The 57077-nt window shown below is 68.8% G+C and carries 53 protein-coding genes and 2 tRNA genes (2 of these 55 running past the window's edge); 16 read left to right on the top strand and 39 right to left on the bottom strand.

The annotated features are described in order from the left end of the window. Positions 1–555, bottom strand: partial view of a potassium-transporting ATPase subunit KdpA gene (kdpA, locus tag AB0J95_RS39725; RefSeq protein WP_364770020.1) — the beginning only. The gene continues 1104 nt to the left of window position 1, outside the view; 555 of the gene's 1659 nt are visible here — the first part of the coding sequence; the start codon lies at positions 553–555; its stop codon lies off the left edge, out of view. Then, on the bottom strand, positions 555–656 hold the full coding sequence (kdpF, locus tag AB0J95_RS39720; protein WP_364770018.1) for a K(+)-transporting ATPase subunit F: 102 nt from the start codon (positions 654–656) through the stop codon (positions 555–557). The genes kdpA and kdpF overlap by 1 nt, the downstream gene beginning before the upstream one ends. 357 nt (positions 657–1013) lie before the next feature. Between kdpF and asnB the strand changes: the two genes are divergently transcribed. Next, positions 1014–2816, top strand: a complete 1803-nt coding sequence (gene asnB / locus AB0J95_RS39715) for an asparagine synthase (glutamine-hydrolyzing) (protein WP_364770016.1) — start codon at positions 1014–1016, stop codon at positions 2814–2816. 25 nt (positions 2817–2841) lie between these two features. Further along, complete coding sequence (locus AB0J95_RS39710; protein ID WP_364770014.1) at positions 2842–3285, top strand: MarR family winged helix-turn-helix transcriptional regulator; 444 nt, start codon at positions 2842–2844, stop codon at positions 3283–3285. Between the two features lie 104 nt (positions 3286–3389). Here AB0J95_RS39710 and mutM read toward each other — a convergent pair whose 3' ends face one another. From mutM to AB0J95_RS39690, 4 genes are read right to left on the bottom strand one after another with little or no spacing between them, the layout of a single operon-like run. Continuing rightward, entirely contained in the window at positions 3390–4244 is an 855-nt protein-coding gene (mutM, locus tag AB0J95_RS39705) for a bifunctional DNA-formamidopyrimidine glycosylase/DNA-(apurinic or apyrimidinic site) lyase (RefSeq protein WP_364770012.1), read from the bottom strand. Then, a complete protein-coding gene (gene rnc, locus AB0J95_RS39700) occupies positions 4228–4971 on the bottom strand; it encodes a ribonuclease III (RefSeq protein WP_364770010.1) in 744 nt (247 codons plus the stop codon). Before rnc ends, mutM begins: the two co-directional genes overlap by 17 nt. Positions 4972–4990: 19 nt before the next feature. After that, positions 4991–5173 (bottom strand): 50S ribosomal protein L32, encoded by a 183-nt coding sequence (gene rpmF / locus AB0J95_RS39695; RefSeq protein ID WP_364770008.1) that lies wholly within the window; start codon positions 5171–5173, stop codon positions 4991–4993. 2 nt (positions 5174–5175) lie between these two features. After that, entirely contained in the window at positions 5176–5766 is a 591-nt protein-coding gene (locus AB0J95_RS39690; RefSeq protein ID WP_364770006.1) for a DUF177 domain-containing protein, read from the bottom strand. Between the two features lie 120 nt (positions 5767–5886). Between AB0J95_RS39690 and AB0J95_RS39685 the strand changes: the two genes are divergently transcribed. Continuing rightward, positions 5887–6147, top strand: coding sequence for a hypothetical protein (locus tag AB0J95_RS39685; protein ID WP_364770005.1), 261 nt, complete (start codon positions 5887–5889; stop codon positions 6145–6147). 190 nt (positions 6148–6337) lie between these two features. On the opposite strand, the gene AB0J95_RS39680 is transcribed toward AB0J95_RS39685, so the two are convergent. Continuing rightward, entirely contained in the window at positions 6338–7108 is a 771-nt protein-coding gene (locus AB0J95_RS39680) for a DivIVA domain-containing protein (protein ID WP_364770004.1), read from the bottom strand. Positions 7109–7191: 83 nt separating this feature from the next. Continuing rightward, a complete protein-coding gene (locus tag AB0J95_RS39675) occupies positions 7192–7602 on the bottom strand; it encodes a ribonuclease domain-containing protein (protein ID WP_364770003.1) in 411 nt (136 codons plus the stop codon). 52 nt (positions 7603–7654) lie between these two features. On the opposite strand from AB0J95_RS39675, the gene AB0J95_RS39670 reads away from it, so the two are divergent. Beyond that, entirely contained in the window at positions 7655–8098 is a 444-nt protein-coding gene (locus tag AB0J95_RS39670) for a GNAT family N-acetyltransferase (protein ID WP_364770206.1), read from the top strand. A 180-nt stretch (positions 8099–8278) separates the two neighbouring features. On the opposite strand, the gene coaD is transcribed toward AB0J95_RS39670, so the two are convergent. From coaD to AB0J95_RS39655, 3 genes are read right to left on the bottom strand one after another with little or no spacing between them, the layout of a single operon-like run. Beyond that, positions 8279–8761: a pantetheine-phosphate adenylyltransferase gene (coaD, locus tag AB0J95_RS39665; protein WP_364770001.1), complete on the bottom strand. Its 483-nt coding sequence runs from the start codon at positions 8759–8761 to the stop codon at positions 8279–8281. 51 nt (positions 8762–8812) lie between these two features. Continuing rightward, positions 8813–9361 (bottom strand): 16S rRNA (guanine(966)-N(2))-methyltransferase RsmD, encoded by a 549-nt coding sequence (gene rsmD / locus AB0J95_RS39660; protein ID WP_364769999.1) that lies wholly within the window; start codon positions 9359–9361, stop codon positions 8813–8815. Positions 9362–9373: 12 nt separating this feature from the next. Next, on the bottom strand, positions 9374–10090 hold the full coding sequence (locus tag AB0J95_RS39655; protein WP_364769997.1) for an SDR family oxidoreductase: 717 nt from the start codon (positions 10088–10090) through the stop codon (positions 9374–9376). Between the two features lie 152 nt (positions 10091–10242). Between AB0J95_RS39655 and AB0J95_RS39650 the strand changes: the two genes are divergently transcribed. Then, positions 10243–12327, top strand: coding sequence for an ATP-binding domain-containing protein (locus tag AB0J95_RS39650; protein WP_364769995.1), 2085 nt, complete (start codon positions 10243–10245; stop codon positions 12325–12327). Positions 12328–12348: 21 nt separating this feature from the next. Here the strand turns inward: AB0J95_RS39650 and AB0J95_RS39645 are convergent, their stop codons facing one another. Further along, a complete protein-coding gene (locus AB0J95_RS39645) occupies positions 12349–12774 on the bottom strand; it encodes a DUF2087 domain-containing protein (protein ID WP_364769993.1) in 426 nt (141 codons plus the stop codon). Between the two features lie 88 nt (positions 12775–12862). On the opposite strand from AB0J95_RS39645, the gene AB0J95_RS39640 reads away from it, so the two are divergent. Further along, entirely contained in the window at positions 12863–14116 is a 1254-nt protein-coding gene (locus AB0J95_RS39640) for a BtrH N-terminal domain-containing protein (RefSeq protein WP_364769991.1), read from the top strand. On the opposite strand, the gene AB0J95_RS39635 is transcribed toward AB0J95_RS39640, so the two are convergent. The 3 genes from AB0J95_RS39635 to AB0J95_RS39625 all read right to left on the bottom strand — a co-directional run bounded on the left by AB0J95_RS39635 (position 14102) and on the right by AB0J95_RS39625 (position 19321). Beyond that, on the bottom strand, positions 14102–14878 hold the full coding sequence (locus tag AB0J95_RS39635) for an arginase family protein (RefSeq protein ID WP_364769989.1): 777 nt from the start codon (positions 14876–14878) through the stop codon (positions 14102–14104). The two genes, AB0J95_RS39640 and AB0J95_RS39635, sit on opposite strands and share 15 nt — an antisense overlap. 129 nt (positions 14879–15007) lie before the next feature. Then, positions 15008–18385, bottom strand: coding sequence for a pyruvate carboxylase (locus tag AB0J95_RS39630; protein ID WP_364769987.1), 3378 nt, complete (start codon positions 18383–18385; stop codon positions 15008–15010). Positions 18386–18541: 156 nt separating this feature from the next. Next, the gene (locus AB0J95_RS39625) at positions 18542–19321 is read right to left on the bottom strand and encodes a LuxR family transcriptional regulator (RefSeq protein WP_364769985.1); all 780 of its coding nucleotides are present in this window, start codon (positions 19319–19321) and stop codon (positions 18542–18544) included. A 324-nt stretch (positions 19322–19645) separates the two neighbouring features. Between AB0J95_RS39625 and AB0J95_RS39620 the strand changes: the two genes are divergently transcribed. Beyond that, positions 19646–20641, top strand: coding sequence for a hypothetical protein (locus AB0J95_RS39620; protein WP_364769983.1), 996 nt, complete (start codon positions 19646–19648; stop codon positions 20639–20641). Positions 20642–20716: 75 nt separating this feature from the next. Here the strand turns inward: AB0J95_RS39620 and thrS are convergent, their stop codons facing one another. The 3 genes from thrS to AB0J95_RS39605 form a co-directional block, all read right to left on the bottom strand. Further along, positions 20717–21916 (bottom strand): threonine--tRNA ligase, encoded by a 1200-nt coding sequence (thrS, locus tag AB0J95_RS39615; protein WP_364769982.1) that lies wholly within the window; start codon positions 21914–21916, stop codon positions 20717–20719. Between the two features lie 161 nt (positions 21917–22077). Continuing rightward, complete coding sequence (gene recG, locus AB0J95_RS39610) at positions 22078–24255, bottom strand: ATP-dependent DNA helicase RecG (RefSeq protein WP_364769980.1); 2178 nt, start codon at positions 24253–24255, stop codon at positions 22078–22080. 211 nt (positions 24256–24466) lie between these two features. Continuing rightward, complete coding sequence (locus AB0J95_RS39605; RefSeq protein WP_364769978.1) at positions 24467–26083, bottom strand: DAK2 domain-containing protein; 1617 nt, start codon at positions 26081–26083, stop codon at positions 24467–24469. 163 nt (positions 26084–26246) lie between these two features. Here AB0J95_RS39605 and rpmB point away from each other — a divergent pair, with 163 nt between their 5' ends. After that, positions 26247–26438 carry a 50S ribosomal protein L28 gene (gene rpmB / locus AB0J95_RS39600; RefSeq protein WP_145938227.1) on the top strand — a complete coding sequence of 64 codons (192 nt, stop codon included), beginning with the start codon at positions 26247–26249 and terminating at the stop codon, positions 26436–26438. 178 nt (positions 26439–26616) lie between these two features. Here rpmB and AB0J95_RS39595 read toward each other — a convergent pair whose 3' ends face one another. The 4 genes from AB0J95_RS39595 to AB0J95_RS39580 are packed head-to-tail and all read right to left on the bottom strand — an operon-like array spanning position 26617 to position 28759. Then, positions 26617–27264, bottom strand: a complete 648-nt coding sequence (locus tag AB0J95_RS39595) for an HAD-IA family hydrolase (protein WP_364769976.1) — start codon at positions 27262–27264, stop codon at positions 26617–26619. Positions 27265–27282: 18 nt separating this feature from the next. Then, the gene (locus AB0J95_RS39590) at positions 27283–27957 is read right to left on the bottom strand and encodes a uracil-DNA glycosylase (protein WP_364769974.1); all 675 of its coding nucleotides are present in this window, start codon (positions 27955–27957) and stop codon (positions 27283–27285) included. Positions 27958–28002: 45 nt separating this feature from the next. After that, complete coding sequence (locus AB0J95_RS39585; RefSeq protein ID WP_364769972.1) at positions 28003–28506, bottom strand: DUF3515 domain-containing protein; 504 nt, start codon at positions 28504–28506, stop codon at positions 28003–28005. A gap of 19 nt (positions 28507–28525) precedes the next feature. Next, entirely contained in the window at positions 28526–28759 is a 234-nt protein-coding gene (locus AB0J95_RS39580; RefSeq protein ID WP_364770204.1) for an Lrp/AsnC ligand binding domain-containing protein, read from the bottom strand. Positions 28760–28868: 109 nt separating this feature from the next. On the opposite strand from AB0J95_RS39580, the gene AB0J95_RS39575 reads away from it, so the two are divergent. Further along, entirely contained in the window at positions 28869–29834 is a 966-nt protein-coding gene (locus AB0J95_RS39575; RefSeq protein ID WP_364769970.1) for a thiamine-phosphate kinase, read from the top strand. Between the two features lie 17 nt (positions 29835–29851). Next, positions 29852–30373, top strand: a complete 522-nt coding sequence (locus AB0J95_RS39570; protein ID WP_364769968.1) for a gamma carbonic anhydrase family protein — start codon at positions 29852–29854, stop codon at positions 30371–30373. Between the two features lie 177 nt (positions 30374–30550). On the opposite strand, the gene AB0J95_RS39565 is transcribed toward AB0J95_RS39570, so the two are convergent. Together AB0J95_RS39565 and AB0J95_RS39560 are read right to left on the bottom strand one after the other, a co-directional pair. Next, positions 30551–31624, bottom strand: a complete 1074-nt coding sequence (locus tag AB0J95_RS39565) for a D-alanine--D-alanine ligase family protein (protein WP_364769966.1) — start codon at positions 31622–31624, stop codon at positions 30551–30553. 11 nt (positions 31625–31635) lie between these two features. Further along, positions 31636–33030: a PLP-dependent aminotransferase family protein gene (locus tag AB0J95_RS39560; protein ID WP_364769964.1), complete on the bottom strand. Its 1395-nt coding sequence runs from the start codon at positions 33028–33030 to the stop codon at positions 31636–31638. A 69-nt stretch (positions 33031–33099) separates the two neighbouring features. On the opposite strand from AB0J95_RS39560, the gene AB0J95_RS39555 reads away from it, so the two are divergent. Beyond that, positions 33100–33765: a pyridoxamine 5'-phosphate oxidase family protein gene (locus tag AB0J95_RS39555; protein WP_364769962.1), complete on the top strand. Its 666-nt coding sequence runs from the start codon at positions 33100–33102 to the stop codon at positions 33763–33765. Here AB0J95_RS39555 and AB0J95_RS39550 read toward each other — a convergent pair. The 4 genes from AB0J95_RS39550 to AB0J95_RS39535 form a co-directional block, all read right to left on the bottom strand. Continuing rightward, positions 33729–34154, bottom strand: a complete 426-nt coding sequence (locus AB0J95_RS39550) for a cysteine dioxygenase family protein (RefSeq protein ID WP_364769960.1) — start codon at positions 34152–34154, stop codon at positions 33729–33731. The two genes, AB0J95_RS39555 and AB0J95_RS39550, sit on opposite strands and share 37 nt — an antisense overlap. Positions 34155–34396: 242 nt before the next feature. Beyond that, a complete protein-coding gene (locus AB0J95_RS39545) occupies positions 34397–35479 on the bottom strand; it encodes a cystathionine gamma-lyase (RefSeq protein ID WP_364769958.1) in 1083 nt (360 codons plus the stop codon). Next, on the bottom strand, positions 35476–36483 hold the full coding sequence (locus tag AB0J95_RS39540; RefSeq protein ID WP_364769956.1) for an NAD(P)H-dependent glycerol-3-phosphate dehydrogenase: 1008 nt from the start codon (positions 36481–36483) through the stop codon (positions 35476–35478). The genes AB0J95_RS39545 and AB0J95_RS39540 overlap by 4 nt, the downstream gene beginning before the upstream one ends. A gap of 1 nt (position 36484) precedes the next feature. Next, on the bottom strand, positions 36485–37198 hold the full coding sequence (locus tag AB0J95_RS39535; RefSeq protein WP_364769954.1) for a lysophospholipid acyltransferase family protein: 714 nt from the start codon (positions 37196–37198) through the stop codon (positions 36485–36487). 87 nt (positions 37199–37285) lie between these two features. Here AB0J95_RS39535 and cofC point away from each other — a divergent pair, with 87 nt between their 5' ends. Genes cofC through AB0J95_RS39520 form a run of 3 tightly spaced genes read left to right on the top strand, consistent with a single transcriptional unit; the run spans position 37286 to position 41054 of the window. Then, positions 37286–37924, top strand: coding sequence for a 2-phospho-L-lactate guanylyltransferase (cofC, locus tag AB0J95_RS39530; RefSeq protein WP_364769952.1), 639 nt, complete (start codon positions 37286–37288; stop codon positions 37922–37924). Between the two features lie 58 nt (positions 37925–37982). After that, complete coding sequence (locus AB0J95_RS39525; RefSeq protein ID WP_364769950.1) at positions 37983–40163, top strand: RNA degradosome polyphosphate kinase; 2181 nt, start codon at positions 37983–37985, stop codon at positions 40161–40163. Between the two features lie 3 nt (positions 40164–40166). After that, positions 40167–41054, top strand: a complete 888-nt coding sequence (locus tag AB0J95_RS39520; protein WP_364769948.1) for an NUDIX hydrolase — start codon at positions 40167–40169, stop codon at positions 41052–41054. A 359-nt stretch (positions 41055–41413) separates the two neighbouring features. On the opposite strand, the gene AB0J95_RS39515 is transcribed toward AB0J95_RS39520, so the two are convergent. The 3 genes from AB0J95_RS39515 to leuC form a co-directional block, all read right to left on the bottom strand. Further along, the gene (locus tag AB0J95_RS39515) at positions 41414–41983 is read right to left on the bottom strand and encodes an HU family DNA-binding protein (protein WP_364769946.1); all 570 of its coding nucleotides are present in this window, start codon (positions 41981–41983) and stop codon (positions 41414–41416) included. Positions 41984–42146: 163 nt separating this feature from the next. Continuing rightward, on the bottom strand, positions 42147–42740 hold the full coding sequence (gene leuD, locus AB0J95_RS39510; RefSeq protein ID WP_364769944.1) for a 3-isopropylmalate dehydratase small subunit: 594 nt from the start codon (positions 42738–42740) through the stop codon (positions 42147–42149). 16 nt (positions 42741–42756) lie between these two features. After that, positions 42757–44226: a 3-isopropylmalate dehydratase large subunit gene (gene leuC / locus AB0J95_RS39505; protein ID WP_364769942.1), complete on the bottom strand. Its 1470-nt coding sequence runs from the start codon at positions 44224–44226 to the stop codon at positions 42757–42759. A gap of 91 nt (positions 44227–44317) precedes the next feature. Between leuC and AB0J95_RS39500 the strand changes: the two genes are divergently transcribed. Beyond that, positions 44318–45019, top strand: coding sequence for an IclR family transcriptional regulator (locus tag AB0J95_RS39500; RefSeq protein WP_364769940.1), 702 nt, complete (start codon positions 44318–44320; stop codon positions 45017–45019). A gap of 1504 nt (positions 45020–46523) precedes the next feature. Here AB0J95_RS39500 and AB0J95_RS39495 read toward each other — a convergent pair. The 3 genes from AB0J95_RS39495 to AB0J95_RS39485 form a co-directional block, all read right to left on the bottom strand. Beyond that, positions 46524–46596: transfer RNA gene (locus AB0J95_RS39495), tRNA-Glu, on the bottom strand. A 62-nt stretch (positions 46597–46658) separates the two neighbouring features. Then, positions 46659–46730, bottom strand: a tRNA-Gln gene (locus AB0J95_RS39490). A gap of 77 nt (positions 46731–46807) precedes the next feature. Beyond that, on the bottom strand, positions 46808–47572 hold the full coding sequence (locus tag AB0J95_RS39485) for an HAD family hydrolase (RefSeq protein WP_364769938.1): 765 nt from the start codon (positions 47570–47572) through the stop codon (positions 46808–46810). A 387-nt stretch (positions 47573–47959) separates the two neighbouring features. On the opposite strand from AB0J95_RS39485, the gene AB0J95_RS39480 reads away from it, so the two are divergent. Then, positions 47960–49186: an FAD-dependent oxidoreductase gene (locus AB0J95_RS39480; RefSeq protein ID WP_364769936.1), complete on the top strand. Its 1227-nt coding sequence runs from the start codon at positions 47960–47962 to the stop codon at positions 49184–49186. A 72-nt stretch (positions 49187–49258) separates the two neighbouring features. Here AB0J95_RS39480 and AB0J95_RS39475 read toward each other — a convergent pair whose 3' ends face one another. The 5 genes from AB0J95_RS39475 to serA all read right to left on the bottom strand — a co-directional run. Then, on the bottom strand, positions 49259–50029 hold the full coding sequence (locus tag AB0J95_RS39475) for a fumarylacetoacetate hydrolase family protein (protein ID WP_364769934.1): 771 nt from the start codon (positions 50027–50029) through the stop codon (positions 49259–49261). A gap of 79 nt (positions 50030–50108) precedes the next feature. Beyond that, positions 50109–51740: a citramalate synthase gene (cimA, locus tag AB0J95_RS39470; RefSeq protein WP_364769932.1), complete on the bottom strand. Its 1632-nt coding sequence runs from the start codon at positions 51738–51740 to the stop codon at positions 50109–50111. 258 nt (positions 51741–51998) lie between these two features. Beyond that, complete coding sequence (locus tag AB0J95_RS39465) at positions 51999–53042, bottom strand: 3-isopropylmalate dehydrogenase (RefSeq protein WP_364769930.1); 1044 nt, start codon at positions 53040–53042, stop codon at positions 51999–52001. Between the two features lie 126 nt (positions 53043–53168). After that, positions 53169–56405 carry a S8 family serine peptidase gene (locus AB0J95_RS39460; RefSeq protein WP_364770202.1) on the bottom strand — a complete coding sequence of 1079 codons (3237 nt, stop codon included), beginning with the start codon at positions 56403–56405 and terminating at the stop codon, positions 53169–53171. A gap of 301 nt (positions 56406–56706) precedes the next feature. Further along, positions 56707–57077, bottom strand: partial view of a phosphoglycerate dehydrogenase gene (serA, locus tag AB0J95_RS39455; RefSeq protein ID WP_364769928.1) — the 3' portion only. It continues 1225 nt past the right edge of the window; the window shows 371 of its 1596 coding nt (coding positions 1226–1596); its start codon lies beyond the right edge, outside the window — the gene reads right to left on this strand; it ends in the stop codon at positions 56707–56709.

Here is a 57077-nt window from a genome sequence, read left to right as displayed (position 1 = left end):
GATCGCGAACAGCAACGAGATCGGCAGCAGGATCCGGACCGTGCCGCGGGTCAGGTCGACCCAGAAGTTGCCCATCCGGTCGGTGCGCGACCGGACGAACCCGCGCACCAGGGCCATCGCCACGGCCATGCCGACCGCGGCGGAGGCGAAGTTCTGCACGGTCAGCCCGGCCATCTGGACGACGTGCCCCATCACCGACTCGGGGATGTAGGACTGCCAGTTCGTGTTGGTCACGAAGCTGACCGCCGTGTTGAACGCCACACCCGGCGTCACCGTGCGGCCGAAGTCCAAGGGCAGCAACGGTTGCAGGCGTTGCAGCAGGTAGAGCAGCACCACCGAGGCGAACGAGAACGCCAGCACGCCGGTGGCGTAGGTCTTCCAGTGCTGCTCGGAGTCCGGGTCCACCCGGCCGATGCGGTAGATCGCCTTCTCCACCCGCAGGTGCCTGGCGCTGGTGTACACGCGAGCCATGTAGTCGCCCAGCGGCTTGTAGACAAGCGCGAGGGCGAGGATCAGCAGGCCGGCCTGCGCCAGGCCGGCCCAGGAGTCGCTCATCAGAACTTCTCCGGTCGGACCAGGGCGATGAACAAGTAGATCAGCAAGCCGAGGGCCAGCACACCGGCGACGATGTTGGCCACGGCACCGGTCCCGCTCACAACTTCTCCAGACCACGCAGAGTCAGCGCGAGGATCGCGAAGATGGCGATCAGCAGCACGGCATAGGCCAGGTCGGCCATGGTCGCGCTCTCCTCTCCAAGTCGGGGCACCCCGTTGGTTTCCCGGCTGCCCAGAGCCTGCATTCCCGGAAGGCCCTGGTGAGGATCGCCTGATGGGGTCTTTATGCGGCACCGATGGCCATTTACGCGATCCTGACGAAACCGGTCACCGAGCGTCTCCAGGCTGGCCCGCCCGGATGACACGTTCCCACCTAGTCGATTACTGATCGTCACCTTGTGCGAGTTAGATGTATTAGCTAATAATCGAGTTACACGGAGGGTACTTGGGAGGTAACACATGTGTGGGATCACCGGGTGGGTCTCGTATGACCGGGACCTGACCCAGCAGCAGGCGGCGATCGACGCGATGACCGAGACCATGTCCTGCCGCGGCCCGGACGCCGAGGGCACGTGGGTGGCCCGCGAGGCGGCCCTGGGCCACCGGCGGCTGGCGGTCATCGACATCCCGGGCGGTGCGCAGCCGATGTCGGTCTCGACGCCCAACGGGGACGTGGCCATGGTCTACAGCGGCGAGACGTACAACTTCACCGAGCTCCGCGCGGAGCTGGAGGGACGCGGCGAGAAGTTCACCACGTCCAGCGACACCGAGGTGGTCCTGCGGGGCTACCTGCAGTGGGGCGAGGCCGTCGCGGACCGGTTGAACGGCATGTACGCGTTCGCCATCTGGGACGCGCGGACGCACAAGCTGGTGATGATCCGCGACCGGATGGGCATCAAGCCGTTCTACTTCTACCCCACCGCCGATGGCGTGCTGTTCGGTTCGGAGCCCAAGGCGATCCTGGCGAACCCGCTGGCCAAGCCGGTCGTGAACACCGACGGGATGCGTGAGCTGTTCGGGTTCATCAAGACGCCGGGGCACGCGATCTGGAAGGGCATGCGGGAGGTCGTGCCGGGCACGATCGTCACGGTCACCTCATCGGGTATCAACTCTCGGACCTACTGGAAGCTGGAGTCCCGGGAGCACACCGACGATCTCGAGACGACCGTTGCGCACGTGCGTGAGCTGCTCGACGACATCGTGCGGCGCCAACTCGTGTCGGACGTGCCGGAGTGCGTGCTGTTGTCCGGTGGGCTCGACTCCAGCGCGATCACGGCGTTGTCCGCGGCGCAGCTGGACATCCCGGTGCGCAGTTTCGCCGTCGACTTCGTCGGGCAGACCGAGAACTTCCAGCCCGACGGCGTCCGCGCGACACCCGACGCGCCTTACGTGCACGACGTGGCCGACCACGTGAAGACCGACCACACCGACATCGTGCTGGACCACATGACGCTGGCGGATCCCGCGGTCCGGCAGGCGGTCGTCCGGGCCCGGGACCTGCCGCTCGGCCTCGGAGACATGGACGCCTCGCTGTACCTGCTGTTCAAGGCGATCCGGGCGCAGTCGACGGTCGCGTTGTCCGGTGAGTCCGCGGACGAGATCTTCGGCGGGTACCAGCAGTTCCACGACCCGGTGGCGCAGCGGACCGACGACTGGCCCTGGCTGGTGAAGTACCGCGACATGATGGGCGCCCGCGCCGACGAGGGCGTCGAGCGCCTCGGGATGGCTGCCTACTGGCGGGACAAGTACGCCTCGGCGGTCGCCGAGGTCGAGCGGGTGCCTTCGGAGGACGCGTTCACCCACCGGATGCGGGTCATGTCGTACCTGCACCTGACCCGGTTCGTGCGGATCCTGCTGGACCGCAAGGACCGGATGAGCATGGCGGTGGGGCTCGAGGTGCGGGTGCCGTTCTGCGACCACCGGCTGGTCGAGTACGTGTACAACACCCCGTGGTCGATGAAGACGTATGACAACCGGGAGAAGAGCCTGCTGCGCGGCGCGGCCCGGGATGTTCTGCCGCAGTCGGTGGTGCAGCGGGTGAAGAGCCCCTATCCGTCCACACAGGACCCTCAGTACGGCGCCGAACTGCAGCGACAGGTCCGCGACCTGCCCTCGTCGCACCGGGTGTTCGACATCATCCCGCGTGCCCGGGTCGCACCGGCGCTGAACGGCGACTTGACGCCGCAGGGCCGCGGTGGCCTCGAACGACTCCTTACCATGGCGGCCTGGCTGGACATCTACCGTCCCGAAATGGTGTCCTAACACCAAAACGGACGTTGGAGGGCAAATGACAACCGAACAGCAGGCCTTCGACATCGTGGTCGCGCTGCACCGGTTGCTCAGAACCCTCCGCCACGCAGTGAAGAACACCAGCCTCCAACCCACCCAAGTGCTGGTGTTGTCCCAGCTGCTGACCTCGGGTCCGATGCGGGTCGGCGAACTGGCGGCCCGCGTCCCCTGCTCCCAGCCCACCGCCACCGTGGCGGTGAGCAGCCTCGAATCGGCCGGCTACGTCCGCAGGGAACCGGACCCCGCGGACGGCCGGGCGATCCGGGTGGTGGCGACCGACACCGGCCGCGAACTGATCCTGTCCCTGGCGCACAACGAGGCGGAGGAGTTGGCGGGCCGCCTGCGCCGGCTGGAGCCCGCCGAACTGGCGATCCTCGAACAACTCCCCGGCCTGCTCAACAAACTGGCGCAGCCACCCGTTGCGGCGCCTCAGGTTTCCTGATCCCGGCTGGGTATGGGGGCGCGGTTCAGGTTCGGCGTCGGGCGGTGGGGTGCGGATCGCTACGCATGCCTGGAAGCCCAGCGGGGCCAGGTCCCGGGTGGGTGCTAGCGGGGGTGGGGTTGGCAGCGGGGGCAGGAGAAGGAGCTGCGGTTCATGAAGGGCTCGCGGCGGATGGCGGTGCCGCAGCGGGTGCAGGGCTTGCCTTCCTGGCCGTAGGCGTTCAGCGAGCGGTCGAAGTACCCCGACTGGCCGTTGATGTTCACGTACAGCGCGTCGAAGCTGGTGCCGCCGACCTTGAGGGCCTCGTTCATCACCTCGGTGGCCGCTTGCAGCAACCCCGTCGCTTTGGGGGCCGTCAGTTTGTCGGTGGGGCGGGCCCAGTGCAGTTTGGTGCGCCAGAGGGCCTCGTCCGCGTAGATGTTGCCGATGCCGGACACGAGGGTCTGGTCGAGTAATGCCCGTTTGACCTCAGTGTGCTTGCGGCGCATGGCTTTGACGACCTCGCGGGCGTCGAACGCCGGGTCCATCGGGTCCCTGGCGATGTGCGCGACGGGGGCGGGCAGCAGCTCCTCATCGACCTTCACCATCTCCGACAGCGCCAGGCCGCCGAAGGTGCGCTGGTCGACGAACCGCAGCTCCGGGCCCTTGTCGGCGAACCGGAACCGGATCCGCAGGTGCTTCTCGTCCTCGTACCCCTCGTCGCGGACCAGCATCTGGCCGCTCATGCCGAGGTGCGCCAGCATCGCCTCGCCGCTGTCCAGCTCGACCCACAGGTACTTGCCGCGCCGGCGCACGGCGTCGATGCGCACGCCGGTCAACCGGTCGGCGAAGTCGACGGCGCCGGGCAGGTGACGGCGGATCGCACGCGGGTGCATGACGTCGACGTGGGTGATGGTGCGGCCCGACGCGTGACTTTCCAGCCCGCGCCGGACGACCTCGACCTCAGGCAGTTCCGGCAAGCCCGTTGCCGTTCTGCTCCGACAGCTCGCGGTAGGCGGCCTCGGCCGCCTTCTGCTCGGCTTCCTTCTTGGTCCGCCCGTCGCCCGAGCCGTAGCTCTGGCCGGCCACGACCACGGTGGCGCTGAACTCCTTGCGGTGATCCGGGCCCTCCTCCTCGACCCGGTACTCCGGTACGCCAAGACCGGCGGACGCGCACAGCTCCTGCAGGCTGGTCTTCCAGTCCAGGCCCGCACCGCGCCGCGGCGCCTCGTCGAGCAGCGCGTCGAACAGCTTGTGCACGACCACACGGGCGACGTCGATGCCCTCCTGGAGGTACACCGCGCCGATCACGGCCTCCAGGGTGTCGGCGAGGATGCTCGCCTTGTCCCGGCCGCCGGTGAGCTCCTCACCGCGGCCGAGCAGCAGGTGCGCGCCGAGGCCGCCCTGGCCGAGGCCACGGGCGACCCGCGCGAGCGCGTGCATGTTCACCACGCTGGCCCGCAGCCGGGCGAGCTGGCCCTCCGGCAGGTCCGGGTGCGCCTGGTACAGGTGATCGGTGATCACCATGCCGAGCACCGAGTCGCCGAGGAACTCCAGCCGCTCGTTGGGCGGCAGGCCACCGTTCTCGTAGGCATACGAGCGATGGGTCAGAGCGAGCTGAAGCAGCTCGCTCTCCAGTTGGACGCCGAGCGCGACGAGCAGCGAACCGGGATCGACCGCGCCGTTACGGCTGCCCCTTCCTCCCATGCCTCCGCCTTTTATCGAATCAAGCAGGCTGGGTGACCTGGCGGCCGTTGTACTGGCCGCAGGCCGGACAGGCGACGTGCTGCGGCTTGGGCTGACGGCACGCACGGTTGGAGCACGGCTCCAGGACCACGGCGGTGGTCTTCCACTGGCTGCGGCGCGAGCGCGTGTTCGAGCGCGACATCTTCCGCTTGGGGACGGCCACGGCTAGTTCTCCTCAGGTCGGTCACTGGACTCGCCGAACCGCTCAGTGAGCGCGGCCCAGCGAGGATCGATTTTCTCATGCCCGTGGTCGGGGCCTACCTCGGCCCACTTCGCACCGCAATCCGGGCACAACCCAGCGCAGTCGGGCGTACACAACGGCACCTGCGGCAGCGCGAGCAGCACAGCGTCGCGAACCACGGGCTCCAGGTCGATCCGGTCGTCGACGAGGCGCGGGACCTCGTCCTCGTCGGTGGTCTCCTCGGTGGCGCTGTCGGGGTACGCGAACAGCTCCGTCAGCTCCACCTCGACCTGCCCGGACAACGGGTCGAGACACCGCGAGCAGCTCCCAGTGGTGGGCGCCGAAGCGGTGCCGGAGACCAGCACCCCCTCGACCACGGACTCGAGCAGCACGTCCAGCTCCACCTCGGCGCCCGCGGGCACCTCGATGACGTCGGCATACCCCAGCGGCACCTCGACGGGCACGACCCGCTGGACGGTACGGCTGCTGCCCGGGCGGCGGCCGAGCTCACGGGTGTCGATAACCCACGGGCTGGCGGCGGCGTTCCGGGTGGTGGCCTGCCTTTTTTCGGACATGTCAGTACTCGGGTAGGTGTAGTGGTCGGGAAAGGTCAACCCGAGAAGAATACGTGACTACCCGACCGGGGGGAAAATCGGGGCCACGAGAGTGGCGGTGCCCGCCGTTACGCTGCGCGCATGGTCACGGTTCACCAGCTCAGCCGCCAGGACGCGCGGCGCATCGCCGTGCGCGCCCAGTGCCGACCTGATGGCGTGGCCCGGCTCGGGAACGCGTCTTCGCCCGGTGATTTACGTGCCGCGCTGGACAATCGTGATCTGATCGAGCTGCGCGGGATGATCCACCCGGCCGAGGACCTGGCGCTGCACCGCGCGGACATGGCGGCCGCCATCGACAAGGAGATCTCGAAGCTCGCCGCCTGGCTCGGCTTACGCCGCTAGTGCTGTGGCCGGATAGGTTTGCCGTGTTATCGGCGGATCCAGGTTTTCAGCCGGGGTTGATCAGCACGGGCGTGCGGCCGGAAGGTCCTCGTACCGGGTTGTACTTGGGCCTTTCGGCCGTGCGGTCAGCGCTGTTGGATGTCACCGCAAAGCTGGGCCGTCGAGTCGGTGAACCTACCTGGTCACAGCACTAGCTCTGGCCCTCGTAGTCGAACGGCACTTGGCCGTTGCCGCGCGGGAACACCGGCTGGACGTGCGGGTTGGGTGTGTGCATGCCTGTGGCTTGGGTAGCTCGGAGGTGCGAGCGACCCTTGCCCACGGTGCGCAGGGTGTGTGCCAGCAGGTCTTCGAACTCGGCGAGCTTGCTGTCGACGTACGCGTCGCACTCGGAGCGCAGCCGGTCGGTCTCGGCCTTGGCCGCGTCCACGATCCGGTTGGACTCCACGTGGGCCGCGTGCACGACCTCGGTCTGGGAGACCATCCGGGCCTGTTCGAGCCGGCCGTCCTCGACAGCGTGCTCGTAGGACTCGCGCCCTGCCTGCAGCATCCGGTCGGCCTCGCTCTGCGCCCGGCCGACCAGCTGGTCGTACTCGGCCTGGCCCTTGGCGACCTCGCGGTCCGCGGCCTGCTCGGCCTCGCTGACCAGCCGGTGCGCGCGGGCCTGCGCGTCGGCCAGGATCCGCTCGGCCTCGGCACGCGCGTTGGCCAGCGTGTTCTCCGCCTCGGAGTTGGCTTTGCTGATGGTGGTGCTGGCCTCGTGCTCGGCCTTGCCGACCAGCTCGTCCTTGTGGTCCAGGACGTCCTGGGCGTCGTCGAGCTCGCCGGGCAGCGCGTCGCGGACCTCGTCGAGCAGTTCGAGCGCGTCGCCGCGCGGCACGATGCAGTTGGAGGTCATCGGGACACCCCGAGCCTCCTCCAGGATCGTGACCAGCTCGTCGAGGGCCTCGAACACCCGGTACACGCCGCACTCCCTTGGTCTGTCCACCGCCTCCGGTCACAACTTTGCCAGCTCCAGCGCGCGCAGGTGCGGACGTCGGCGGTGTGTCAGGCGCGGATGTTCACCAGACGGAAGCTGGCGTAGTGGTCGGCGGTGTAGAAGTACTCGCCGGCGCTGCCGGTGATGATCCGCCGCGCGCCGCGGTCCGGGCTGCCTGGGGTCTTGACCGTGTACTCGTGGTAGTAGCTCGCCGGGCAGGTGGGCAGGATCCGCTCCCGGTTCTGGAACACCTGGCCGTCCTGCCGGTACGGGAACGGCCCGCCCCGCTGGATCAGCCGCACGGTGTCGGTCGCCTGGGAGGGCAGCGCGGACAGGTTGACCTTGGTGAACCCGGACGTGGTCCCGCAGGCGGCCTGGATCGCGAGCCCGTCCGCGGCCGCCGCCGGGGCACCGATCCCGGCCAGCCCGATCACCAGGGCGAACAGGACCTTCACGGCACGTAGTGTGATGTTGGTCATTGCCGGACCGTAACCCGATTGTGTGACCACAAGGTGACACAGTTACCGCGTGATGGTGGAGATCCGGAAAGCCCGAGCTGAAGACGTTCCCTCGATCGTGTCGCTGATCGCGAACGACCAGCTGGGCGCGAAACGTGAGCACCCCGGCGACCCCCGGTACCTGACGGCGTTCGAGGAGATCGACCGCGACCCGAACCAGTTCCTGGCGGTGCTGGATCTTGGCGGTGAGGTGGTGGGGACGCTGCAGCTGACCTTCACGCCGGGGTTGTCACGGGTGGGCATGACGCGGGCGACTATCGAGGCCGTGCGGGTCCGGGCAGACCAGCGGGGGTCAGGGTTGGGGCAGCGGTTCATCGAGTGGGCTGTCGACATGGCCCGCGAACGCGGCTGCGGCCTGGTTCAGCTGACCACCGACGCCACCCGCGAAGACGCCCACCGGTTCTACGAGCGCCTGGGCTTCAAGGCCAGCCACATAGGCATGAAACTCCCCCTCTGACCCGCGTGTCCCACACTCACCGCCCGCGTGTCCCACATTCGCGGACCCTGTGTCCCACGTTCGCCGACCCCGTGTCCCACGTTCGAAAGGTTCGCCCGCGGTCCGGGTCCGTCTCGAAGGGGGAACTCGGGGTGCCTGAATGTGGGACACGGGGGCGGCGAACGTGGGACACGCGCGGGGCTAGGCGCGTTCGGCGAGGCGGGTGATCAGGCGCTCGTGGATCTTGGGCGGGAGGAGGTGGGTGACGTCGCCGCCGTACTTCGCCACCTCCTTGACCAGGGAGCTGGACAGGAAGCTGTAGGCGGGGCTGGTGGGCATGAACAGGGTGTCGATGCCGGAGAGCTGCTGGTTCATCTGCGCCATCTGCAGCTCGTAGTCGAAGTCGCTGACCGCCCGCAGGCCCTTCACGATCGCCTTGATCCCGTGCTGCTCGCAGTACTGGACCAGTAACCCGTGCCACGAGTCGACCCGCACGCCCGGCAGGTGGGCCGTCACCTCGCGGAGCATGTCGGTTCTCTCCTCGACGGTGAAGAGCGTCTGCTTGCTCTTGTTGATCATCACCGCGATCACGACCTCGTCGAAGACCTGGGCCGCGCGTTCGATGATGTCGAGGTGCCCGTTGGTGACCGGGTCGTAGGAGCCTGGGTAGACCGCCCGCCGCATGGCGGAAACCTAGCAGCCGAAGGGGCTCACCCTGGGCATGCGTGGCCTCGATCACTCCTCGGGATGACGGGCCCAGTGCAGGGCGGTGTCGCCGTACTTCCGGATCTTCAAAGCCTCGAAGGCCGCGGGCCACTCGGGGGCCGCGGACCGTGCGGCCCGTTCCAGAACGATCAACGCGCCCGGGCGTGTCCACCCCACCAGCGCCTGCAGAACAAGGGGGACATCGTCGTCCGCGTAAGGCGGATCGGCCAGAACCAGGTCATAGAGCGCCGAAGTACCTGCCGACAGGACCGTCCGCACCCGTCCCGGAACCACCGAAGCCCCAGGCAGACCCACCGCGGCGACGTTCGACCGCAGGACAGCCAACGCGTTCCGGTCGGACTCCACGAACGTCACCGACGACGCGCCCCGGGAGAGAGCCTCCAGACCGAGGGCGCCGGACCCCGCGTACAGGTCCAGCACGGCCGCGCCGTCCAGGTCCAGCCTGGACTCGATCGCGCTGAACAACGCCTCGCGGACCCGTTCGGATGTCGGGCGGGTGCCGCGGGGTGGCACGACCAGCCGGCGGCCGCCGGCCGTGCCCGCCACAATCCTCGTCACACGGTCATCGTCTCACCGGCCGTTGAATCCGCCGCCGTTGACGTGCAGGACCTGGCCCGTCACGTGGGCGGCGCCGGGTGAGGCGAGGAACGACACGGCCGCGGCGACGTCCTCAGGCCTGCCCGGCCGGCCCGAGGGGATCTCGCCGATCAGGAACTGCCGGCGCTCCTCGGTGAGGGTGTTGTTGAAGAAGTCCGTGTCCACGGTCATGCCCGGGGCCACGATGTTCGCGGTGGCCTTGCCCGCGAGTTTCTTGGCCAGCTCGACGTTCCACGTCACCAGCGCGGCCTTGGCCGGGCCGTACGAGCCGTTGCCGCGGACCCCGGCGATCGAGCCGATGCTGATCACCCGCCCGCCCTCGGCCAGCCGGGGCAGCAGTGCCTCGGTGACCAGCACGGCCGAGATCACGTTCGACTCGTAGTCGGCGATCCACAGCGCTCGCAGCGATGTCAGGTCGGTCGCCTTGAGGCCCTGGCGGGCCATGTTGGCGCCGGCGTTGTTCACCAGGATGTCGACGGTCTCCGGCAGGTCGGCCAATGCGGCTTCGACCGCATCCGGCTCTGTGGCATCGAACACGACGTCCCGCGCGCCGATCTCCTTGGCGGTCGTGGCGAGCACGTCCGCCCGGCGCCCGGTGATCACCACCTCCGCACCGTCGCTGACCAGCTGCGCAGCGATCGCGCGGCCGATTCCAGTTCCCCCACCAGTGACCACAGCAGTCAGTGTCATAGCCGAATAATCTCGGGCACCTGAAACACATGGTCAAGTTTTCACATATGTGGAAGGTGACGGCAGCAACATCCATGGCCCAACCGGTTTGTCAACCGCTGAGAGAGCGTAACGTGGACCTTCCGTCCCAATCACGATCCCGGGAGCCATGGGTGTCGCAAGCCTCAGTCCGACAGGACGAGATCGCGGTCGAGCAGAAGCATGTAGACGTTGTCTACGAGCGGCTGGCCGAGATGCGGGTCGAAGCCGAGCAGATGCGCGACCGCGGGGACCAGCTGGCCCACGGGGCACGCACCGAGGCGGTGTTCGAGCAGGCCTCGATGCTGTACGAGCGGGACGTGATGGTCCGGCACGCCAACCGGATCCTGCAGATGCTCGACTCCGAGCACGAGGGCCTGGTGTTCGGCCGGCTGGACGACGTCACCGGCGAGACGCTGTACGTGGGCCGGCTGGGCATCCGCGACGCCGAGTTCGAGAACCTGGTGACCGACTGGCGCGCGCCCGCGGCGGCCGCGTTCTACCAGGCGACCGCCGAGCAGCCGATGGACGTGGTGCGCCGCCGGGTGATCCGCTCCTCCGGCCAGCAGGTGATCGAGATCGACGACGACCTGCTGATGCCCGACGCCCAGCCGGCGTCGATGCACGTGGTCGGCGAGGGCGCGTTGATGGCGACGCTCAACCGCGCCCGCGGCGATGCCATGCGCGACATCGTCGCGACCATCCAGAAGGAACAGGACGAGGCCATCCGGGCGCCGTGGCGGGGCGTCACCGAGATCACCGGCGGCCCGGGCACCGGCAAGACCGCCGTCGCCCTGCACCGCGTGGCGTACCTGCTTTACCGCGACCGCAAGCGGATGGGCAGCGCGGGCGTGCTCGTGCTCGGCCCGTCGACCGCGTTCACCTCGTACATCTCGCGGGTGCTGCCGTCGATGGGTGAGGACAGCGTGGAGCTGCGCTCGCTCGGCACGTTAATGGACGGCGTCGAGGCCAGGCGCGTCGATCCGGCGCAGGTGGCGGCGGTCAAGGGGTCGCTGCGGATGCGCCGGGTGCTCAAGAAGGCGCTGCGGGACGTGCCGCCGGACGCGCCCACCGAGATGCGCATCACCTACCGCGGCGAGGTGCTCAAACTCGACGAGCAGGACCTCGCGAAGGTCCGCCGCCAGGTGCACGCGCTCGGCCGGCTGCCCAACCGCTCCCGGGTGGACGCCGCCGAGGCGTTGCTGGAAGCGTTGTGGCGCAAGGCCGACTCCTATGAGGACTTCCCGGTCAAGCGCCAGGACCTGTTGATCGACCTGGGCGAGCGGATCGACTTCCACCGGTTCGTCGTGGTGTGGTGGCCGGTGCTGTCGCCGGAGGGCGTGCTGCGGTCGCTGGGCGAACGGTCGAGGCTGGCCAAGGCCGCCGGGCAGACGCTGAACGCGCGCGAGATCGACGTTCTCTCGGCGTCCTGGCGCCGGGACGACTGGTCGGTCGCGGATGTGGCGCTGCTGGACGAGCTGCGGACGCTGATCGGCCCGCCGCCCAAGCGCCGCACCCGCCGGGCGCTGGAGGACTCCCCGGAGCCGGGCCGCCGCCGCCCGGAGAACTACGAGGACTACTCGCACATCGTGGTCGACGAGTCGCAGGACCTCTCGCCGATGCAGTGGCGGATGGTCGCGCGCCGCGGGCAGTACGCGAGCTGGACCCTCGTCGGCGACCCGGTGCAGAGCACCTGGCCGGACCCGGCCGAGGCCGCCAACGCCCGGGATACCGCGCTGGGCAAGCGAACCACGCGCCGCCGCTTCTCGCTGAAGACCAACTACCGCAACTCCGCGGAGATCTTCGAGCTGGCCGCCCGCGTGGTGAAGAACGTGGCCTCCGACGACGAACTGCCGCGTGCCGTCCGCGACACCGGCATCAAACCGTCCATTGAGGTCGTTGCCGAGGCCTCGATGCCCGGCGCGGTAAGGGATGCCGCACGCGAACTGCTCGACCAGGTCGACGGGACGGTCGGCGTGATCGGCGCGATGTGCGACATCGAGAAGATCGCCGGCTGGGTCACCGACGTGGCGGACGACCGGTTGCGGGTCGTGGATGCCATTGAGGCCAAGGGGTTGGAGTACGACGCCGTGGTACTGGTGGAACCCACCGAGATCGTCGACGAGTCGCTCACCGGCCCCCGCACCCTCTACGTGGCCCTCACCCGGGCCACCCAGCGCCTCACCGTCCTCACGACCGACCCCGGGTGGCCGCGCTGATCGGGCCCGGACGCGCGTCCGCTACTCCGTGACCGTGACCCAGCCGCCGGTGCGCCAGTATTCGCCGTGCTCACGGCTGAGCAGGCCTTCGTCCACGAGGTAGCGCCGCAGGGTGACGTAGTCTGCCTCGCCGCCGTCGCACCACGCGCGCAGCACGACGTCGACCTCACGCTCGGGGAAGCGGCGGCCGGGTTCGAACGAGGAGGCGACGTGTTCGAGCAGGATGCGTCTGCGCCCGCGCTTGGCCGGGAACCGCACCAGGTGGCCGTCCTCGATGAACGTCCGGACCACCTTGTCGTACTCAGGCTGCATGGTCCCTTGATAACCCAAGTACGGCCCCGGCGCGACGCGATATAGTCGCCGCTGGGCCCGCCTGCGGGCCTGACCTCCTGACCGGGCGCCCACGCCGCCCGGCGCCGCGGGGGCGAAGGTGATCTTCGATGTCATCGCGGGTGACTGGTATCGGCACGTCGGCTTGGGACGCGAACCGGTGCGGGGCGTGGGGTACGGCAGCGGGCGGCGTCCTGGGAGAGCGATGACCGACCAGAGGAAGCTCAAGAAGCTCGTCCGCGACCGGATGGCCCGGACCGGCGAGACGTACACGACCGCGCGGATGCACGTCCTGGCCCGCCGCGAAATCACCCTGCCGAGCGGTCTGTTCGCTGGGTACCGCACGTTCGGCGCCCAGCGGCACCGGCAGTCCTCGCTGATCGCGCACGTGCTGGAGGCGCAGGGCGTGACCTACAGCGAGGCGATGATCGCCGGGCTGGCCGGCGGCATCGGGTTCATGTACGCGGTGTTCGAGTACAAGGACATCCCGCCGCTGATGACCATCGTGGCCCAGCACCACCCGGCGCCGTGGGCGCCCGAGGCGCTCGGCCGGCTCAATGTGTCCTATGTGGAGCAGCACAGTGGCAAGGCGGCTGCCGGGATCGACAAGCTGCGCAAGGCGAACCGGCCCGCGCTGGTCTCGGTGGACCGCAGCCGGTTGCCTTGGCACGGCCTGGAACCTGGGTTCGGGATGGATCCGTACGTGATCGCGGTCGCCGGGATTTCCGGCGACACGGTCTATGTGGACGACTCGGGTCTCTACGAGATGTCCACCGAGGACTTCGGTGCGGCCTGGTCCGGGTACAAGAAGGGCAGGCACCACGCCCTGATCATCGGCGAGGCGGGGTCGCCGGACCTTCCGCGGGCGATCCGGTCGGCGTTGAAGATGACCGCGGGCCACCTGACCGGGCCGGTGCTGGGCAACAGCTTCGACGTGAACTTCGGGTTCTCCGGGATGGCCAGGCTGGCCGCGCAACTGCGGGACACCAGGACGAAGAGCGGGTGGGCCAAGCGGTTCGGCAGCCCGATCGCGTTCGCGCACGGGGTTCGCCGGTTCTATGAGTGCCTCGAGCTGGAGTACACCTCGCCCGGTGCCACCCGTCCGGTCTACGCGGACTTCCTCGACGAGGCCGCGCCTTTGGTGAACCCCAAGCTGTCCGACGCGGCCTCGTTGTTCCGGCAGTCCGGGGCCCGGTGGTCCGCGTTGGCGTCGCTGGCTTTGGAGTCGGTCGCCGGGCTCGGCTATGCCGACCTGGTCGAGGAGCGCATGGCGATCACGTTCAGCCGGGGCCGGGACGCCGAGCCGGAGATCCGGGCGCTGAACAAGCGGATCGAGGCGGTCGCCGCCGAGTACGGCGACCCGCTCGGCGACCAGGGCCGCCAGGACCTGTTCGCCGCGATGGCCGACATCGTGGACGAATGCGTTGCCCTCGAACAGGAGGCGCTACGGCTGTTCTAGTTTTTCCACCAGCGCCTCGATGATCGGGGCGAGCACACGAAGCTTGGCCGGATCGGTGGTCGCGCACTCGGTGATCCCGGCGCCCACGACGGGAACGGGGATCGCCTTGATCGTCGCGACCACCTCCTCCACGCTCAACCCGCCCGGCTCGGGGTAGCAGGCCCCATCGAACTCATCGGGATCGAGCACATCCAGGTCGACGTGCACGTACACATAGTCGCCCGGAATCCCGTGCCGTGCGGGGAGTCCCGCGTCGATGGCGGCCTGCTCACCGGGATCGATCGCCCGCGCGCCGACCAGAACGGCGTTACCCCGGGTCAACGCGGGCTGGGCCACGAACTCCGGATCACCCTCCCCGAACAACACCCGCAACGCCATCCCGTGGAACGCCCCGGACGGCGAGGTCTCCGGCGTGTTCAGGTCGGGATGCGCGTCGAACCACACCACGCCGAGCCCCTCGCCGTGCCGGAACCGTGCCACCCCAATGGGAACGACGTCGACCCCACAGTCCCCGCCGATGGTGAGCACCGGCCCTTCGGGTGCTTCCAACGCCGCCAGCTGCCCGGTCCGGTTCTCGATCAGCCCGGCCCGGTTGGCGATGCCGTCCACCATCCCGGAGGTTCCCGCCACCACAGGCACGTACACCGGCCGCACCCGCGCGATCTCCCCCGCCAGCGCGGCCAGCGCCATACACCCCTCCGGCAGCAACCGCGCCCGCTCGACCAACGCGCCTTGCCGTTGCGCCACAGCGTGAATCTGCATCACGCCCCCTCCCTGCCGTTCACCGTGACGGGGCCGGACCTCGACATCGGCCCCTTCGGGGATGCAACAGCCGGGCGGTCGGCCTCCTGGTGACGCGCCCGGCTGTTCGAGGAGCCCTGGGTCGATCCGTTAGCCGAGGACCAGCAACAGGTCTCCGCCTTCGACCTGCTGGACCGAACCGATCGCGAGCCGGTGCACCCGGCCGCCCTTCGGCGCGGTGATGGCGGCCTCCATCTTCATCGCCTCGATGGTCGCGACCGTGGCGCCCGCCTCGACCTCGTCCCCTTCGGACACCGAGAGCGTGACGACGCCCGCGAACGGGGCCGGGACGTGGTTCGGGTTGCCCTTCTCCGCCTTCTCGGCCACGGGGAGGTTCGACGCGATCGACCGGTCCCGGACGGGGATCGGCCGGAGCTGGCCGTTGAGGGTGGCCATGACGGTCCGCATGCCGCGTTCGTCGGCCTCACCGACGGCTTCCAGCTCGATCAGCAGCCGGACGCCCTGCTCCAGGTCGACCGGGTATTCCACGCCCGGCCGCAGCCCGTAGAAGAAGTCCTTGCTGGCCAGCACCGACGTGTCGCCGAACTGCTCCCGCAGCGCCAGGAACTCCTTGGTCGGCCCGGGGAACAGCAGCCGGTTGAGCGTCGGCCTTGGGTTCGAGGCCAGCGCTTCCTGGTCCTCCGCGCTCAGCTCGGCAACGCCCTTCGGCGCCGGGCGGCCGCGCAAAGCCTTGGTGCGGAACGGCTCCGGCCACCCGCCCGCCGGGTCGCCCAGCTCGCCGTGCAGGAACCCGATCACCGAGTCCGGGATGTCGAACCGGCCCGGGTCGGCCTCGAACTCCTTGGGGTCCACGCCCGCACCGACGAGGTGCAGCGCGAGGTCGCCGACCACCTTGGACGACGGCGTCACCTTGACCAGGCGGCCCAGCATCCGGTCGGCGGCCGCGTACATCGCCTCGATGTCCTCGAACCGGTCGCCCAGCCCCAGCGCGCGGGCCTGGGTGCGGAGGTTGGACAGCTGGCCGCCGGGGATCTCGTGCAGGTACACGCGTCCGGTCGGGGCGGGCAGACCGGCCTCGAACGGGTAGTACACCCGCCGGACGGTCTCCCAGTACGGCTCCAGGTCGGACACCGCCTGCAGGCTCAGGCCGGTCTCACGCTCGGAGTGGTCCGTCGCCGCCACGATCGCGGACAGCGAGGGCTGCGAGGTGGTGCCGGACAACGAGGCCGCGGCGCCGTCGATGGCGTCCGCCCCGGCCTGGATCGCCGCCAGGTAGGTGGCGAGCTGGCCACCGGCGGTGTCGTGTGTGTGGACGTGCACCGGGAGGTCGAACTCCTTGCGCAGCGCGGTGATCAGCCGCCGTGCGGCCGGCGGGCGCAGCAGGCCCGCCATGTCCTTGACCGCCAGGACGTGTGCCCCCGCGCCGACGATCTGCTCGGCGAGCTTGAGGTAGTAGTCCAATGTGTACAGTTGCTCGGCCGGGTCGGACAGGTCGGCCGTGTAGCAGAGCGCGACCTCGGCGACCGACGTCCCGGTCTCGCGGACCGCCTCGATGGCGGGGCGCATCTGTTCGACGTCGTTGAGTGCGTCGAAAATGCGGAAGATATCGATCCCGGTCTTGGTGGCCTCCTGCACGAATGCGTGCGTGACGGCCTCGGGATACGGCGTATACCCAACGGTGTTGCGGCCGCGCAGGAGCATTTGGAGGCAAATGTTCGGAATGGCCTCACGCAGTTTCGCCAGCCGCTCCCACGGGTCCTCGGCGAGGAACCGCAAAGCCACGTCATAAGTGGCGCCACCCCAGCATTCCACGGACAACAACTCGGGCGTTGTGTGCGCGACATAAGGCGCTACCGCGAGCAGGTCCTTGGTGCGTACTCGGGTCGCCAGCAATGACTGGTGAGCGTCACGGAATGTGGTGTCGGTGACGCCGACGTGCTTGGCGTCGCGCATCCACCGCGCGAACCCCTCCGGCCCGAGCTCGACGAGCTTCTGCTTGGACCCCGCCCGCGGCTCGCCGGTCAGCTCGATCGCGGGCAGCTTCTCCACCGGGTCGACGAACTTCGGCCGTTCCCCGTTGGGCTTGTTCACCGTGACGTCGGCGAGGTACGTGAGCAGGCGCGTCCCGCGGTCGGCGGAGTGCCGGGCGGTCAGCAGGTGCGGGCGCTGCTCGATGAAGCTCGTGGTGATCCGCCCGGCGCGGAAGTCCGGGTCGTCCAGCACCGCCTGCAGGAACGGGATGTTCGTGGCCACACCGCGGATGCGGAACTCGGCGACCGCGCGGCGCGCACGTGCGACGGCGGTGGCGAGATCTCGCCCACGACAGGTCAGCTTGACCAGCATCGAGTCGAAGTGGGCGGAGATCTCGGTCCCGGCGAACGCGGTGCCACCGTCCAGCCGGATCCCGGCGCCGCCCGGCGAGCGGTAGGCGCTGATCATGCCGGTGTCCGGGCGGAACCCGTTCGCGGGATCCTCGGTGGTGATCCGGCACTGCATGGCGAACCCGCGCAGCCGCACGGTGTCCTGGCTCAGGCCCAGGTCCTCGAGGGTCTCGCCGGCGGCGATCCGCATCTGCGACTGGACCAGGTCGACGTCGGTGACCTCCTCGGTCACCGTGTGCTCGACCTGGATGCGCGGGTTCATCTCGATGAAGACGTGCTTGCCCGCCGCGTCCAGCAGGAACTCGACCGTGCCCGCGTTGCGGTAGCCGATGTGCCGCGCGAAGTTGACCGCGTCGGCGCAGATCCGCTGCCGAAGCTCCTCGGACAGGTTCGGCGCGGGCGCCAGCTCGATCACCTTCTGGTGCCGGCGCTGCATCGAGCAGTCGCGCTCGAACAGGTGCATCACGTTGCCGGTGCCGTCGGCGAGGATCTGCACCTCGATGTGCCGCGGGTCGACCACGGCCTGCTCCAGGAACACCGTCGGGTCGCCGAACGCCGACTCCGCCTCGCGCATCGCGGCCTCGATCGATTCCCGCAATGTGGACGCCTGCTCCACCCGGCGCATCCCCCGCCCGCCACCGCCGGCGACCGCCTTGACGAACACCGGGAACCCGATCGCGTCGGCCGCGGCGACCAGCTCGTCCACATCGGACGAGGGCGGGGACGACTGCAGCACCGGCAGCCCGGCCTCACGGGCGGCGGCCACCGCGCGGGCCTTGTTACCGGTGAGTTCCAGGACCTCGGTGGTCGGGCCGACGAAGGTGATCCCGGCCTCGGCGCAGGCCCGGGCCAGGTCCGGGTTCTCCGACAGGAAGCCGTAGCCGGGGTAGACCGCGTCCGCGCCGGAACGCTTGGCGGCCTTCACGATCTCGTCCACGGACAGGTAGGCGCGGACCGGATGACCCTGCGCGCCGATCTGGTACGACTCGTCGGCCTTCAGCCGGTGCAGCGAGTTGCGGTCCTCGTACGGGAAGACAGCGACGGTTCCGGCACCCAGCTCGTAGCCGGCCCGGAACGCCCTGATCGCGATCTCCCCGCGGTTGGCGACGAGTACCTTGCGGAACATGGCCCGGATACCTCCTGGTCATAAGCGCATCGCCGCCGGAAGTCCGCCGGGGATGCGCGGTGGACTTCCGGCGGCGATCACTGAGGTCGTCCGGGAAACGCTACCGGTCTGGGGGCGTCTGGGCACGGTGTCGGGTGACCGACATCATCTCCGCGTTCAGGCGCTGTCGACCAGCCCGAACCCCCGCGCGTTGGTCAAGGCCTGCGGGCGGTTGCGGGCACCGAGTTTCGAGAACAGCTGGCGCTGCTCGCTTTGCACCGTCTTCACGGCGATGCCCAGGGCCTGCGCGGTCTGCCGGACCGACTCGCCGCGGGCGATCGAGTCCAGGATGTCGCGTTCCCGCCTGGTGAGACTGCGGGGCGCGTCACCGTTGCGCCTGCGGTTGGCGGGGTGCGGCAGGAGCATGCCCAGGCGGCCGACCTCGGCGGTGGCCTGGGTGCGGCTCTGCACGTCCAGCTTGGAGAAGATCCGGCGCTTGTGGTTGGTCACCGTGTGTGGGCTGATGCCCAGCTCCTCGGCGATCTCCGCGGCCGAGCAGCCCGCGCAGACCAGGGCGAGGATCTCCATCTCCCGGCTGGACAGGCCGCGTCCGTTCACCGGCGCGCGGAAGGCCGTCTCGGCCTCCTTGAGGGCATCGCGCAGGCCGGCCACGCCGAACCGGGTGCTCACCAGCCGGTGCACCCCGGCGCGGTGCAGGTAGGCCAGGCTTCGGGCGTCAAGGGTGCGGTGCAGGCCGACGATATGCGGGCCAGGCCGCACCGCGCGTAATTCCGCCACGAGGGCCAGCTCCTCGGGGCAGGCCGAACCGAGCTCCACCACCGCGGCGTCCGGGGATCGCAGCGCGCAAAGCCGTAGCAGACCGTCACCGGTGGCAGCCGCGCCGACGACCTCGTACCCCGGTAACGACGATATCCAGTTGGCCAGAGCGTCCCTCAACAAGCCGTCCCCGCAACGGAGAACGACGCGGTACATCCGGTTCGGATCCGTCAGGCATGAATCCGACATAGTGCGGCCCACTTCCTGCCACGCCGCGCAGGTGTGGACACAGGGTAATGGACCGGGAACACACAGGTCTGGACCATTAGGGCTAATTCGGACGTTTGACGTCATCCGATCGTGTTCAACGTCATCCAGTCGGCTTAATCGTCCTACCAACCAACCTCGCCCGCGGAGCTGCTGGTCCATCTGGACCAAGATCTTCTCCGGCCGGACGGCCTACCTCACGGTTCGCACGATCGAGGGATTCACTAAAGTGGCAGAATGGCCGTTGCCGACGAGTCGCAGAAACCCCAGTCCGCCCACTTCGACATCGTCCTGCGCGGATACAACCAGCGTCAGGTCAACGAGCGGGTCACCCGGCTCGGCTACGACCTCAAGAACGCGGCGAAGAGCCGCGACGAGGCGATGGCCCGGGTCGCCGAGCTGTCCAAGGCGCTCAACTACGCCCAGCAGGAACTGACCGAGACCAAGGCCCGTCTCGAACGGATGGCGACCAACCCCAGCAGCGCGACGGCGATGACCGAGCGCGTGCGGGAGATGATGCGCCTGGCCGACGAGGAGGTCGAGGAGCTGCGCCGGGACGGCGAGGAGCACGTCGCCAAGATCAAGGCGGAGGCGGACAAGTACGCCACCGAGACCCGGTTCAACGCCGACAAGTACGCGGTGAGCATCCGCGAGGACGCGGACAAGTACGCGGCCAAGATGCGCGCCGAGGCGGACAAGCTGGCCGAGGAGCTGCAGACCGCGCACGACGGCCGGATGGCCGAGCTGGACCGCCGCCGCCAGGAGCTCGAGGAGAAGTACACCAAGCACCACGACGAGCTGGACAAGGAGTACGACGGCCTGCGCACCAAGCTGGCCGCCGAACACACCCAGTTGATGGCGGAGGCGCAGGCCGAGGCGGCCCGGCTCAAGACGGTGGCCGAGCAGGCCGCGGCCCAGCTGGAGAAGGACGCCGCGATGCAGCGGGCGGCGCTGGACGCCGAGGCCGAGCAGAAACGCAACAGCGAGGCGGCCGCGGTCGTCGCGGAGATCGTGGCGAAGCAGGCCGAGGCCGAACAGCTCGCCGCCACCACGAAGGCCGAGGCGGAGGAGATCGCCGCCGAGATCCTGGCGGCCGCCGAGGAAAAGCAGGCCAAGGCGGACGCCGAGACCAAGCGCCTGCTGGAACTGCGCGACGAGATAGCCGCCCGCCTGGCCGCGACCAACAAAGCGGTCCAGGAGGCCATCAACCACTTCGAGCAAGACCCCGACTAAGCCCCAGCTGGCCCCTCGTGAGTGGTTATGCCGGTCAGAACCAGTACAACCACTCACGAGAGCCGACCTGTGGGTTTACCAAAGGGTTGGGGCATGGGACTCGGTTTGGGCGGCGATGTGGCCGATGAGGTGTTCGCCTGGTTGGGCGTCCAGGTGTTTGCCGTCGCGCAGCCGTAGAGCGACTTCGCCTGCGGCGGCTTCCTTCGGACCGATCACCGCCTGGTACGGAACCAGCCGCGCCTCCCGGATCCGGGCGCCCAGGCTGCCCTCGTAGGCGATCTCAGCCCGCAATCCACGGTTGACGCACAGTTCGGCGAACTTCTGCGCGGCCGGGATCTCGTTGCCGGACACCGGCAACACCGCGATCTGCACTGGCGCCAGCCAGGCCGGGAAAGCGCCGCCGTGCTGCTCGATCAGGTGCGCCACCGCGCGTTCCAGGCTGCCGATGATGCTCCGGTGCACCATCACCGGCCGCTGCTTGGTGTTCTGCGCGTCTATGTACTCCAGCTCGAACTGCGCGGGCTGGTGGAAGTCGACCTGGATGGTCGACAGGGTCGACTCGCGGCCCATCGGATCGGCGATCTGGATGTCGATCTTGGGGCCGTAGAAGGCCGCCTCACCAGCGACGGCTTCGTACGGCAGATCTCCCAGCACGTCACGGAGGATGTCCGCCGCACGAGCCCAGTCCTCAGGATTGGCAACGTATTTGGCGCCTTCGCCGGGCAGGGACAGCCGGTAGCGGGCCACGGAGACGCCCATCGACGCATATGCCGCGTGGATCAGGTCCAGCGCCGCCCGCGCCTCGGCCGCCACCTGGTCGAGGGTGCAGAAGATGTGCGCGTCGTTGAGGGTGATCGCACGGACCCTGGTCAGGCCACCGAGCACACCGGACAGTTCGGACCGGAACATCCCGCCGATCTCCGCTATCCGCAACGGAAGCTCGCGGTAGCTCCGCGACCGCGACCGGTAGATCAACGCGTGGTGCGGGCACAAACTGGGCCGCAGGACCATTTCCTCCTCGCCGACGGCCATCGGCGGGTACATGTCGTCGTGATAGTGCTCCCAGTGCCCGGAAAGCTCGTACAGCGACCGTTTGCCCAGCACCGGCGAGTACACGTGTTTGTACCCGTGCCTTCGTTCGACGTCACGGATGTACTCCTCCAGGGTGTGCCGGACGATGGCGCCGTCGGGCAGCCAGTACGGCAGGCCCGCGCCGATCATCGGGTCGGTGTCGAACAGTTCGAGGGAGCGGCCGAGCTTGCGGTGGTCGTTCATGGTGATCCCTTTCGCAGGGGAACGAGTGACCACCACATGGCGAAGCCCCGGGGCCACTCGCCCCGGGGCTTCGATCAGACGTGGGTCAGCGCGCCGGGACGGTTTCCGGCGTCGTCGTCATCAAGGCGCGCTTCACGTCACCAACGTTAGCAGACGGGGCATCAGGCTTTCTGCAGATATTCGGCCCGTTCGTCGTCCACCAGCGCGTCCGCCATCGACGCGAGGCCCGGGTAGCGGGCCAGTTCCGGGTCCTTGGCGACGATCCGCTGCGCCTCCGCCCGCGCCTCGGTGATCACCTCGACGTCCTGCACGAGCGACAGCATCTTCAGCTGCGAGCGCCGACCGGACTGGGCCGCGCCGAGGATGTCGCCCTCGCGGCGGATCTCCAGGTCCAGCTGGGCCAGCTCGAACCCGTCCAATGTGGACGCCACCGCGTCCAGCCGCTCCCGGGTGGACGTGCCCTCCAGCGCCTCGCTGACCAGCAGGCACAACCCGGGCGCGCTGCCCCGGCCGACCCGGCCGCGCAGCTGGTGCAGCTGGCTGACGCCGAACCGGTCGGCGTCCAGGATCACCATCATCGTCGCGTTCGGGACGTTCACGCCGACCTCGACCACGGTGGTCGCGACCAGCACGTCCACCTCGCCCGCGGCGAACGCGCGCATGGTCATGTCCTTGTCCTCCGCGGCCATCTTGCCGTGCAGGATCGCGATCTTCAGTCCCTGCAACGGACCCGCCGCGAGCTGCGGCGCGACCTCCTCCACCGCGACCGGTGCGCGGCGGCCGGTGTCGTCGTCCGGCGGTGGCTCCTCTTCGGACTCCTCCGCGCCGGCCTCGCCGATCCGCGGGCACACCACGTACGCCTGGTGTCCCTTCCCGACTTCCTCGCGCAGCCGTTGCCAGGCACGGTCGAGCCACCCTGGTTTCTCCGCGACCGGGACCACGTTCGTCGCGATCGGCGAACGCCCCTGCGGCAGCTCACGCAGCGCGGACGTCTCCAGGTCGCCGTACACGGTCATGGCGACCGTGCGCGGGATCGGGGTCGCGGTCATCACCAGCACGTGCGGGCTCGACCCGTCGGTCCCCCTGGTGCGCAAGGCATCCCGTTGCTCCACACCGAACCGGTGCTGCTCGTCCACCACGACGAAGCCCAGATCGGCGAACTGCACGGTCTCCTGGATCAACGCGTGCGTGCCCACCACGATCCCCGCGGCGCCGCTGGCCGCGTCGAGCAGGGCCTGCTTGCGTTGAGCCGCGGGCAACGATCCGGTCAGCAGCGTCAGCCGGGTCGCCTCCTCGGCACCACCCAGCTCACCCGCCTGCGCCAGGTCGCCGAGCATCTCCCGCAACGAGCGGGCGTGTTGCGCGGCAAGGACTTCCGTCGGCGCGAGCATCGCCGCCTGCCGCCCGGAGTCGACGACCTGCAGCATCGCCCGCAGCGCCACGATCGTCTTGCCGCTGCCGACCTCGCCCTGCAGCAACCGGTTCATCGGGTGCTGACCGGACAGGTCGTCCGCGATCGCCTGGCCGACCTCCTGCTGGCCTGCGGTCAACGTGAACGGCAGGCGTTTGTCGAACGCGTCCAGGATCCCGTTCGACTTCGGCGGGCACGCGGGCGCGGGCCGCACCGCGGAGGCGTGCCGGCGGCGGGCGAGCGCGATCTGCACCGCGATCGCCTCGTCCCACTTCAGCCGCTTGCGCGCGCTGGTGACCTGCTCCCACCCCTCCGGCAGGTGGATCGCGCGCAACGCCGCCTCCAGCCCGAGCAGCTTGCGCCCGGCCAGCAGCTCCCCCGGCATCGGGTCGTCCGCGCCGTCCCACATCTCCAGGACCTGCTTGACGCACTTGGCGATCTGCCAAGTCTGCAGCTTCTGCGCGGCCGGGTAGACCGGCACCAGCTTGCGCATCGCCTCCTCGGCGGAGACGTTCTCGTCCTCGAACAGCTCGATTTCCGGGTTCTGCAGCTGCAGCTTGTGGTTGAACATGCTGACCTTGCCGGCGAACAACCCCCGCGCGCCGACCGCCAGCTTGTCCTTGTACCGGCCCTGCTGGTTGAACAGCGCGAGCGACAGCACCCGCTGCCCGTCGGTGATCTCGACCTCGGTGCGCGTCCCGCGCCGGGTCTTCATCCGCACCGAGTTGACCTTGCGGATCTCCGCGACCACCGTGACGTGCTCGCCGATCTCCAGCCCGGCGATGCTGGTCAGATCGCCGCGCTCGAAGTACCGGCGGGGGTAGTGCCGCAGCAGGTCGGCGACCGTGTGCAGGTCAAGAGCGCCGGCCAGCGCATCGGCCGACTTCTTGCCCAGCAAGGCCTGCAGACCATCGTCAAAAGAAGCCACTGTGCTTATTGTCCTCGCTTCGCTCGGACGGGCTTGGCCGCCGAAAGCCGGTCATTTCCGGGCCGCGCCACGCGACCGCCGTCGCTCTCGGGACGGCAGCCACTGTAGCCGGGGCGACGGCGGGCGTGTCGCGACCCGGAAATGACCGGCGCGGCCAAGCCGGGGGTTGATTGCAAGGTGAAGGTAGAGGTCGCCACTGACAGTTCCTGGTTCACTCCACCCCGAGGATCAGGAGGGTGTCGCGTTGACCGCCGCGGTAGGCGACGAACTCGACGGCGGGGTGGTCGAAGCGGATGTGCTTCTCCACGGCGTCCTCGAGGTCGTCGGGGGCGCCGTGGCCGATCAGCGCGGTGACGAGCTCGCCGCCCGCGGCCAGCATCCGGTCGACCACCGCGCAGGCCGCGGCGATCACCTTCTCGTCGGTCGGCGGGCCGTGTTCGATCCGCATGACGTCCCCGTCGGCGAACCCCAGCAGGTCACCGCGCTCGCACGGCCCGATCCAGGTGATCGCGTCGGCGTCCGCCACGACCAGCTCACCGCGGCGCGTCGCCGCCGAGGCCTCGGCCATCGCGACCACGTCGTCCCCGGCGCGCCGGGCGGAGTCGTGCACGGCCAGCGCGGCCATGGCCTGCACCGGGGACACGCACGGGATCACCACCACGTCCTGCCCCCCGGCGACCGCCCTGGTCGCGGCCTCGTCCGCGATGCCGACCAGCGACTCGTCGCCGGGCAGGACCGTCACGTGCGAGGCGCCGGTCGAGGTGATCAGGTTCAGCAGGTCCCAGACGTCCGGCTCGTCGTGGTCGCCGATCTCCAGGACCAGCGCGCCTTCGGTGCGGAACAGGTGCGCGATGCCCGCGCCGCGCGCCGGGATCACGACCACCCGCTGGCGGCCGAACCTCGACGGCGCGCCCTCGGCGTCGGCGAACCGGGCGACCATGATCCGGTGCGGGCGGCCGGTCTCCACGCCCGCCTCGATGGCCGCGCCGATGTCGTTGCAGTGCACGTGAACGGTCCACAGCCCAGCGCCGTCGCCGACCACCGACACGCAGTCGCCCAGCTGACCGAGGACGTCCCGGAGCCGGCCCGTCTTCTCCTCGGTCGTGCCGTCGAGCAGGTACATGACCTCGTAGTTGAACTCGGTCGACCCGGCCTCGCGAGCAGCCACCGGGGAGCTGATCGGCACCGAGAACGGCACGACCGGCTCATCGCGTTCGTTCACCACCGTGACCAGGGACTCCAGCACCACAAGCACACCCCGGCCCCCGGCGTCGACAACACCGTTCTCGGCCAGGACCTCAAGCTGCTGTGGGGTCAACGCGAGTGCGTCGGCGGCCGCGCGCACGGCGACCGACATGACCTCGTGCAACGAGTCGCCACGGACCCGGCGGGCGGCCGCGGCGGACGCCGTCAGGACCGTCAGCATCGTGCCCGCCTTGGGCTCGGCGACCGCCTCACAGGCCAGTTCGGCCGCTCTGACCAGGGCTTTGTTCACGTCCTGAGCGCGGGCCTCGTCGACGTCGCGGAGGGTCTCGGCCAGGCCGCGCAGCATCTGCGACACGATCACGCCGGAGTTCCCCCGCGCGCCCGCCAGCGCGCCCTTGGCCAGCACCGACAGGGCCGCGCCCGCCTCGGACCGTTCGTCCACCGGCGCCCTGAGCAGCGACTCCAGCGCCGCGCGGAAGGTCGCGAGCAGGTTCGACCCGGTGTCACCGTCGGCCACCGGGAAGACGTTGATACCGTCGATGGCCTGGCGCTGCGCGTCCAGCGACCGTACGCAGACCGCCGCCCAACGGCGGATCGCGGCGGCGTCCAGGGCCTGCAACACGGTGGGAATCCTCTCATCAGGCGAGCCTGCGCGAGGGTACCCCCAGGGGCCGGTTTGGAGCCGCTGACGCCGACCCGTTACCCTGTCAGAGTTGCCCGGCCGGCCCGGGCATGACTGTTGGCTGGCATCGTCTGCTGGCGACTCATGAGGAAAGGACACTACCGTGGCTGCTGTCTGCGACGTCTGCGGTAAGGGGCCGGGCTTCGGCAAGTCGGTCTCGCACTCCCACCGGCGCACCAACCGGCGGTGGAACCCGAACATCCAGACCGTGCACGCCAAGGTCGGCGTCTCTCAGCGCAAGCGGCTGAACGTGTGCACCTCCTGCCTGAAGGCGGGCAAGGTCGTTCGCGGCTGAAGTACTACTTACGAGACGGCCCGGGTGGTTCAGATCACCCGGGCCGTTTCGCGTCCCTGCCCGCCGCCAGCGGCGCCCGCCCGATCCCGCCCCGCCAGCCTGCGTGGCCATCACGCAGGCGGTGTGCTGGGCCGAGTCGCTCGCGGCGAAGATCCGGCCGACACCATGGCGCTGGCTGCTAGGCGGCCGCGAGGTCGAGGATCTCCGCCAGGGTCTTGTCCGCGGAGTTCGTCAGGACCAGGTCGGCGGCGGTGTAGCGGGCGAGGTCGGAGTACCTGGTGGGGATGGCCACGCACTTGAGGCCCGCGGCTTTGGCGGCCGCGACGCCGTGCGGGCTGTCCTCGAAGGCGATCGCCTCGGCCGGGTCGACGCCCAGCCGTTCCAACGCGAGGATGTAGACCCCAGGGTCCGGCTTGGGGTGCGCGACCTCGTCACCGCAGGCCACGACGTCGAACAGGTATCCCGTACGTGCGAGGAACGGCAGCACCCAAGTCGTCGGGGAGCTGCTCGCGACGGCCAGCTTCAGGTCCGAGGCGGACGCGATCCAGTCCTGGATGCCTTGGGGCACCTTGAGATCCGCGTTCAGGGAGTCTCGGTGGGCCACCCGGCGGGCGTGGCTGGCGCCGCGGTCGAACTCGGGACCGACGGCGCCCGCCAGAGCCGCATAACGTTCCTCGCTGACATCGCCACCGTGGTCGACGAAGAACGTTCCCAGGTCCAGCTCAAGCCCGTGGTGCCGCCATTCGTGCTGCCAGCTGGCGACCATCGTGCCCTCGGTGTCCATCAGCAGGCCGTCGAAGTCGAATATCAGCGCAGTGATCCCCACTGCGACCATTATGCCTGGTCAGGGCAGCTTCCAGTCGACCGGTGCGGCGCCCTGCTGCTCCAGCAACGCGTTCGCCCGGCTGAACGGCCGCGACCCGAAGAACCCGCCCGCCGCGGACATCGGGCTGGGGTGCGCGGATTCGATGCAGGGCAACGGGTCCAGCAGCGGACGGAGGTTGCGGGCGTTGCGGCCCCACAGGATCGACACGAGCGGCTTGTTCCGTTCCGCCAGCGCCACGATCGCCCGCTCGGTCACTTCCTCCCAGCCCTTGCCCTGGTGGGAGTTCGGCTTGCCGGGCATCACCGTGAGCGCCCTGTTGAGCAACAGCACGCCGTTCTCGGTCCATGGCGTGAGATCACCGTTGCCGGGCTTGGGATAGCCCAGATCCTCCATGTACTCCTTGTAGATGTTGATCAGGCTCTTCGGGATCGGCCGGACATCCGGCGCCACCGAGAACGACAGGCCGACCGCGTGCCCCGGCGTCGGGTACGGGTCCTGGCCGACGATCAGCACCCGCACGTCGTCGAAGGGTTGTTTGAAGGCGCGCAACACGTTCTCGCCGGCGGGCAGGTACGTGCGGCCCGCGGCGATCTCCTCGCGGAGGAACTCGCCCATCGCGGCGATCTTGTCCGCGACCGGCGCCAGCGCCTCGGCCCAGCCGGGGTCCATGACTTCATGCAGTGGGCGTGCCATGCCGCCGGAGGATAACCACCCCGAAATGGTCCTGGACCAGCGGGTCTAGGTCTTCTTCGGGAGGAACTGGCCGACGGCCCTGGAGATGTCCTGCAGCGGACCCGTGCCCGCCGCCGTGGGCACGGTCAACGCCACGAACACCGTCCGGTCCACAGTGAACCAAGTGGTCGCGTCGGCGCCGTCGATCGGCAGCCACTGCACGCCGTCGATCGCCCGGGTCTGCGTGGTGGGGCCCAGTTCGGCGGGCTTGTCCAGGCCGCAGCGCAGTACGACCGGCTCGGACTGGTTGTCCGTCCAGGCCACGCTCGCGGGTGGGGCCGGGGCCGCCAGTGCGGCTTTGCTGAGTACGGTGGACCCGGACTGCAGGCTCTCCGGCAGCTTGCCGAGCAGCGCCGTGCAGTCCGCGGAAGTCGCCTGGGGCGCGGGAACGGGCACCAGGACCGGCTTCGCCGGCGGCTGCTGCGAGCGCACGACGATGCCGAAGACGATCACCCCGGCGATGAGCACCACGGACAGACTGGCCGCGATGACAACCCTGGTCCGGTTCACCGCACCACTACAGCACGACTCAGAGATGCACCACTGGGCAGGTGAGCGTGCGTGTGATCCCGTCCACGTTCTGGATGCGGGCGACCACCAGCTGGCCGAGCAGGTCCACGTTGTCCGCCTCGGCCCGCACGATCACGTCGTAGGGACCGGTGACGTCCTCGGCGGTGGTCACTCCCTGTATTCCGGCGATCTCGGCCGCCACCGCGGCCGCCTTGCCGACCTCGGTCTGGATCAGGATGTATGCGTGGACCACCGGCGTGCCCCTTCGTCTGGACAAGAATGCTCAAGGTAGGAACGTGGTCAGCAACGTACCCCAAGCGGGGAATGTTCGGGGGTCCGAACATTCGGTATCGGAGGCTTTTGTGCGATCGGACACGCCAGAGGGGGCTGCCACCGTCGCTGATCTGGGTGAGTTCTCGCTCATTCAGCGGTTGACGGTTGGCCGCGCCCAACCGCCGGGCACTCTGCTCGGGCCGGGGGACGACGCGGCGGTGGTGGTCGCCTCCGACGGCCGGGTGGTCGCCAGCACGGACGTGCTCGTCTCCGGTGTCCACTTCCGCCTGGATTGGTCTACACCAGAGCAGGTGGGTCACAAGGCGGTCGCGGTGAACCTCGCCGACGTGGCCGCGATGGGCGCCGCGCCGACCGCGGTTCTGGTCGGGTTGGCCTGCCCGCCGCAGACCACAGTGGAGCTTCTGGACGGCATCACCGCGGGCATGTGGAAGGAGGCGACACGTGCTCGCGTCGGCATCGTCGGCGGCGACATTGTCAGCTCCGACACACTGGTGATCTCCGTCACCGCGTTAGGAGACATGCAGGGGCGTGAGCCGGTGAAGCGGTCCGGCGCGCTCGTCGGTGACGTCGTCGCGGTGTGCGGGCGGCTCGGCTGGTCGGCCGCCGGACTTGCCGTGCTGGGCCGGGGTTTCCGGTCACCGGTGAGCGTCGTGAGCGCACATCGCGCACCCGAGCCGCCGTACGCGGCGGGCGCCCAGGCGGCGGACGCGGGCGCGACCGCGATGATCGACGTGTCCGACGGGCTCTTGGCAGACCTCGACCACATCGCGGAGGCTTCTGGGGTGGCCATCGACGTCCGGACCGACCTGCTGGAGGTGCACCAGCGGCTGGTCGACGTCGGCACCGCGCTCGGCGCCGACCCCCGGCACTGGGTGCTCACCGGCGGCGAGGACCACGCGCTGGCCGCGACGTTCCCCGGCCCCGGCTCGGTCCCGGAGGGCTGGGTGACCATCGGCACGGTCTGGCGGGGCGACGGCGTGACCGTCGACGGCAGGCCCTACGAGGGTCCCGGCGGCTGGCAGCACTGGCGTTAGTCCACTGTGGAGGAATCTTGGCCATCTACGCACTCGGTGACCGCGAGCCGATCATCCACCCGGATGCGTACGTGCATCCCGACGCGACCGTCATCGGCGACGTGACGCTGCGCGCGAACGCGTCCGTGTGGCCGCAGGCGGTGCTGCGCGGCGACTACGGCAGCATCCAGATCGGCGAGCGCACGAGCATCCAGGACGGCACCGTCATCCACTGCACCGAAGTGCACCCCACGGTGATCGGCGCCAACTGCGTGGTCGGCCACAACGTGCACATCGAGGGCGCCACCGTGGGCGACGACTGCCTGATCGCCTCGGGTTCGGTGCTGCTCAACGGTTGCGTGGTCGAGGAGGGCGCGATCCTCGGCGCCGGCGCCGTGCTGTCGTTCGACAGCCGCATCCCCGCCCGCCGCATGGCCCTCGGCGTCCCCGCCAAGATCCGCGAGAACTACGAAGTCCCACCCAACTCCTGGTCCTTCGCCGTGGACAAGTACATCGCCAACATCAAGATCTACAAATCCACCCTCCGCCGCCTCGACTGACCCACTCCCGGCCGTGTCCCCCGTTCGTCGCCCGCGTGTCCCACATTCACGTACCCCGAATTCTCCGTTGGAGACAAGGGGGACACGGTACGGAGGAAAGGGGGACACGAGGCGGAGGAAAGGGGGACACGCCGGGGCGGCCTCCGCCGCGAACTGCCCCAGGGGCGGCTGTTCTCCTTATCGCAGACCGGTTCCGCGCGCTATGGCGGTTTCGACCAATGTGGTCACCAGCGACTGATAGTCCACTCCGGTCACTGCCCACATCTTGGGATACGCGGAGCTCGGGGTGAAGCCTGGCATCGTGTTCAGCTCGTTGACCAGCAGCTCGCCGTCCTCGCGCAGGAAGAAGTCCACGCGCGCCAGGCCCTGCCCGTCCATGGCCTGGAAGGCGCGGATGGACAGCGCGCGGATCTCGTCGATCATGGCGTCGCTGACCTTCGCGGGGATGTCCAGCTCGAGCGAGTCCTCGCTGAGGTACTTGGTCTCGAAGTCGTAGTACTCCGCGCCGGTGGTGAACCGCACCTCGGAGGGCAGCGACGCCTCGATCCGGCCGTCGGGGAACTCCAGCACCCCGCACTCCAGCTCCCGCCCGGTCACCATCGCCTCGATGATCACCTTGGGGTCCACCGACCGCGCGTACGCGATGGCGACGTCGAGCTCGTCCCACGAGGAGACCTTGGTGATGCCGTAGGACGAACCCGCGCGCGCCGGCTTCACGAACACCGGCAGCCCGAGCCGATCCCGTTGCCCCTGGGACAAGGTGCGTACGTTGGGGCGCAGCACCTCGTACGTGCCCACCGCGATGCCCTCGGCGGCCAGGAGTTTCTTGGTGTACTCCTTGTCCATCACGACCGCGCTCGACAGCACGCCCGCGCCGACGTACGGCACACCCGCCAGCTCCAGCAGCCCCTGGATGGTGCCGTCCTCACCGAAAGCCCCGTGCAGCAGGGGGAACACCACATCGACCGACGCCAGGGTCTCGCCGCGCTCGAGTCCGATCAGCCGCGACGACGACAGCGTCAGCTCGGTGCCGGAGGTGATCGACGGCAGCTCACGCCCGATCAGCGCCAGCGAAGCAGGATCCGACGGCCCCAGCACCCAGGAACCCCGCGGGGTGATGCCGATCGGCAGCACCTCGTACCGGGACGTGTCGATGTTGGCGAGCACGCTGGCAGCCGAGACACAGCTGACGGAGTGCTCGGTGCTCTGACCGCCGAAGATCACGGCGACTCGGGTTTTCGGCTCGCTCATGCCGCCCGACCTTACCCGTCGCCGTGTGCCCGCCTGAGCAGGTCCACTAGCTGCGGTAATACGCCGATGAGCTCGTCACGCGAACAAGCCGCGTAGCCCAAGGCGATCCCGTGCCAGCGTGCGCGGCCGGCGTGGTGCCGGGCGAGGCCGTCGACCCGGACGCCGATCCCCTCGGCCGCGAGCCGGGCGTCCTTTTCGGCCCGTCCGGAAGCCAACGGCACCACCACATGCGCCCCAGCGTCATCACCAAGCACAGCCAACCCGGCTGACTGCAAGGCATCCACGATCAACGACCGGCGGTCCGACAGTTCCCGGCGCAACCGCCGCAGGTGCCGGCCGAGATCACCGTGCCGCGCCATCTCGATCAGCACCCGCTGGCCCGCCGCGGCCGGCCCCATCCCGGTGATGTCCCGCTGCGCCAACACCGCCGCGGCCACCGATGGCGGCGCGACCATCCACCCCGTGCCGAGCGTCGGGGTGAGGATCTTGCTCGTGGTTCCCAGGTGCACCACGACGTCCGGGGCGAGGGCAGCCAGCAAAGGCAACGGTGCCACGTCATAGCGCAGCTCACCGTCGTAGTCGTCCTCGATCACGAGCCAGCCGTCGCGCCGCGCCCGTTCCACCAGCTCCACCCGCCGGCCCGCGGGCATCCGGCCGCCCAACGGATACTGGTGCGCGGGCGAGCAGTACACCGCACGAACCGAAGCGGGCACCGAGTCCACCCGGAACCCTTCGACGTCAACGGGTGCCTGCACCACGTTCAGCCCGGCCGCGCGCATGGTCTGGACCGCACGCTGATACCCAGGCTCCTCAACAGCAACAGTGGCCCCACGCCCCAACACCGCGGACGCCAGCTCGAACACCGCCGAAGTCGTGCCGCTCGTGGCGAGCACGGTCTCGTCCTCGGTGCCGACCCGCAACCCCCGGTGCCGCAACAGGTGTTCGGCGATGACTTCGCGATACTCCGGCAGCCCAGCGCGTTGCGGCCGGAGCAACGGCTCCGGGTCGGCGGCCGCCCGCCATGCCCGTCGCCAGGCCGCGCGGTCGATCCCGCCCGCCCACGGCGAACCGGGTGTCATGTCGACGAGCGGGCGTTCGGGCGCGGACGCGCGCGGCCGGTGGCCCTTCTCCGGCAGGCTGCCCGGCGGGGCTGTCGTTATATAGGTGCCCGATCCGTGCCGGCCCGCGATCCACCCCTCCGCGTGCAACTGCTCGTATGCTGCTGCTGTGACGGTTCGGCTGACCCGCAGCCGGGTCGCGAGCGCGCGGGTCGACGGCAGGCGGTCGCCACTGCGGAGCCGTCCGTCCGCGGCGGCCGAGCGCAAGGCGTCGGCGAGCTGGACAGCAAGGGGCGTCTCCAGCTGGCGGTCGAGGGTGACCGGCGGCGCCGGCGGGTCGGTGGACACAATTGGCCTTTCGAATTCTTCTGTTTTTGGCCCTTTGAGGATGCCACTTCGCCGGTCATTCTGGAAACCGTGAACCGGACAGCACTCTCACCCACCCCGCGAAGCACGATCCAGCGCGGCAAGAAGCGCGCCGTCACCGAACGGGACGCCCTGGACGCGGTGCTCGACGCCGGGCTGGTCTGCCACCTTTCGGTCGTCGTCGACGGCTCGCCGCTGGTGCTGCCCACCGGCTACGGCCGCGACGGGGACACCTTGTATCTACACGGTTCCTCGGGCGCGCGCAGCCTCCGTACGGCCGCTACCAGCGAGATCTGCGTCGCGGTCACGCATCTCGACGGGATCGTCTACGCGCGTTCGGTGTTCCACCACTCGGTGAACTACCGGTGCGCGATCATCCACGGCCAGGCTCGGGTGCTGGAAGGCGACGAGAAAGTGCACGGACTGCGCGTGCTCACCGAACACCTGGCGCCCGGGTCGTGGGAGCACACGCGTGAGCCCAACAAGAAGGAACTGGCGCAGACCGTGGTGCTGGCACTGGATCTGTCCGAGGCCTCGGTGAAGGTCCGGTCCGGCCCACCGGTCGACGAGGACGAGGACATCACCGAGAACACGGCCTGGGCCGGCGTGCTGCCGATCACCCAGGTGTGGGGTGAGCCGCAGCCGAGCCCGGACCTGGAGACCGGCTGGGACACACCGGTTCACGTGAAGGAGCGCATCTCCCGCGCGGTCTCGTAGACGTGGATGCTCACCGCGGGGTCGATGCTGTAGTTGACCACCTGGTGCGCGTACCCGGGCGCGAACACCCGTGACTGCCCGGCACGAAGGTCGTGCACCAGGCCCGACCGCAGCACTCGTTCGGTGAGCACGCCGGAGACCACAGTGAACGCACCCGTCGCGTCGCCGTGGTCGTGCAGGTCGGTCGACTGGCCCGGCAGCCAGCTCATCAGCCAGACCTCGTACTCGGGCGTGCGCTCGATCAGCGCGGTGTAGCGCTCGACCGGGTCGTAGCGCAGCAGACCTGCCCACTTGGCCCGGTCAAGGGCGACCGCGCGGGCGACTCGCTGGGGGTGAGCCGCCGTGGGCGAAGCGGCCTGGGCAATGGTGTTCTCGGGTACGGCGAACATGGGGTTTTCCTCGGGAAAGCGGGCGTGAACAGGACAACGGGCCGATCACCGAGGAAGACACAGCGCGCTCGCGACGAAGGCGAGGTCGATGTGACCCCGTCCGTCAGCCATGGCGCGCATCATGGCGAATAGGAAAGCAGGCGGCCGCCGACCCCGTCAAGCCACGAACAACCAGTGCCCTGATAGTGGGATACCGCTGGTCAGCCCTCGTGTGTGGGCACGGCCGAAACCACACACGAGGGTCACGTGTCCAGGGTGGACAGTGCGGTGCGGATGTCCGCGACGAGGTCTTCGGTGTCCTCGCAGCCCGCGGACAACCGGACCAGGCCTTCGGGAACCGGGTCGCCCCACTGCGCGCGGCGGTCGGCGGTGCTGTGCAGGCCGCCGAAGCTCGTCGCGCCGGTCACCAGGGAACTCGCGGCGAGGAACCGGTCGACGTGTGCCGCGGAAGGCAGACAGAACGTCAGCACCCCACCGAACCGGCGCATCTGCCGGGCCGCCAGGGCGTGCGACGGATCCTCTGGCGCCCCAGGCCATCGCAGCCCGGTCACGCCCGGCGCCGAGGACAGCACCTTATATACAGCGGATGCGTTGGCCGCCTGCCGCGCGAGCCGGAGGTCCAACGTCCCAAGTCCCCGGTGCGCCAACCACGTCTCGAACGGCCCGGGCACGCTCCCGCTGAACGTCCGCGACTCGCGGATCCGGGCGGCCAGCGCGGGATCGCTGCAGGTGACGTGTCCAAGAACGACATCACTGTGCCCAGCAAGCGCTTTGGTATCACTGGCCACAGCGAAGTCCGCGCCGAGCTGCAGCGGACGCTGCCCCAGCGGGGTCGCGGTCGTGTTGTCCACAGCCAGAAGCGCGCCGGCCGCGTGCGCTTCCGCCGCCAGGGCAGTGATATCGCACACATCCAGTCCCGGGTTCGACGGCGTCTCCAGCAGAACCAGGCCCACGCCGTCGAACGAGGGCCATGGTCCCGCGGTCGGCACCTCGACGACCTCGAGCCATGGCAGTTCCGACTGGACATACGAGCGGGTCACGAAGTAACCGTCCGAAGGCAACACGAGCCTGCCCTCGCAGGTCCTGAGCACAGCCGAGATGGCGGCCATGCCGGACGGGAAGACCACGCACTCCCCACCGTCCAGCGACCCGATCGCCTCCTCGAGTGCCCGCCAGGTCGGGTTGTCCGCGCGGCCGTAGCCGTAGGACGGATGTCCCAAGTGGTAGCCGGTGCCGAACACCGGTGAGGCCAGCAACGGTGTTCCGGGAACGGGATCCGCCAGACCCGCGTGCACACAACGGGTCCCGTCGCCCAGTTCGGTCATCGTTCGGGCCTGACCTTGCGGCCGATCAGCTCCGGGCCCGCCTTCTGCGGATCCAGGCCGTCGTGGCAGACCCGGTGCACCACTTCGGTGATCGGCATGTCGACCCCGTGCCGCAGCGCGAGTTCCCGGATCGACGAGCAGGACTTCACGCCCTCGGCGACCTGACCGTGGGTCGCCTCAAGCGCTTCATCGAACGTATGTCCACGCCCGAGCCGCTCGCCGAAGGTTCGGTTGCGGGACAACGGAGACGAACAGGTCGCGACCAGATCCCCCATCCCGGCAAGGCCGGCGAACGTCATCGGGTCGGCACCCAGCGCCACGCCGAGCCGTGCGGTCTCCGCGAGACCTCTTGTTATAAGGGTGGCGGCGGTGTTGTTGCCGAAGCCGAGTCCGGTCGCCATCCCGCAGGACAACGCGATGACGTTCTTGCAGGCACCGCCGAGTTCGCAGCCGACCACATCGGTGTTGGTGTACGGGCGGAAGTAGCCGGTCGTACTGGCGTGCTGGATCAGGACGGCACGATCGTGGTCCTCACACGCGATGACCGTGGCGGTCGGTTGTTCGAGCGCGATCTCCATGGCCAGGTTCGGTCCGGACACCACGGCCACGTGATGTGCGGGCACTCCGGCGACTTCGGCGACGACCTCGCTCATCCGCTTGAGAGTTCCCAATTCCACCCCCTTGGCCAGGCTGACCAGCGTCGCACCGGCGGGCAGGAGTTCGCGCCACTCCGAGAGGTTCGCGCGCAGGCTCTGGCTCGGCACCGCGAGCACCACCGCCTCGGCGCCGTCCAGCGCCTCGCGTGGGTCCGAAGTGGACGTCAGGTTGTCCGGCAGCCGGATGTCCGGCAGGTAGGCGGGGTTCTCGTGCTTGTCCCGGATGGCCGCGGCGACCTCGGGACGGCGTGCCCACAGCACGACCTCGACGCCCGCGTCGGCCATCACCTTCGCGTATGTGGTGCCCCAGGATCCCGCGCCCAGGACGGCGACTCGTGTGAGTTCCATGTCAGGCCTCGGCCTTCTTCGGGTTGAAGAACCCGGCCGGCGCCTGCTCGCCGCGGATCTCCGCGAGCAGCTTCTTCACGTCGGTCATCACCAGGTCGGTGACGCGCATCAGGGTCACGTTGCTCGGCGTGCCTTCGCTCCGGTACTGGGAAAGGTCCACCGGTTCACCCACATAGGTCGTGATGGTCTTGCGGGGGAACGGGGTGAACTTCTTGGTGTAACCGTTGAGGATGTCGCGGGTACCCCAGCGCGCGATCGGCAGCACCGGCACGTCGTGGGCCAGCGCCAGCCGCGCGACACCGGGGAACGACCGCATCGGCCAGCCCTCGGGGTCCTTGCTGATGGTGCCCTCCGGGTAGATGCAGATGATCTTGCCCTCGCGCAGCGCCTCGTCGGCCGCACGCAGGCTGTCGCCCGCGTTCGCGGTGCCCCGGTATACCGGGATCGTGCCCGCGCCGGCGATCACCTTGCCCGCCACCGGGATGCGGAACAGGCTGTCCTTGGCCAGGAACCGGGGCACTCGTTTGTTCCGGTGCACAAAGACCGCGTCCACCACGGGATCGAGGTGCGAGATGTGGTTGAACACCAGGATCGCGCCGCCCTGGCGGGGAATCCGCTCGGCACCCCGGGTCACCCGCTTGCCCAGCCAGGTGATCGGGTAGAACACCGCCGCCGCGGTCTTCACCCAGAACCCGTCCTTCTCACGACCCGCCAACGTTCCTCCTCCTGGTCACTTGTGGCCCCGAGTCTAGGTGCCGGATGTGTCACAGCAACGCTCACAGGTTTCAGGCAGTATTGGGTGGTGCAGACAGATCTCGTCGTCCCGGTGAAGGCGCTGGCCGACGCCAAGTCGCGGCTGCGTGGCGCGGTCGCGCCGGACGACCACGCACGGCTGGTTCTCGCCGTGTTGCTTGACACGGTCACGGCCGCCGCGAACGCCGACGGCGTTCGCCGTGTGCTGGTGGTCAGTTCCGACCCGCAGGTCGCGGCCACGCTGGCCGCCAACGGGTTCGAGAGCGTGCCGGAAGGCCCGGTGCCCGGGCTGAACGCGGCCTACCGGCGGGGTGCGGCCGTGCTGCGGGAAGCGGATCCGGCTGGGCGGATCGGCGCATTGCAGGCCGATCTGCCGGCGCTGCGGGCGGACGAGCTGGCCGCGGCGCTCAAGTCCGCCGACGGCAGGCGGGCTTTTGTCGCCGACCGCCAGACAACCGGCACCACGCTGCTGCTGTCCACGCCGGGCGGTCCGCTGGACCCCCGGTTCGGCAAGGGCTCTGCGCTCGCCCACGCGTTGTCCGGTGCGGCGGCGCTCACGGACAGTTGGCCCTCGCTGCGCTGTGACGTCGATACGCCACAAGATCTCCGGTTCGCCCGTGATCTCGGTCTCGGCCTGCGCACTTCGGCGCTACTGGGCGCGGTCGCGTGTGGGCCGATCGAGTGTTGACGACCTTGTCCGGCCACGGACGCGCATTCTGCTGATAAGTCCTGGACAATGGCTTGCTGTGAGCACGGACAGCACGAACGGCCCCACCGACCAGCCCGCCCCTTCCCCGCCACCGCCCGCGAACCGGCCGGAGCGAACGGTTCCGTCGGCTCCACCCGCCGTCACCAACGAGACGACCGAGACCGGTCTGCCCGACGACCGGTACATCAACCGCGAACTGTCCTGGTTGGACTTCAACGCCCGGGTGCTCGCCCTGGCCGAGGACGAGTCGCAGCCACTGCTGGAACGCGCGAAGTTCCTGGCGATCTTCGCGTCGAACCTGGACGAGTTCTACATGGTCCGGGTGGCCGGCCTGAAGAGAAGGCGGGAGACCGGGCTCTCGGTCCGGTCGGCCGACGGGTTGAGCCCGCGCGAACAACTGGCGTACATCGCCAAACGCAACCAGGAGCTGGTGGAACAGCACTCGGCCGCGTTCGAGCAGCGGGTACGCCCCGAACTCGCCCAGCGCGGCATCCGGATCGTGCGCTGGGGCGAGCTCGACGAAGCCGACAAACAGCGGCTGCACCAGTACTTCACCGAGCAGGTCTTCCCCGTCCTCACCCCGCTCGCGGTGGACCCGGCGCACCCGTTCCCCTACATCTCCGGGCTGTCGATGAACCTGGCGGTCACGGTTCGCGACCCGGAGGGCGGCACCGAGCGGTTCGCCCGCGTGAAGGTGCCCGACAACGTGCCGAGGCTGCTCAACGTCCAGTCCAATGGGGACGAATGGAGCGCCACCTTCCTGCCGCTGGAGGACCTGATCGCGGCGCACCTCGGTGAGCTGTTCACCGGGATGGAGGTCACCGAGGTGCACGAGTTCCGGGTGACCCGCAACGCCGACCTGGAGGTCGAGGAGGACCGCGACGAGGACCTGTTGCTGGCACTGGAACGCGAGCTGGCGCAGCGCCGGTTCGGCCCGCCGGTGCGCCTGGAGATCGCCAGCGACATGAGCGAGCACATGCAGGAGCTGCTGCTGCGCGAGCTCGAGGTGGCGCCGAACGACGTCGTGGTCATCAACGGGCTGCTGGACTTGTCGTGCCTGTGGCAGCTGCACGCGGTGGACCGCAAGGATCTCAAGGACGCGCCGTTCGTCCCGGCGACGCATCCGGCGTTCGCCGAGCACGAGACGCCCAAGAGCGTGTTCGCCACGTTGCGCGAGGGTGACGTGCTGGTGCACCACCCCTACGACTCGTTCTCCACGAGCGTGCAGCGTTTCATCGAGCAGGCGGCGAGCGACCCGCATGTGCTGGCGATCAAACAGACCCTCTACCGGACATCGGGTGATTCGCCCATTGTGGACGCCCTGATCGACGCGGCCGAGGCGGGCAAGCAGGTGGTGGCGCTGGTCGAGCTGAAGGCGCGGTTCGACGAGCAGGCCAACATCAAGTGGGCCAGGGCCTTGGAAAAGGCGGGTGTGCACGTGGTCTACGGCCTGGTCGGGCTCAAGACGCACTGCAAGACCTCGCTCGTGGTGCGCCAGGAGGGATCCACGATCCGGCGCTACTGCCACATCGGGACCGGCAACTACAACCCGAAGACCGCGCGGCTGTACGAGGACATCGGCCTGCTCACCGCCGAACCGTCGATCGGCGCGGACCTCACCGAGCTGTTCAACGTGCTGACCGGGTACGCCCGCCAGGACACGTATCGCAGCCTCCTGGTGGCACCGCACGGGATCCGGCGAGGCATCATCGAACGCATAGAGCGTGAGGTCGAGCACGCCCGCGAGGGCCGCGAAGCGGGCATCCGGTTCAAGGTGAACTCGTTGGTGGACGAGCAGGTGATAGACGCGCTCTATCGCGCCTCACAGGCCGGTGTGCCGGTTGACGTGGTGGTACGGGGAATCTGCGCGATCAAGCCGGGGATCGGCGGCCTGAGCGAGAACATCTCGGTGCGCAGCATCCTCGGCCGGTTCCTGGAACACTCGCGGGTGTTCCACTTCGTCGGGTCGGACGAGCGCTGGATCGGCAGCGCGGACATGATGCACCGCAACCTCGACCGCCGCGTGGAGGTGCAGGTGCCGGTGCGCAATCCGCGGCTGGTCAAGCAGTTGGACGCGATGTTCGACTCGGCGCTCGACCCGGCCACGCGCTGCTGGGTGCTGCACCCGGACGGCGAGTGGAAGCCCTCACCGACCGAGATCGAGAAGGTCCGCGACCACCAACGGGAAATGATTCATCTGCATGGAGCGCAAGGCTGAGCGTTGACTTCCAGGCGTATCGCGGCGGCCGGCGCCGTCGTCTGGCGGGCCGGGGCACTCGCAGTGGTGCACCGGCCCCGCTATGACGACTGGTCGCTGCCCAAGGGAAAACTTGACCGGGGCGAAACCATTGCCCAGGCAGCGGTCCGTGAGGTGGCCGAGGAGACCGGCCTGCGGGTGGTTCTGGGCCGTCGTCTGAACACTGTTCGGTATTCGGTTGGCGACGTGGAGAAACAGGTCGACTACTTCGCGGCGCGGGCCACCGGCGGCGCTTTCCGGCCGAACGACGAAGTGGACGAGCTGCGCTGGCTGACAGTTGACGAAGCCAGCGAAATGCTGAGTCATCCACAGGATCGCGCGGTGCTCGCCGAGTTCACCCGGCTACCAGTGCAAACGACGTCCGTGCTGCTCGTGCGGCATGCCAAGGCGGGCAAACGGGAGTTGTGGACCGGCCCGGACGCATTGCGGCCGCTGTCGGCAACGGGCCACTGGCAGGCCGAGGCCCTGCGTTCGCTGTTGCCCTTGTTCGGGGCCGAGCGGCTCCACGCGGCGCCATTGACGCGGTGCGTGGATACTTTGGCCGGACTCGCCGCGGATCTCGGTAGGACGGTCGTTCAGGAGCCGTTGCTGAGCGAACGTGAGTACCCGTCGGATCCGGTGGCCGCGCACCGCAGGCTGGGCGAGATCGCGGCAGCGGGCGAGGGTGTGGCCGCGGTGTGCAGCCAGGGCGGCGTCATCCCCGGGCTGATCTCCGGGTATGCCAAGGAATCGGGCCTTGACCTGGCCAAAGTCCAGTCGAAGAAGGGCAGCTTCTGGCTGCTGACGTTCGTCCATCCTGGACCGAAGCTGGTGGCGGCGGACTACTACCCCAGTCCGCTGCCCAAGCCCTGAGCGTCGCGAAGTGCGTGGGAGATCACCAGAACCGGCTCTTCGGGCCGCAGAGACCCTTCCAGGGGCCAACAACACACCGTTCTGATCACGGTTGCCGCGGACCCCTCCGGCGGTGAGCCCGGAATACCGTGCTGTGCCCGCGAATGGGCACCGGGCGGGCGAACCCGGGGATATGTCAGGTGAACCGCTCGATCACCGATGCCCCAACCACAACCGGCGCACCCCGGACGGGTGCGCGACCACAACATGTAGCGGTTGCAGGAACCTGCAAGCTGCCTGTTGGTAGCGATCAAACCCGCTGCGGGCACAGTAAAGCCCACCTAGGCGTCCCCAGGTGGGCTTCACAGCATGGTGTCGAACTACTTGGCCGCCTTCTTGGCAGCCGGCTTGCGGGAAGACGCGGCCGACGTCTTCTTCGCGGCGGTCGCCTTGGCGGCCGTCTTGGTGGCACGACGGGTCGTCGTCTTGGCGGCGGCCGGCTTGGCGGCAGCCGTCTTCGCGGCAGCGGGCTTCGCGGCGGCCGTCTTCTTGGCGGCGGTCGCGGTCGAACGCGTCCGGGTGGACGCGGTGCTGCGAGTGGCGGCGGCACGCGTGCTGGTGCCGGCGGCACTGCGGGCGGTGGCCGGCTTGGCAGCGGCAACCTTGGGCAGCTTCTTCGCGCCGCTCACAACGTCCTTGAAGCCAGTGCCAGGGCGGAAAGCGGGCACGTTGGTCTTCTTGACCTTCACGGTCTCACCGGTGCGCGGGTTGCGAGCGGTGCGGGCCGCGCGGGCACGCTTCTCGAACACGCCGAAGCCGGTGATGTTGACCTTCTCGCCCTTGTTGACCGTGCGGACGATCACGTCGACGAGACCGTCGACCGCAGCGCCTGCGGTCTTCTTGTCGCCCAGGCGTTCCGTGAGCGCCTCGATGAGCTGGGCTTTGTTCACCCTTCTGTCCTCCATTGTGACCACATGACGGTTACGGCCTTCTGGCCGACTTCTCGCCACAATATGCCGAAAAGCGCGCGACCACCACGCGCCACGCCATATTTTTCCTTAAGAGGTTTGTGATCCGCCCATCGGGGTGACATTTGGCCCCTGATTACCCCCGTCAGGCAAGGGTTGTGACGGGCTTCCAGACCGGCCTGCCCGCCTCGAACGAGTCGATCGCCTCGGCGTGTCGGAGGGTCAGCGCGATGTCGTCCAAGCCTTCCAAGAGGCGCCAACGGGTGTAGTCGTCGATGTGGAACGGGGCGGTGAACTCCTTCGCTGTGACAAGCCTTTCCCGCAGGTCGACGGTCACTTCCGTGCCCGGCTCGGCCTCCAGCAGCTTCCACAGCTGCTCCACGTCGTGCTGCTCGCACTGTGCCGCAAGCAGTCCCTGTTTGCCCGCGTTGCCCCGGAAGATGTCGGCGAACCGGGACGAGATGACCGCCCGGAAGCCGTAGTTGGCCAGCGCCCAGACGGCGTGCTCCCGCGAGGACCCGGTGCCGAAGTCCGGTCCGGCGACCAGGACGCTGCCGGCCCGGTAGGGCTCCTGGTTGAGCACGAAGTGCTCGTCGGTACGCCAGGCTGCGAACAACCCGTCCTCGAAACCGGTCTTGGATACCCGCTTCAGGTAGACGGCGGGGATGATCTGGTCCGTGTCCACGTTGGACCGGCGCAGCGGCACACCCACTCCAGTGTGCGTGGTGAACGGCTCCATGGCTGTTCCAGGCCTTTCAGACGAGGTCTTCGGTGCTGGTGCTCGACCCTGCGAGCAGGTCTTCGGTGCTGGTGCTCGGCCCTGCGAGCAGGTCTTCGGGTGAAGAGAGGGTGCCGCGAACGGCGGTAGCGGCTGCGACGAGCGGGGAAACGAGGTGCGTGCGCCCGCCCTTGCCCTGCCGGCCCTCGAAGTTGCGGTTGGATGTCGACGCGCTGCGCTCGCCCGGCTTGAGCTGGTCCGGGTTCATGCCAAGGCACATAGAGCAGCCCGCGGACCGCCATTCGGCGCCTGCCTCGGTGAAGACCTTGTCCAGCCCCTCGGACTCGGCCGCCTGGCGGACGCGCATCGAACCGGGGACCACGAGCATCCGTACACCTTTGGCGACTTTGTGCCCACGCAGCACGTCCGCGGCGGCACGCAGGTCCTCGATGCGGCCGTTGGTGCATGAACCGAGGAAAACGGTGTCCACGGCGATGTCGCGCAGCCGGGTGCCCGGCTGGAGGTCCATGTAGGACAGGGCCTTCTCCGCGGCGGTCCGCTCGTTCTCGTCGGCGATCCGCTCCGGGTCCGGCACGGTCTCCGACAACGGCAGGCCCTGGCCGGGGTTCGTGCCCCACGTGACGAACGGTGTCAGCGTATCGGCGTCCAGGTCCACTTCACGGTCGAAGGTGGCGTCCGCGTCGGTGCGCAGCTCGCGCCACGCTGCCACAGCGGCATCCCAGTCCGCGCCCTGTGGGGCGTGCTTGCGCCCCTTGAGGTACGCGAACGTGGTCTCGTCGGGTGCGATGAGCCCGGCGCGGGCGCCGGCTTCGATGGACATGTTGCAGATGGTCATCCGCGCTTCCATCGACAGCTCCTCGATCGCGCTGCCGCGGTACTCCAGGACGTAGCCCTGGCCGCCGCCGGTGCCGATCTTCGCGATGACCGCGAGGATGATGTCCTTGGCCGTGACGCCGGGGCGCAGCGAGCCGGACACGTTGATCGCCATGGTCTTGAAAGGCTTCAACGGAAGCGTCTGGGTGGCCAGCACGTGCTCGACCTCGGACGTGCCGATGCCGAACGCCATCGCGCCGAACGCGCCATGGGTGGAGGTGTGGCTGTCGCCGCAGACGACGGTCATGCCGGGCTGGGTCAGTCCGAGCTGCGGGCCGATGACGTGCACGATGCCCTGTTCGTCGTGGCCCATCTGGTAAATCGGCACCCCGAACTCGGCACAGTTCTTGCGCAGGGTCTCAACCTGCGTGCGGGACACCGGATCCGCGATCGGCAGCTCGATGTCGGTGGTGGGGACGTTGTGATCCTCCGTCGCCACGGTCAGATCGGTCCGGCGTACCGGGCGGCCTGCCTGGCGAAGTCCGTCGAACGCCTGCGGGCTGGTGACTTCGTGCACCAGGTGCAGGTCGATGTAGAGGAGGTCCGGCTCGTCTCCGTTGCCCGGACGCACTACATGTGCGTTCCACACTTTCTCGGCGAGCGTGTGGCCCATCGCTCCTCCGCCTTCCGGTTGTGGTGGTTGTGTTCCAGTGCTTGTTCCCAGATACTGGACATCTCAGATATCGGGAAGTTAGTATCGTTGTGTGGGACAGCATAGCGGAATCGGTGTTCTCGACAAGGCAATGGCCGTGCTGCAGGCAGTGGCCAAGGAACCGTGCGGCCTCGCGGAGCTCTGCACGAAAACGGGGCTGCCGCGGGCGACCGCGCATCGCCTCGCGGTCGGCCTGGAGGTACATCGGTTGCTGCGCCGTGGATCCGACGGGCGGTGGCGTCCCGGCGCCGCACTCGCGGAGCTGGCGGGCGGTGCGACGGATCCGTTGCTGGACGCGGCGAACGCCGTCCTGCCCCGGTTGCGGGACATCACCGGGGAGAGCGTTCAGCTCTACCGCCGTGACGGGATGCACAGGATCTGTGTCTGCGCGGCAGAACCGCCGAGTGGCCTGCGCGACACCGTCCCGGTCGGCGCGCGGCTGCCGATGACCGCGGGATCGGGCGCGAAAGTGCTTGCCGCCTGGGCGGATGCGGGTACTCAGCGGGCGTTGCTGAACGACGCGGTGTTCGGTGAGCGGGCACTGCTGGAGGTGCGCCGGCGCGGGTGGGCGCAAAGCGTGGCGGAGCGTGAGCCTGGTGTGGCCAGTGTTTCAGCACCGGTGCGTGATGGCGCAGGGAACGTTGTGGCTGCTGTGTCGGTAAGCGGCCCGATCGACCGCATGGGCCGCCGCCCCGGAAGCCGCTGGGCAGCGGACCTCCTAGCGGCCGCGGACGCCCTCCACAACCGCCTCTGACCACATTAGACAAGTCCACAAAGGCCCCAACGTCCCCCACCCCCGGGCGGGGGACGTTGTCATGCCAAGGTCACGAGCACCCCCTCGCGTCTGAGCGGGACGACACCCGGGGTGAGTTGGCGGCAAACCCGGAGAACCCAGACACCGCCACTGCCGGACCCACAGCGAAGCACCAAGGCTGACGCCCGACTGACAGTGCTCACCGGACTGATGGCCGAGCGGCGCTGCCTGCCAGAACTGACGGCGAACCACCGACACTCGCCAGACCTGACGGTCGAGCACCGACGCTCGCCCAGACTGATGACCAAGCAGCGGTATATGCCCGAACTGACAGCCAAGCAGCGAGACTTGCCACATCAGAGGGCGGAGTGGCAGTGCTTACCAAGGCTGACGGCCGAGCGGCAGTGCTCGCCAGAACTGACAGCGGAGCGCCAACGCTTGCCCGGACTGATGGCCGAGCGGCGATGTGTGCCGGGACAGACGGCCGAGAGGCAACGCTTGCCAAACAGACAGCGAAACGCCAACGCTCACCCAGACTGACGACCAAGCAGCGGTACATCCCCGAACTGACAGCCCAGCGACGACACTTGCCAAACAGACAGCGAAGCGCCGACGCTCGCAGGGGCTGACGGCCGAGTAGCGGTGTGCGCCGGAACAGACGGCCGAGAGGCGACGCTTGCCAGAACAGACAGCGGAATCCGGATGCTTACCGGAACTGCTGACCGAGTGGCAGTACTCGTCGGAACTGACAGCAGAGCGCCGACGCTCACCGGGACCAACAGCCGACCGGCAATGCTCACCGGAACTGACGGCCGACAGGCAGCACCCACCAGAAGTGACAGCGGAGCGCCGACGCATACCCCGACAGATCGCCGAGTCGCAGTACATGCCGCACTGACGGCCAAGCGCCGACGCCAACCGGGATCAACGGCCAAGCGGCGACGCTCACCGGAACTGACGGCCGACAGGCAGCACCCGCCAGAACTGACGGCAGACCACCGGTGCTACCCGGACTGAAGGCCAAGCGGCGACGCTCCCAGAACAGACGCCCAAGTGCCGATGCCGCCCCACAACAGACAGCCGAGCAGCGGTGCTTACCAAGACCGACGGCCGCGTGCCAGCGCTCGCCAAAACAGACGCCAACTGCCGGCGCCTCCCGGAACTGACCGGTGTCCATGCTCGCTAGCACCAACGGCGGAGTGAAGGCACCTACCGGAACTGATGGCCGGGAGGCAGTACTAGCGACGAGAACGCTCCTACCAGGACCACCCGACGGCAAGCACCGACCAGCCAGAGCCTCGTACCGCCAACTTTGCCTTTAACCAACACTTAAGGGCGCAATCAGCAGCCGCAGCGAACCCCTTTGTTTCCAAAAGAAAACCCCAGCGGAAAGCAAGGCGGCGCAGCCGCACGTGGGGGGTATGGGGGGCTCGGCCCCCCAAAATAATGCGAAGCGGACCCTGGGGAAGGTGCGAAGCACCGACCAGAGTCCGCCAATTCCGCGTAGCCCCGACGGGATTTGAACCCGCGCTACCGCCTTGAGAGGGCGGCGTCCTAGGCCGCTAGACGACGGGGCCAAGAACTTTGTTTTCAGTTTTTCGTTGAGGGAATCCTAGCACATGCGCTTTGGACTCTCTCGCTGGGGTACCAGGACTCGAACCTAGACTAACTGAACCAGAATCAGTCGTGCTGCCAATTACACCATACCCCACTGGCGTCACTGACTCAGGTCTGTACCGCCAACGAGAGAGATAGTAGACCATGTGGCCACGTGGTTAAAAACCGGGGTCACCGTCGGGGGGCCGGTACCCCCGCGTACTCCCAGACCAGCAGTTCAGGCAGGTCGTCGAGGTCGGTGATGGTGTGCACGCGCGCGGGTGGGGCCACGTGGAAGGCCGGGTCGCGGTTGAGCCAGATGGCGTGGAGACCTGCGTCACGTGCTCCCACGGCGTCGAGGTCGAGGCGGTCGCCGATGTGCACGGCTTGGTGTGGCTGGACCTGAAGTCGCTGGCAGGCGGCGTGGAAGATGCGCGGATCGGGTTTGGCCACACCGACTTCGCCCGCGATGACGACCACGTCGAAGTAGCGGGTGAGGCCCATGGCGGCGATCTTGGTGTGTTGCTGGGGGCCCGAGGCGTTGGTCACAGCGGCGACTTTGAGGCCGGCCGCGCGCAGCCAGTCGAGGCAGCGCAGCGCGTCGGGGAACAGCCGCCAGCTGTGGCACATCTGGGCCAGCCGCCTGGCCTCCAGGACGGCCACCGTACCGTCGTCCAACTGGATCCCCAGCTGTTCGGCGAAAAATGCCTTGGTGCGGTGCTCACGCATCGTCTGCGGATCCAGTTCACCGGCAACGGCGCGGGCGACGAACTCGTCGGTGACCCGCTGCCATGCGGGCCACATGTCGTCCCGGCCGATCAGCGCGAATAATGCGGCTCTTGCGGATCTGGTGAAATCGACCAAGGTGTCGTCGACGTCCAGGCAGACGGCCTTGATTTCCGGTGGATTCGCCACGGATCCGGGAAGATCCGACCGCAACGTCAGCGCTGATGCCATCCAAGGACGATAGGCGCGTTCCCCTGGTTTCCGATTCGGCTAACGAGGTGATTGTTGGGTCACTGACACGGTTAAGCCGTTGATCGTCGAATGACGGTCAAACTGCCTGTATCGCGTCGGTGGCCCTCAAGCGTTACGGGCTCGCCTCACGCGGGTGAGGGTGTGCTCGCAGCCGGGCTGCTCATCGACTTCTCCAGCACTGGTGCGAACGCTTTGCGTGGCCGGTGTCCGGTGCGCACAGTCCGGAATGGACTCAAGTCACGCGGCGGCGGACTCGTGTTCATGGCACCGATGAGGCTGACCGGGTGACAGAGCCTTGACGGGGCACTCCTGGGAGAGGACTCTAGAGTTATTCAACAGGCGTTGAACTTGGAGGAGGGTTCGATCATGCAGCGCACAACGTGCGTCGTTGCCGGGGGCGGGCCAGCCGGGATGGTTCTGGGGTTGTTGCTGGCCAGGGCCGGCGTCGAGGTGACGGTGCTGGAGAAGCACGGCGACTTCCTGCGCGACTTCCGCGGTGACACGGTGCACGCGTCCACCGTCCGGCTGATCGACGAACTGGGGCTGGGCAAGCAGTTCCGCGACCTGCCGCAGAGCAAACTGCAGCAGGTCGGCGTTCCCGGGCCGAACGGCCTGATGGTGCTGGGCGACGTGAGCCGGCTTCGCGCGCCGTACAACTACATCGCGATGGTCCCGCAGTGGGATTTCCTTGACCTGCTGGCGGATGCGGGCAAACAGGAGCCCGCGTACACGTTGCGGATGAACACCGAGGTCACCGGCGTGATCCGGGACGGCGGCAAAGTCGTCGGCGTCACCTATGAGGACCCGGACGGGGAAGGCTCGCTGTACTCGGACCTCGTGGTCGCGTGCGACGGGCGTTCGTCCTTGCTACGCCGGGAAGCGGGCCTGCGCCCGGAGGAGTTCCCGGTGCCGCTGGACGCGTGGTGGTTCCGGGTGCCGCGGCACGAGACCGAGGAGGCCGAGACCGGCGGCCTGCGGCTGAACTTCAACGCGGGCGAGCTGTTGCTGCAGATCAACCGCGGCGAGTTCTGGCAGTGTGCTTACCTGGCCAGGAAAGGCTTCGACGCGGAGCTGCGCGCCGAGGGCCTGGAGCGGTTCCGGGAGCGGATCATCCGGATCAACCCGGAGCTGGCCGACCGGATGACCACCCTGACGACGATGGACGACGTCAAGGTGCTCGACGTGAAGCTGGACCGGTTGCACCAGTGGCACACCGACGGCCTGCTGTGCATCGGGGACGCGGCCCACGCGATGTCACCCATCGGTGGCGTGGGGATCAACCTCGCGGTGCAGGACGCGGTGGCGGCGGCGACTTTGCTGGCCAAGCCGTTGCTGGAGCGCCGGGTGACGCCGGCCGATCTGGACAAGGTGCGCAGGCGCCGGTGGCTGCCGATGGTGATAACCCAGGGCCTGCAACGGTTCCTGCACAGCAAGGTGTTCAAGCCGGTGCTGTCCGGCGAACGGGTCAGCTACCCCACCGCGCCGCTGTTGCTGACCAGGCTCTTCCCGCCGCTGCGGGCGGTTCCGGCGTACATCGTCGCGATCGGGTTCCGGCCCGAGCACGCCCCCACTTTCGCCCGCCGTCCACAGTAGAACCCCAGCTCAGCCCTCGTGAGTGTGTCCGGCCGTGAGAACGACCGAAAACACTCACGAGGCTTGGCGTGGCTATCTGGCGGCGACGGGGTTGGTGAGGGTGCCGATTCCCTCGACGGTCACCGACACGGACTGGCCCGCGGTCATCGGGCCGACGCCCGCGGGGGTTCCGGTGAGGATGACGTCGCCGGGGAGCAGCGTCATCACGCGGGTGACCCACTCGATGATCTTGGGGACGTCGTGCAGCAGCAGGGAGGTCCGCGAGTCCTGTTTGACCTCGCCGTCCAGCTCGGTGCGGATCGCGAGGTCCTCGGCCTTCAGCTGGGTCTCCACCCACGGGCCGAGCGGGCAGAACGTGTCGTGGCTCTTGCCACGCGTCCACTGGCCGTCGGCCTTCTGCTGGTCGCGGGCGGTCACGTCGTTGCCGACGGTGTAGCCGAAGATCACCGACGCGGCCTTCTCGGCCGGAACGTCCTTGCAGGGCTGGCCGATCACCACGGCCAGCTCGCCCTCGAAGTCCACTCTGGACGAGTCGGCGGGCAGCTTGATCGGGGCGTTCGGGCCGATCACGGACGTCGACGGCTTGATGAAGATCACCGGGTCGGCCGGTGGCTCGCCACCCATCTCACGGGCGTGGTCGGCGTAGTTCTTACCGATGCACACCACCTTGGTGGGCAGCACCGGCGCCAGCAGCCGGACATCCGCCAGTGGCCAGCGCCGCCCCGAGAAGCTCGGCTTCACGAACGGCTGCTCGGCGATCTCCAGCGCGACTTCCTGACCGTCCGCCTCACCCAGCGCGGCGTAGGCGAACCCCTCAGAGTGAGCAATACGAGCAATACGCACACCCCAACCCTAGGACACCCGCCCGGCCACGCGCACTGTGCTGTGCGCTGGGCCCGGAACCCGGGCCCAGCACGGCGGTCTAGGCGACGGGGAGGCCGAGGCGCATGGCTTTGTGGACGAGGGCGTCGCAGAGGGCGAGCCAGCTGGCCTCGACGATGTTGCCGTGCACGCCGACGGTGGTCCATTCGCGGCTGCCGTCGGTGGACTGGACGAGAACCCGTGTGACCGCGTCGGTTCCGGGGTGGTCCATCAGGATGCGGACCTTGTAGTCGGCCAGTTCGACCTCGTCCAACCAGGACAGGTGGGGCAGCAGGGCCTTGCGCAGCGCCGCGTCCAGGGCGTGGACCGGGCCGTTGCCCTCCGCGGTGGCGATGACGCGTTCGCCCGCTACGTGCACTTTGACCGTGGCCTCGGCCACCACCGTGCCCTCGACGTGGTGGTCGATGATCACCCGGTAGGACTCCAGCACGAACGGGGGTGCGTCCACAACGGACTGTTCGGCCGAGGCGACTTCGCTGCGCAGCAGGAGTTCCAGCGAGGCGTCCGCGGCCTCGAACGACCAGCCGCGCGCCTCGAGGTCCTTCACCTTGCGCACCGCGCTGCTCAACGCCTCCGGCTGAGCGGCCAGGTCAACCCCGAGCTCACGTCCCTTGAGCTCCAGGCTGGCCCGGCCGGCCATCTCGGTGACCAGCACCCGCATGTCGTTGCCGACGACGACCGGATCGATGTGGTTGTACAGCTCCGGGTCGACCTTGATCGCGCTCGCGTGCAGCCCCGCCTTGTGGGCGAATGCCGACGACCCAACGTAGGCCTGGTGGGTGTTGGGTGCGATGTTGGCGATCTCGGCAAGGGCATGGGAGACCCGGGTGAGCTCGGCGGTCTTCCCGGTGGGGAGGACCTCCATGCCGAGCTTGGTCACCAGGTTCCCGACAACGGCGAACAGGTCGGCGTTGCCGGCCCGCTCGCCGTAACCGTTGGCGGTGCACTGCACATGGCTGGCGCCCGCCTGGACCGCCGCGACGGAGTTCGCGACGGCGCACGAAGTGTCGTCCTGGCAGTGGATCCCGACCCGCAGGCCGGTCCTGCGCACCACCTCGCCGACGGTCTCGGCCAGCTGCAACGGCAACTGGCCACCATTGGTGTCGCACAGCACGACGACATCCGCGCCGCCCTCCCCCGCCGCGGTGAGCACCCGCAGCGCGGTGTCCGGGTCGAACGCGAAGCCGTCGAAGAAGTGCTCGGCGTCGACGAAAACGCGGCGCCCCTCACCGGTCAGGAACTCGACCGTGTCCCGGACCATGGCGCACGCCTCGTCCACATCGGTGCGCAGCGCCAGCTCGATGTGCCGCCGGTCGGACTTGGCGACCAGCGTGACCACCGGCGCCTGGGAGTCCAGCAACGCCCGCACCTGCGGGTCGTCCGCCGCGACCAGACCGGCCTTGCGGGTGGCCCCGAACGCGACCAGCGCCGCGTGCCTGAGCTCCAGCTCCCCCTTGGCCGCCAGGTCGAAGAACTCGGTGTCCTTCGGCAGCGCGCCCGGCCAGCCCCCCTCGATGAACCCCACGCCCAGGTCGTCCAGATGCCGGGCGACCGCGAGCTTGTCGGCGACGGAGTACGTGATGCCCTCGCGCTGGGCCCCGTCGCGCAACGTCGTGTCGTACACGTGGAAGTCGTCGCCGAGCGGGGTGCCGGCCGGGGTCGTGCGGGTCACGGGGTTCTCCTGGTGGTGGGGTGAGCGAAACCGGAAAAACAAAAAACCTCCCGCAGGATGCGAGAGGTCGGCGCGCCGGGTTCGAGGACTTCGAACTACCCAGCGCGCTGGTCGATAATGATCACGGCATACGCGGTCACGTTCGGCATCCTGCCACAGCCCCACCCGCCGTACCAACACCCGGTCGGGTGTTCCCACGCCTTGAGAAACGCAGAAGGCCGCCCCCACGAAGGGGACGGCCTTTGCAGCGAAGCGGAACTACGCGGTGGTGCGCGAGGTGTTCGACGACACCAGGGCGGCCAGGCGGTCGCCGATGGCGTAGGTGCCGCCGGGTGAGGAGTGGTCGCGGGTCGCGAGGTCGAACGCCACGGAGGCCTCGATCCGGCGCGCGGCCTCACGCTCGCCGAGGTGGTCGAGCAGCAGCGCCACCGACAGCACGGCGGCGGTCGGGTCGGCGATGCCCTGGCCCGCGATGTCCGGCGCGCTGCCGTGCACCGGCTCGAACATGCTGGGGTTGCGGCGGGTGATGTCCAGGTTCCCGCTCGCGGCCAGGCCGATGCCACCGGTCACCGCGGCCGCGAGGTCCGTGAGGATGTCACCGAACAGGTTGTCCGTGACGATCACGTCGAACCGGCTGGGGTCGGTCACCATGTGGATGGTGGTGGCGTCCACGTGCTGGTACGCGACGGTCACGTCGGGGTGCTGCAGGGAGACCTCTTCGACCACGCGCGACCACAGCGAACCCGCGTGGGTCAGCACGTTCGTCTTGTGCACGAGGGTCAGGTGCTTGCGCGGACGGGCCGACGCACGCGCGAACGCGTCCCGGACCACGCGCTCCACGCCGAACGACGTGTTCACGCTGACCTCGGTCGCGATCTCGTGCGGGGTGTCCTTGCGCAGCAGGCCGCCGTTGCCGGCGTACAGACCTTCGGTGCCCTCACGCACGACGACCATGTCGATGTCGCCGGGGTCGGCCAGCGGGCTGCGCACGCCCGGGTAGAGCCGCGCCGGGCGCAGGTTGACGTGGTGGTCGAGCTCGAACCGCAGCCGCAGCAGCAGCCCGCGCTCCAGGATCCCGCTGGGAACGGAAGGATCACCGACCGCGCCGAGCAGGATGGCGTCGTGGTCCCTGAGCTCGCCCAGCACCGACTCGGGCAGCAACTCCCCGGTCGCGTGCCACCGGGCGGCGCCGAGGTCATAGCGCGTGATCTCAGCGGAAGGCACGACCTCGTTGAGGACCTTGAGGGCCTCAGCGATCACTTCCGGCCCGATCCCGTCACCGGGGATCACCGCGAGCCGCATGAACACACCTCCGTGGATACAGGCCCTGACATCGGGCCACACAGTTCAGGGAAGGCTACCCGCACCCACCCGATCATCCGTACCTCGACCACACTTGCGGGGTCCCCCGTTCGGTGTACGGACATCTCAAGGACCGGGAATCCGCACCACTGAGGCACGATTGCCAGTGGCATTGTGGTGATTCAACACCAATATCCCAGCGGGTTCGTCGGCGGCCAGTGACTTCCGGTCTCGCCTGATGGACAGGGCGGTGCCGGGCCTGGCGCTGAAGACGAGGGCGTCCTCGCCGTTGCCGGTGGCGCGCAGGCCGGGCTTGAGCGGGTCGAACGACACCGGGCCGACGCTGTCGACCAGGCCGCTGTCGTCGCCGGGCGCGGTGTAGAACCCGGCCATCCCCACGGAGTACGTGATCCGCGCGGAGGGCTTGGTCACGTCCACGCCGATGGCCTTGAGCGGCACCGGCAGCACGGCGACGTTCGTGTCGAACACGTTGGTGTCGATGTCACCGAGCAGGCCGTTGAGCGGGGTGCGCGACACCGTGGGGTTGCCCGGCTTGGCCAGGTCCACTGTGTTCACCACCCACACGTCGGTCCCGGTGAGCTTGGTCACCAGCGACTCGAAGTCTGCCGTCCCGTCGCCGTTGGTGTCCATGTCCACGTAGGGAATCAGGTTGCTGCCCAGGTTGTACCAGTTGCCCCAGGTGGCGATGCCGAACGCGATGAGCGCCTTGTCCGGCGTGCCGTGTTCGATCGCGTATGGGGCGGTGGACGCCACTCCAACGTACCGAAGATCGCCACCCTTGGCGGAATCGTTGACAGTGCAACCTTTTGTCAGGTTCCGGCGGCACGCGGGCAGCTGCGGGGAGACCGACTGCAGCTCGAGCACGCTGATCAGCGAGCGGTACGCCTGCGTACCCTCGCCCTGGTCGATTCCCTTGCCACGCAACGGCAACAGGCCCTCGTCGCGGCTGTCGAACTTGACGTTGTCCTCGGTGCTGATCCGCGCGACGGGTTTCGGCGCCGCGTACACCGGCAGCCGCAGCGCGCTGCCGGTGCTCGGGGTCAGCACGAGCCGCCCGGACGCGTCCGCGACGAACTGCCGCGCCAGGTCGTTCTGGATGGGCGCGACGGTCGGGTCGATGGTCTTGCGCAGCGCGGCCGGGTCGTCGATGCGCAGCGTCACCGAGACCGGGACGGCACTGCGCGGGCCGACCCGGACCGGCCCGCGGGTGACCTCGAAGCGAACACCTGGCATCTTCGTGATGTCCTGGTAGGAAACGGCGAACTCCGCCGTGCGCGAACCCTTGTTCACGACCTTGACCGTGCGGGTGAGCGAGGTGCGCGAGGCGGCCTCGACCGTGCCGAACGAGACCCCGACCGCGCCGGGCAGGTCCATCGACATCGCCAGCACCTGATTGTCCACTGCGGACTGCGCATCCACCCGGCCGGCACCGACCCGCTGGGGCGCGAGCTCGATACCGTTCGGTCCAGTGTGGACATCACCGTCGGCGGTGTTCATGATATCCGCTTTGACCTCTTCGACCGTCCAGTCCGGATGCGCCTGCCGGACCAGCGCGGCAATCCCGGTGACGTGCGGCGCGGCCATCGAGGTACCGCTGATCACGAGCACCTGGTTGCCACTGCCCCGCAACGCCGACGAGATCGTGTCGCCGGGCGCGGCCACATCCGGCTTCACCGCAGGGCCTCGCACGCCTCGTGAGGTGAACACGCTTGGGGTGTCGGCGATCTCCGGCGAGAAGGTCTTCAGGCTGGCGCGCTTCGCCCCCGCCAGCCGGACTTGGAGCGTGCCGGCCGACAACGCGGTCAGCAGCGGTTTCGTTGCGGTGGCGGTGAACTGGAACATCGGCAGGCTGTCGATGCCCGCGATGCCCGCGGCGAACTGGTCGGTGCCGGACGGCAGCAACGCACCCGCCGCACCGGCCTGTTTCGCGTTGTTCGCCCGGATCGCCGACCCGCACCGCCGGGTGGCGTCCTCGTCGTCCCAGTCCAGCCAGACGAACTTGCCCGCCACGGCGGCCTTGTCCTGGTCGGCGAACTTCCGGCAACCGTCCTTGTTGGACGAGTCGGACATCGGCACGACCGGCTTGGTCAGGTCCAGCTTGTCGTAACCGGTGAACGCCTGGCTGTACTGGCCACCCACCGAACCGGCCACGTCCGCCGGGGCCGTCACGTCGGCCGCGTCCCGCAGGACGAACGGGTCGCGAGTGCTGGCAACGGTGAGCGCCTCCGGGGTGGACCCGGGCGCGCCGCCGATGTCGTAGACGTCGCCGCCGTTCCCGCCGGAGATCACCGGGAGAACGTTGTTGCGGGCCAGTTTCCGGACGAACACGCTGTCCGGGTCGTCCGGTGCGCCGAAGTCGCTGCCCAGCGACATGTTCACCACGTCGAGGCGGTCGGCGTAGTCGCCGTTGCCGTCCGGGTCGAGGGTCCAGTCCATCGCCTGCGGGGTCAGCGCGGTGGAACCCATGCAGCCGAACACCTTGATCGCGTACAGCGAGGCCCTGGGCGCGGTTCCCGGGCCGATCCGCATGTCCATCAAGGACTGTGCGGTGAGTTTGGTGTAGTCGCCCTGGAACGCGGTCCCGTCGGCGTTGACTCCGTAGCCTGCGGCGGTTCCGGCGACGTGCGTGCCGTGTTCCCCGCAGGCCAACGGGTTCGGGTCGGGTGTGGGTGTCTTCGGACCCAGGGAGCCGGACGAGTCGTAGTTGTCGCCGGACAGGTCCGTTCCGCCGATCACCTTGGCGGTCGGGAAGAACGATGGGTCCACTTTGGTCCGGTCGATGGCGTCGTATGCCTGTGCCGTGCCCGGGCCGCCGAAGTCCGCGTGCGTGTAGTCGATGCCGTCGTCGATCACGCCGATCCGGATGTGGTCGCCGAGCTTCCCGGTCTGCTGCCAGGCGTTGAGGGTCTTGGTGACCTGTACGGCGCTGGCGTTGGTCCTGGTCTTGGGCACGATCGGGCTGACCGACAGGACCTCCGGCCGGGCAGCGAGATCACGGATCGCGGCCGCGTCACCGACAACAGCCATGCCCGCGACGGCATTCGCGGTGCGGTAGAGCATGCGGGCGCTGTCGTCGCGGGCGCGCAGGGCGCCGCTCAGCCGTTCGGCGAGGGCGTCGATCTCCTGGACCGTGGACTTCGCGGCTTGCGCGCTGCGGGCCTCGTTGTACGCGTCGATCCCGGCGCGGTGGTCGAACTCGACGAACGCGGTGACCGGGCCATGTCCGGCGACCCGCGGTGACACCTTGTCGGCCGTCGACGGGGGAAGTTCCAGCGTGGTGGGCACGCTTCGGGCGAGCGGGTAGGTCGTCGGCGCGCTGATCGCCGTTCCCGCGCTGGCCATGCTCGCGACCAGGGCGAACCCCAGCACCGCGGCGACCGGACGCCGTCTGGATCCCACTGCCCCGCCTCACTCTCCGCGTCCAATCGACACCGGAAAGCAACATATCGGCGAAACGGGTGAGCCGCCTAGCCCAAACGGGGGTACATACCCGATCTAGTGCGCATGTCCCACGTTCACCGCCCCCGTGTCCCACATTCACCGACCCTGAAATCCCCACTCAGCGGAGATTTCGGGGTCGGTGAATGTGGGACACGGGGGCGACGAGTGTGGGACACGGGGGTTCGCGGTGGGCCGGGTTGCTTTAGAAGTCGACCGAGCGGACGTGGTGGGCGCCGACGCTCAGGCCGATCGAGTCGAGCACCGACTTGTCCACCTGGCGGTCGACGCGCAGCAGCATGTAGGCCTCGTTGCCGGTGGTCGACTGGGAGATCTGCGCCGCCTCGACGTTGATCCCGGCCTCGCCCAGCAGCGTTCCGACGGTGCCCATCACGCCCGGGCGCTCCGGGTACTCCAGCACCAGCAGGCTGCCCTCGGCGCGCAGGTCGAAGCTGCGGCCGTTGATGCCGACCAGCTTCTCCACCCGGGAGACGCTGGACACCGTGCCCGACACGTCCAGGCTCTCGCCGTCGGCGTAGACCGCGCGCAACGTGACCAGGCTGCGGTGCGCGGCGC

Origin of the sequence: Actinocrispum sp. NPDC049592, assembly GCF_040675465.1 — a bacterium.
Lineage (GTDB): Bacteria > Actinomycetota > Actinomycetes > Mycobacteriales > Pseudonocardiaceae > Kibdelosporangium.
The sequence above is the reverse complement of the archived record's forward strand: the minus strand, read 5'-3'. Positions and strand labels throughout refer to the sequence as shown.

What these genes read in the sequence shown, in the direction of transcription:
- AB0J95_RS39465 (WP_364769930.1), bottom strand. Translation starts at nt 53,042, where the DNA reads ATGCGGCTCGCGGTGATCCCCGGTGACGGGATCGGGCCGGAAGTGATC.
- AB0J95_RS39485 (WP_364769938.1), bottom strand. Translation starts at nt 47,572, where the DNA reads ATGGCATCAGCGCTGACGTTGCGGTCGGATCTTCCCGGATCCGTGGCG.
- AB0J95_RS39670 (WP_364770206.1), top strand. Translation starts at nt 7,655, where the DNA reads ATGGTGGAGATCCGGAAAGCCCGAGCTGAAGACGTTCCCTCGATCGTG.
- AB0J95_RS39545 (WP_364769958.1), bottom strand. Translation starts at nt 35,479, where the DNA reads ATGACCGAACTGGGCGACGGGACCCGTTGTGTGCACGCGGGTCTGGCG.
- AB0J95_RS39480 (WP_364769936.1), top strand. Translation starts at nt 47,960, where the DNA reads ATGCAGCGCACAACGTGCGTCGTTGCCGGGGGCGGGCCAGCCGGGATG.
- AB0J95_RS39565 (WP_364769966.1), bottom strand. Translation starts at nt 31,624, where the DNA reads ATGAGCGAGCCGAAAACCCGAGTCGCCGTGATCTTCGGCGGTCAGAGC.
- leuC (WP_364769942.1), bottom strand. Translation starts at nt 44,226, where the DNA reads ATGGGCCACACGCTCGCCGAGAAAGTGTGGAACGCACATGTAGTGCGT.
- AB0J95_RS39685 (WP_364770005.1), top strand. Translation starts at nt 5,887, where the DNA reads ATGGTCACGGTTCACCAGCTCAGCCGCCAGGACGCGCGGCGCATCGCC.
- AB0J95_RS39635 (WP_364769989.1), bottom strand. Translation starts at nt 14,878, where the DNA reads ATGCAGATTCACGCTGTGGCGCAACGGCAAGGCGCGTTGGTCGAGCGG.
- AB0J95_RS39460 (WP_364770202.1), bottom strand. Translation starts at nt 56,405, where the DNA reads ATGGCCAGCGCGGGAACGGCGATCAGCGCGCCGACGACCTACCCGCTC.
- AB0J95_RS39620 (WP_364769983.1), top strand. Translation starts at nt 19,646, where the DNA reads ATGGCCGTTGCCGACGAGTCGCAGAAACCCCAGTCCGCCCACTTCGAC.
- AB0J95_RS39590 (WP_364769974.1), bottom strand. Translation starts at nt 27,957, where the DNA reads ATGGCACGCCCACTGCATGAAGTCATGGACCCCGGCTGGGCCGAGGCG.
- AB0J95_RS39710 (WP_364770014.1), top strand. Translation starts at nt 2,842, where the DNA reads ATGACAACCGAACAGCAGGCCTTCGACATCGTGGTCGCGCTGCACCGG.
- AB0J95_RS39675 (WP_364770003.1), bottom strand. Translation starts at nt 7,602, where the DNA reads ATGACCAACATCACACTACGTGCCGTGAAGGTCCTGTTCGCCCTGGTG.
- AB0J95_RS39540 (WP_364769956.1), bottom strand. Translation starts at nt 36,483, where the DNA reads ATGGAACTCACACGAGTCGCCGTCCTGGGCGCGGGATCCTGGGGCACC.
- AB0J95_RS39690 (WP_364770006.1), bottom strand. Translation starts at nt 5,766, where the DNA reads ATGTCCGAAAAAAGGCAGGCCACCACCCGGAACGCCGCCGCCAGCCCG.
- AB0J95_RS39655 (WP_364769997.1), bottom strand. Translation starts at nt 10,090, where the DNA reads ATGACACTGACTGCTGTGGTCACTGGTGGGGGAACTGGAATCGGCCGC.
- AB0J95_RS39645 (WP_364769993.1), bottom strand. Translation starts at nt 12,774, where the DNA reads ATGACATCGAAGATCACCTTCGCCCCCGCGGCGCCGGGCGGCGTGGGC.
- coaD (WP_364770001.1), bottom strand. Translation starts at nt 8,761, where the DNA reads ATGCGGCGGGCGGTCTACCCAGGCTCCTACGACCCGGTCACCAACGGG.
- thrS (WP_364769982.1), bottom strand. Translation starts at nt 21,916, where the DNA reads ATGAACGACCACCGCAAGCTCGGCCGCTCCCTCGAACTGTTCGACACC.
- AB0J95_RS39630 (WP_364769987.1), bottom strand. Translation starts at nt 18,385, where the DNA reads ATGTTCCGCAAGGTACTCGTCGCCAACCGCGGGGAGATCGCGATCAGG.
- leuD (WP_364769944.1), bottom strand. Translation starts at nt 42,740, where the DNA reads ATGGAGCCGTTCACCACGCACACTGGAGTGGGTGTGCCGCTGCGCCGG.
- AB0J95_RS39640 (WP_364769991.1), top strand. Translation starts at nt 12,863, where the DNA reads ATGACCGACCAGAGGAAGCTCAAGAAGCTCGTCCGCGACCGGATGGCC.
- asnB (WP_364770016.1), top strand. Translation starts at nt 1,014, where the DNA reads ATGTGTGGGATCACCGGGTGGGTCTCGTATGACCGGGACCTGACCCAG.
- rnc (WP_364770010.1), bottom strand. Translation starts at nt 4,971, where the DNA reads ATGGGAGGAAGGGGCAGCCGTAACGGCGCGGTCGATCCCGGTTCGCTG.
- AB0J95_RS39550 (WP_364769960.1), bottom strand. Translation starts at nt 34,154, where the DNA reads ATGTTCGCCGTACCCGAGAACACCATTGCCCAGGCCGCTTCGCCCACG.